The organism is Streptomyces sp. NPDC051578 (genome assembly GCF_044454045.1).
In the GTDB taxonomy this organism is placed as follows: domain Bacteria; phylum Actinomycetota; class Actinomycetes; order Streptomycetales; family Streptomycetaceae; genus Streptomyces.
Genome location: NZ_JBITDH010000001.1, coordinates 996,241 through 1,053,911, shown reverse-complemented (window position 1 = coordinate 1,053,911; position 57,671 = coordinate 996,241). Strand labels below are relative to the sequence as shown.

Annotated in this window: 46 protein-coding genes, 1 tRNA gene and 1 other RNA gene (2 of these 48 only partly in view); 34 read left to right on the top strand and 14 right to left on the bottom strand. The window is 72.7% G+C overall.

Features of this window, described 5'->3' with window-relative positions:
- Positions 1-1,811: the 3' portion of an NAD-glutamate dehydrogenase gene (locus tag ACIA6C_RS04755; protein ID WP_399272918.1), read on the top strand. The gene continues 3,157 nt to the left of window position 1, outside the view; the window shows 1,811 of its 4,968 coding nt (coding positions 3,158-4,968); its start codon lies beyond the left edge, outside the window; its stop codon occupies positions 1,809-1,811.
- 69 nt (positions 1,812-1,880) lie between these two features.
- Here ACIA6C_RS04755 and ACIA6C_RS04750 read toward each other — a convergent pair whose 3' ends face one another.
- Complete coding sequence (locus tag ACIA6C_RS04750) at positions 1,881-2,657, bottom strand: ABC transporter ATP-binding protein (protein ID WP_361137772.1); 777 nt, start codon at positions 2,655-2,657, stop codon at positions 1,881-1,883.
- Positions 2,650-3,516 (bottom strand): ABC transporter permease, encoded by an 867-nt coding sequence (locus ACIA6C_RS04745; protein ID WP_361137800.1) that lies wholly within the window; start codon positions 3,514-3,516, stop codon positions 2,650-2,652. The genes ACIA6C_RS04750 and ACIA6C_RS04745 overlap by 8 nt, the downstream gene beginning before the upstream one ends.
- Positions 3,517-3,785: 269 nt before the next feature.
- Here ACIA6C_RS04745 and ACIA6C_RS04740 point away from each other — a divergent pair, with 269 nt between their 5' ends.
- Positions 3,786-4,433, top strand: a complete 648-nt coding sequence (locus ACIA6C_RS04740) for a TetR/AcrR family transcriptional regulator (protein WP_361137771.1) — start codon at positions 3,786-3,788, stop codon at positions 4,431-4,433.
- Positions 4,434-4,476: 43 nt separating this feature from the next.
- On the opposite strand, the gene ACIA6C_RS04735 is transcribed toward ACIA6C_RS04740, so the two are convergent.
- The 4 genes from ACIA6C_RS04735 to ACIA6C_RS04720 all read right to left on the bottom strand — a co-directional run bounded on the left by ACIA6C_RS04735 (position 4,477) and on the right by ACIA6C_RS04720 (position 11,854).
- Complete coding sequence (locus ACIA6C_RS04735; RefSeq protein WP_361137770.1) at positions 4,477-5,343, bottom strand: carbohydrate ABC transporter permease; 867 nt, start codon at positions 5,341-5,343, stop codon at positions 4,477-4,479.
- The gene (locus tag ACIA6C_RS04730) at positions 5,340-6,653 is read right to left on the bottom strand and encodes a carbohydrate ABC transporter permease (protein WP_399272915.1); all 1,314 of its coding nucleotides are present in this window, start codon (positions 6,651-6,653) and stop codon (positions 5,340-5,342) included. Before ACIA6C_RS04730 ends, ACIA6C_RS04735 begins: the two co-directional genes overlap by 4 nt.
- A 4-nt stretch (positions 6,654-6,657) precedes the next feature.
- Positions 6,658-8,064: an ABC transporter substrate-binding protein gene (locus tag ACIA6C_RS04725; protein WP_399272913.1), complete on the bottom strand. Its 1,407-nt coding sequence runs from the start codon at positions 8,062-8,064 to the stop codon at positions 6,658-6,660.
- Positions 8,065-8,200: 136 nt separating this feature from the next.
- Positions 8,201-11,854: an FHA domain-containing protein gene (locus ACIA6C_RS04720; protein WP_399272912.1), complete on the bottom strand. Its 3,654-nt coding sequence runs from the start codon at positions 11,852-11,854 to the stop codon at positions 8,201-8,203.
- A 446-nt stretch (positions 11,855-12,300) separates the two neighbouring features.
- Between ACIA6C_RS04720 and ACIA6C_RS04715 the strand changes: the two genes are divergently transcribed.
- The gene (locus ACIA6C_RS04715) at positions 12,301-14,016 is read left to right on the top strand and encodes a protein kinase (protein ID WP_399272910.1); all 1,716 of its coding nucleotides are present in this window, start codon (positions 12,301-12,303) and stop codon (positions 14,014-14,016) included.
- Between the two features lie 167 nt (positions 14,017-14,183).
- Positions 14,184-15,431 carry a serine/threonine-protein kinase gene (locus ACIA6C_RS04710; RefSeq protein ID WP_399272908.1) on the top strand — a complete coding sequence of 416 codons (1,248 nt, stop codon included), beginning with the start codon at positions 14,184-14,186 and terminating at the stop codon, positions 15,429-15,431.
- A gap of 141 nt (positions 15,432-15,572) precedes the next feature.
- Here ACIA6C_RS04710 and ACIA6C_RS04705 read toward each other — a convergent pair whose 3' ends face one another.
- On the bottom strand, positions 15,573-16,613 hold the full coding sequence (locus ACIA6C_RS04705; protein ID WP_399272906.1) for an isopenicillin N synthase family dioxygenase: 1,041 nt from the start codon (positions 16,611-16,613) through the stop codon (positions 15,573-15,575).
- 314 nt (positions 16,614-16,927) lie between these two features.
- On the opposite strand from ACIA6C_RS04705, the gene prfB reads away from it, so the two are divergent.
- Complete coding sequence (gene prfB, locus ACIA6C_RS04700; protein WP_190182675.1) at positions 16,928-18,037, top strand: peptide chain release factor 2; 1,110 nt, start codon at positions 16,928-16,930, stop codon at positions 18,035-18,037.
- A gap of 164 nt (positions 18,038-18,201) precedes the next feature.
- Here the strand turns inward: prfB and ACIA6C_RS04695 are convergent, their stop codons facing one another.
- A complete protein-coding gene (locus ACIA6C_RS04695) occupies positions 18,202-18,390 on the bottom strand; it encodes a hypothetical protein (RefSeq protein ID WP_366082299.1) in 189 nt (62 codons plus the stop codon).
- Positions 18,391-18,622: 232 nt separating this feature from the next.
- Between ACIA6C_RS04695 and ftsE the strand changes: the two genes are divergently transcribed.
- The 5 genes from ftsE to ssrA all read left to right on the top strand — a co-directional run bounded on the left by ftsE (position 18,623) and on the right by ssrA (position 22,577).
- Positions 18,623-19,312 (top strand): cell division ATP-binding protein FtsE, encoded by a 690-nt coding sequence (gene ftsE / locus ACIA6C_RS04690; protein WP_190182673.1) that lies wholly within the window; start codon positions 18,623-18,625, stop codon positions 19,310-19,312.
- 9 nt (positions 19,313-19,321) lie between these two features.
- Positions 19,322-20,293: a permease-like cell division protein FtsX gene (gene ftsX / locus ACIA6C_RS04685; RefSeq protein ID WP_361137762.1), complete on the top strand. Its 972-nt coding sequence runs from the start codon at positions 19,322-19,324 to the stop codon at positions 20,291-20,293.
- 87 nt (positions 20,294-20,380) lie between these two features.
- On the top strand, positions 20,381-21,562 hold the full coding sequence (locus ACIA6C_RS04680) for a S41 family peptidase (protein WP_399272901.1): 1,182 nt from the start codon (positions 20,381-20,383) through the stop codon (positions 21,560-21,562).
- A gap of 18 nt (positions 21,563-21,580) precedes the next feature.
- Positions 21,581-22,066, top strand: a complete 486-nt coding sequence (smpB, locus tag ACIA6C_RS04675) for an SsrA-binding protein SmpB (protein ID WP_361137760.1) — start codon at positions 21,581-21,583, stop codon at positions 22,064-22,066.
- A gap of 122 nt (positions 22,067-22,188) precedes the next feature.
- Positions 22,189-22,577, top strand: a transfer-messenger RNA (tmRNA) gene (gene ssrA / locus ACIA6C_RS04670).
- 108 nt (positions 22,578-22,685) lie between these two features.
- On the opposite strand, the gene ACIA6C_RS04665 is transcribed toward ssrA, so the two are convergent.
- From ACIA6C_RS04665 to ACIA6C_RS04655, 3 genes are all read right to left on the bottom strand, one after another.
- Positions 22,686-22,943: a Txe/YoeB family addiction module toxin gene (locus ACIA6C_RS04665; protein WP_399272899.1), complete on the bottom strand. Its 258-nt coding sequence runs from the start codon at positions 22,941-22,943 to the stop codon at positions 22,686-22,688.
- Positions 22,940-23,215, bottom strand: coding sequence for a type II toxin-antitoxin system Phd/YefM family antitoxin (locus ACIA6C_RS04660; protein WP_399272898.1), 276 nt, complete (start codon positions 23,213-23,215; stop codon positions 22,940-22,942). The genes ACIA6C_RS04665 and ACIA6C_RS04660 overlap by 4 nt, the downstream gene beginning before the upstream one ends.
- 64 nt (positions 23,216-23,279) lie before the next feature.
- A complete protein-coding gene (locus ACIA6C_RS04655) occupies positions 23,280-24,527 on the bottom strand; it encodes an MFS transporter (protein ID WP_399272896.1) in 1,248 nt (415 codons plus the stop codon).
- A gap of 84 nt (positions 24,528-24,611) precedes the next feature.
- On the opposite strand from ACIA6C_RS04655, the gene ACIA6C_RS04650 reads away from it, so the two are divergent.
- From ACIA6C_RS04650 to ACIA6C_RS04615, 8 genes are all read left to right on the top strand, one after another.
- The gene (locus tag ACIA6C_RS04650; protein WP_399272895.1) at positions 24,612-25,577 is read left to right on the top strand and encodes a LysR family transcriptional regulator; all 966 of its coding nucleotides are present in this window, start codon (positions 24,612-24,614) and stop codon (positions 25,575-25,577) included.
- Positions 25,578-25,673: 96 nt separating this feature from the next.
- A complete protein-coding gene (locus ACIA6C_RS04645; protein ID WP_399272894.1) occupies positions 25,674-27,047 on the top strand; it encodes a nitrate/nitrite transporter in 1,374 nt (457 codons plus the stop codon).
- A 121-nt stretch (positions 27,048-27,168) separates the two neighbouring features.
- Entirely contained in the window at positions 27,169-28,323 is a 1,155-nt protein-coding gene (locus ACIA6C_RS04640; protein ID WP_366082306.1) for a uroporphyrinogen-III synthase, read from the top strand.
- 346 nt (positions 28,324-28,669) lie between these two features.
- Entirely contained in the window at positions 28,670-29,212 is a 543-nt protein-coding gene (locus ACIA6C_RS04635) for a GNAT family protein (RefSeq protein ID WP_366081452.1), read from the top strand.
- Positions 29,213-29,354: 142 nt separating this feature from the next.
- Positions 29,355-29,924, top strand: coding sequence for an ABATE domain-containing protein (locus ACIA6C_RS04630; RefSeq protein WP_366081449.1), 570 nt, complete (start codon positions 29,355-29,357; stop codon positions 29,922-29,924).
- A 113-nt stretch (positions 29,925-30,037) separates the two neighbouring features.
- On the top strand, positions 30,038-32,368 hold the full coding sequence (locus ACIA6C_RS04625; RefSeq protein WP_399272891.1) for a HelD family protein: 2,331 nt from the start codon (positions 30,038-30,040) through the stop codon (positions 32,366-32,368).
- A 454-nt stretch (positions 32,369-32,822) separates the two neighbouring features.
- The gene (locus ACIA6C_RS04620; protein WP_361137751.1) at positions 32,823-34,247 is read left to right on the top strand and encodes an NAD-dependent malic enzyme; all 1,425 of its coding nucleotides are present in this window, start codon (positions 32,823-32,825) and stop codon (positions 34,245-34,247) included.
- Positions 34,248-34,554: 307 nt separating this feature from the next.
- Positions 34,555-34,836: an HU family DNA-binding protein gene (locus tag ACIA6C_RS04615; RefSeq protein ID WP_007264399.1), complete on the top strand. Its 282-nt coding sequence runs from the start codon at positions 34,555-34,557 to the stop codon at positions 34,834-34,836.
- A gap of 144 nt (positions 34,837-34,980) precedes the next feature.
- Here ACIA6C_RS04615 and murA read toward each other — a convergent pair whose 3' ends face one another.
- Positions 34,981-36,321 (bottom strand): UDP-N-acetylglucosamine 1-carboxyvinyltransferase, encoded by a 1,341-nt coding sequence (gene murA, locus ACIA6C_RS04610; RefSeq protein WP_190182663.1) that lies wholly within the window; start codon positions 36,319-36,321, stop codon positions 34,981-34,983.
- Between the two features lie 360 nt (positions 36,322-36,681).
- Between murA and ACIA6C_RS04605 the strand changes: the two genes are divergently transcribed.
- The 12 genes from ACIA6C_RS04605 (at position 36,682) to ACIA6C_RS04550 (ending at position 51,712) form a co-directional block, all read left to right on the top strand.
- On the top strand, positions 36,682-37,242 hold the full coding sequence (locus ACIA6C_RS04605) for a YqgE/AlgH family protein (RefSeq protein ID WP_361137750.1): 561 nt from the start codon (positions 36,682-36,684) through the stop codon (positions 37,240-37,242).
- Between the two features lie 29 nt (positions 37,243-37,271).
- Positions 37,272-37,556, top strand: coding sequence for a DUF3039 domain-containing protein (locus ACIA6C_RS04600; protein ID WP_007264396.1), 285 nt, complete (start codon positions 37,272-37,274; stop codon positions 37,554-37,556).
- 189 nt (positions 37,557-37,745) lie between these two features.
- Positions 37,746-39,371 carry a beta-N-acetylhexosaminidase gene (locus tag ACIA6C_RS04595; protein WP_399272888.1) on the top strand — a complete coding sequence of 542 codons (1,626 nt, stop codon included), beginning with the start codon at positions 37,746-37,748 and terminating at the stop codon, positions 39,369-39,371.
- Positions 39,372-39,688: 317 nt separating this feature from the next.
- On the top strand, positions 39,689-40,627 hold the full coding sequence (locus ACIA6C_RS04590; protein WP_399272886.1) for an FAD binding domain-containing protein: 939 nt from the start codon (positions 39,689-39,691) through the stop codon (positions 40,625-40,627).
- Positions 40,624-42,534, top strand: coding sequence for a 2Fe-2S iron-sulfur cluster-binding protein (locus ACIA6C_RS04585; protein ID WP_399272884.1), 1,911 nt, complete (start codon positions 40,624-40,626; stop codon positions 42,532-42,534). Before ACIA6C_RS04590 ends, ACIA6C_RS04585 begins: the two co-directional genes overlap by 4 nt.
- A gap of 29 nt (positions 42,535-42,563) precedes the next feature.
- Complete coding sequence (locus tag ACIA6C_RS04580) at positions 42,564-44,861, top strand: xanthine dehydrogenase family protein molybdopterin-binding subunit (RefSeq protein ID WP_399274475.1); 2,298 nt, start codon at positions 42,564-42,566, stop codon at positions 44,859-44,861.
- 181 nt (positions 44,862-45,042) lie between these two features.
- A complete protein-coding gene (locus ACIA6C_RS04575) occupies positions 45,043-45,576 on the top strand; it encodes a DUF2563 family protein (RefSeq protein ID WP_399272882.1) in 534 nt (177 codons plus the stop codon).
- On the top strand, positions 45,576-46,997 hold the full coding sequence (locus ACIA6C_RS04570; RefSeq protein ID WP_399272880.1) for a hypothetical protein: 1,422 nt from the start codon (positions 45,576-45,578) through the stop codon (positions 46,995-46,997). The genes ACIA6C_RS04575 and ACIA6C_RS04570 overlap by 1 nt, the downstream gene beginning before the upstream one ends.
- A 132-nt stretch (positions 46,998-47,129) precedes the next feature.
- A complete protein-coding gene (gene mycP / locus ACIA6C_RS04565; RefSeq protein WP_399272878.1) occupies positions 47,130-48,188 on the top strand; it encodes a type VII secretion-associated serine protease mycosin in 1,059 nt (352 codons plus the stop codon).
- A 33-nt stretch (positions 48,189-48,221) separates the two neighbouring features.
- Positions 48,222-48,647: a hypothetical protein gene (locus tag ACIA6C_RS04560; protein ID WP_399272876.1), complete on the top strand. Its 426-nt coding sequence runs from the start codon at positions 48,222-48,224 to the stop codon at positions 48,645-48,647.
- A gap of 33 nt (positions 48,648-48,680) precedes the next feature.
- Positions 48,681-51,023 (top strand): hypothetical protein, encoded by a 2,343-nt coding sequence (locus ACIA6C_RS04555; protein ID WP_399272873.1) that lies wholly within the window; start codon positions 48,681-48,683, stop codon positions 51,021-51,023.
- Between the two features lie 311 nt (positions 51,024-51,334).
- The gene (locus tag ACIA6C_RS04550) at positions 51,335-51,712 is read left to right on the top strand and encodes a hypothetical protein (RefSeq protein WP_399272871.1); all 378 of its coding nucleotides are present in this window, start codon (positions 51,335-51,337) and stop codon (positions 51,710-51,712) included.
- A 52-nt stretch (positions 51,713-51,764) separates the two neighbouring features.
- Here ACIA6C_RS04550 and ACIA6C_RS04545 read toward each other — a convergent pair.
- Positions 51,765-51,836, bottom strand: a tRNA-Cys gene (locus ACIA6C_RS04545).
- A 181-nt stretch (positions 51,837-52,017) separates the two neighbouring features.
- On the opposite strand from ACIA6C_RS04545, the gene ACIA6C_RS04540 reads away from it, so the two are divergent.
- The 4 genes from ACIA6C_RS04540 (at position 52,018) to ACIA6C_RS04525 (ending at position 57,430) form a co-directional block, all read left to right on the top strand.
- The gene (locus ACIA6C_RS04540) at positions 52,018-53,478 is read left to right on the top strand and encodes an MFS transporter (RefSeq protein ID WP_399272869.1); all 1,461 of its coding nucleotides are present in this window, start codon (positions 52,018-52,020) and stop codon (positions 53,476-53,478) included.
- Positions 53,479-53,817: 339 nt separating this feature from the next.
- Positions 53,818-55,602, top strand: coding sequence for a DEAD/DEAH box helicase (locus ACIA6C_RS04535; RefSeq protein ID WP_361137739.1), 1,785 nt, complete (start codon positions 53,818-53,820; stop codon positions 55,600-55,602).
- A 286-nt stretch (positions 55,603-55,888) separates the two neighbouring features.
- Positions 55,889-56,530, top strand: a complete 642-nt coding sequence (locus ACIA6C_RS04530; protein ID WP_190182650.1) for an IclR family transcriptional regulator — start codon at positions 55,889-55,891, stop codon at positions 56,528-56,530.
- A 102-nt stretch (positions 56,531-56,632) separates the two neighbouring features.
- Positions 56,633-57,430 (top strand): S16 family serine protease, encoded by a 798-nt coding sequence (locus ACIA6C_RS04525; RefSeq protein ID WP_361137738.1) that lies wholly within the window; start codon positions 56,633-56,635, stop codon positions 57,428-57,430.
- Here the strand turns inward: ACIA6C_RS04525 and ACIA6C_RS04520 are convergent.
- Positions 57,360-57,671, bottom strand: partial view of an MFS transporter gene (locus ACIA6C_RS04520; RefSeq protein ID WP_399272866.1) — the 3' end only. The gene runs 1,077 nt beyond the window's last position; only the last 312 of its 1,389 coding nucleotides appear in the window; its start codon lies beyond the right edge, outside the window — the gene reads right to left on this strand; it ends in the stop codon at positions 57,360-57,362. The two genes, ACIA6C_RS04525 and ACIA6C_RS04520, sit on opposite strands and share 71 nt — an antisense overlap.

Sequence of the window (57,671 nt, the reverse complement as noted above, 5' to 3'; positions counted from 1 at the left end):
CGACCCCGGACGCGGCGACCTCGTACGCCGAGCGCCGGCGCCTGTTCGACCTGCCGCGTTCCTCGTGGGCGGACTACGACACCGCGCTGCTCTCGGCGGGCGGCGGCGTCCACCCGCGCTCGGCGAAGTCCATCCCGGTCAACGCGCACGTCCGCGAGGCCCTCGGGATCGAGGCCGGCGTCACCAAGATGACCCCGGGCGACCTGATGAAGGCGATCCTGCAGGCCCCCGTGGATCTGCTGTGGAACGGCGGCATCGGTACGTACGTCAAGGCGACGGCCGAGACGCACGCCGACGTCGGCGACAAGGCCAACGACGCCATCCGCGTCAACGGCGCCGACGTGCGCGCCAAGGTCATCGGCGAGGGCGGCAACCTGGGCCTGACCCAGCTCGGCCGCATCGAGTTCGCCCGCGTCGGAGCCGGCGGCGAAGGCGGCAAGGTCAACACCGACGCCATCGACAACAGCGCCGGCGTGGACACCTCCGACCACGAGGTGAACATCAAGATCCTGCTCAACTCGGTGGTCAGCGACGGCGACATGACCGTCAAGCAGCGCAACGCGCTGCTCGCGGAGATGACCGACGAGGTCGGCGGACTGGTGCTGCGCAACAACTACGCGCAGAACGTGGCCCTGGCCAACGCCGTCGCCCAGGCCCCCAGCCTGCTCCACGCCCAGCAGCGCTTCATGCGCCGCCTGGGCCGGGAGGGACTGCTGGACCGCGCGCTGGAGTTCCTGCCCAACGACCGGCAGATCCGCGAGCTGCTGAACAACGGCAAGGGCCTGACCCAGCCGGAGCTGGCCGTCCTGTTCGCCTACACCAAGATCACGGTGGCGGACGAGCTGATCCACACCGTGCTGCCGGACGACCCGTACCTGCGCCGCCTGCTGCACGCCTACTTCCCGGCCCCGCTGCGCGAGAAGTTCGGCGAGCAGATCGACGCGCACGCGCTGCGCCGGGAGATCATCACCACCCTCCTGGTCAACGACACCGTCAACACCGGCGGTTCGACGTTCCTGCACCGCCTGCGCGAGGAGACCGGGGCCGCCACGGAGGAGATCGTCCGGGCGCAGCTCGCGGCCCGCGAGATCTTCGGCATGGCCGAGGTCTGGGACGCGGTCGAGGCGCTGGACAACAAGGTCGCGGCCAGTGTCCAGACCCGGGTGCGGCTGCACTCGCGGCGTCTGGTCGAGCGCGGCACCCGCTGGCTGCTCAACAACCGGCCGCAGCCGCTGGAGATCACCGGGACCATCGAGCTGTTCCGCGACCGGGTGACCCAGGTCTGGGCCGAGCTGCCCAAGCTGGTGCGCGGCGCCGACCTGGAGTGGTACCAGTCGATCATGGACGAGCTGACCGGCGAGGGCGTGCCGCAGGAGCTGGCGGCCAAGGTGGCCGGCTTCTCGTCCGCGTTCCCGACGCTCGACATCGTCGCGATCGCCGACCGCACGGGCGTCGACCCGCTGGACGTCGCCGAGGTCTACTACGACCTCGCCGACCGCCTGGACATCACCCAGCTGATGGACCGGATCATCGAGCTGCCGCGGGCCGACCGCTGGCAGTCCATGGCCCGCGCCTCCATCCGCGAGGACCTGTTCGCGGCCCACGCGGCGCTGACCGCCGACGTGCTGGCGGCCGGCGGCGGCGACGCGACTCCCGAGGAGCGCTTCAAGGCGTGGGAGGAGCGGAACGCGGCGATCATCGGCCGGGCGCGGACGACCCTGGACGAGATCCGCGGGTCGGACGACTTCGACCTGGCGAACCTGTCCGTCGCGATGCGGACGATGCGTTCGCTGCTGCGCTCGCACGCCTGAAAGCGGTGAAGCGAACGGCCCCGGGACTCCTGTCCCGGGGCCGTTCGCTTTCCGGCGCGCGGTGCGGTCTCAGCCCGTCCGGCTGAACGCCTCGTACGCGTCGCAGACCTCGTCGGCGGGGCCGTCCATGCGCAGGACGCCCGACTCCAGCCAGATCGCCCGGTCGCAGGTCTCGCGGACCGTGCCGATGCCGTGGCTGACGAGGAAGACGGTGCCGGCGCTCTCGCGCAGCTCCTCGATGCGGTCCTGGCTGCGGCGCTGGAAGGCGGCGTCACCGGTGGCCAGCGCCTCGTCGATCATCAGGACGTCGTGGTCCTTCGCCGCGGCGATGGAGAAGCGCAGCCGGGCGCCCATGCCGGAGGAGTAGGTGCGCATCGGCAGGGAGATGAAGTCGCCCTTCTCGTTGATGCCGGAGAAGTCGACGATGTCCTGGTAGCGCTCGTGGATCTGCTGCTTGGTCATGCCCATCGCGAGGCCGCCGAGTACGACGTTGCGCTCGCCGGTCAGGTCGTTCATCAGGGCGGCGTTCACCCCGAGGAGGGACGGCTGGCCCTGCGAGAAGACGCGGCCGCGGGCCACGGGCTGGAGCCCGGCGATCGCCTTGAGCAGGGTGGACTTGCCCGAGCCGTTGGAGCCGATGAGGCCGATGGCCTCGCCTTTGTACGCGGTGAAGCTGACGCCCTTGACGGCGTGCACCTCGCGGACGCCGGGGGCGGGCTTGCGGGAGATGATCCGGCTCAGGGCGGCGGTCGCGCCGCCCTTGCGGGTGCCGGTTCCGTACACCTTGTAGATGACGTGGACATCGTCCGCGATGACGGTGGGGACGCGGATGGCGGTGTCAGCCACGGCCGTACTCCTCCTCTGCCTTCCAGAAGAAGACGAAGCCGCCGATGCCGGCGATCAGGGCCCAGCCGACGGCGATCAGCCAGACGTGGGGCGGAAGCGAATGCGCCTTGAAGCTGTCGATCAGCGCGAAGCGCATCAGGTCGATGTAGACGGCCGCCGGGTTGAGCTGGAGGGCCGTGGTCACCCAGTGCGGCAGGTGGTCGGACTTGAGCGTCGACTCGATGGACCACATCACGCCGGACGAGTACATCCAGGTGCGCAGGATGAACGGCATCAGCTGGCTGACGTCCGGGTTCTTGCTGCCGATGCGTGCCATGGCCATGGCGCAGCCCGCACAGAAGACGGCGGCCAGCAGCAGGGCCGGCACCACGAGGAGCCAGGACGGCGCCGGCATCTGGCCGAAGGCGAGCAGCAGGATGACCAGGGCGCCCATGGTGACCAGCAGCTGCTGGAAGAGCTGGATCACCGTCGACAGGGGAAGGGCCGCGCGGGGGAAGTGCAGGGCGCGCACCAGGCCGAGGTTGCTGTGGACGGCGCGGGTGCCCGCGTTGATGGAACTGCCGATGAAGTCCCACACGAACACGCCGGTGATCAGGAACGGGATGTAGTCGGAGACGCGGTTCCCGGCGTTCATGATCACGCCGAAGATGAAGTAGTAGACGGCCGCGTTGAGCAGCGGGGTGGCCAGGTGCCACACCTGGCCGAGGCGGGCCGCGCTGTACGTGGCCTGCATGCGGGCGGTGGCGTACGCCGTCACGAAGTGGCGGCGCTCCCACAGCTGCGCGACGTAGCGGGGGAGGGAGGGGCGGGCGCCGCTGAGGGTCAGGCCGTGGGCGGCGGCCAGCGCTTCGGGAGTCATGGCCTGCGCCGTCGGGGGCGGCGGCGCGGTCACGGGGGGCACGGTCACGGTCACGGGGTCGCTTTCGACGGGAGACTCGCCGGTCTTCGAACGCGAACGTCGAACGTCGGACTGCTGGACTTCGCACTTCGCGCTTCGGGTTCTGGCTTCGGAGTTCCGACGGGACGGTTACGTATCGTCGTGACGCCGAGAGTAGGTGCCCCGGCGTTGAGACGCAACCGTATCGTCGTGACGGGGTGGTGGCGGCGTGCGCCGTTATGCTCTGTCCCATGACCACCGAGCCCTCCGCACCCGCCTCCGAGCCCTCGGCACCCGCCGCCCCCGCCCGCCGCGCACCCGCCGGGGCTGCCGTCCTGCGCGAGGACGTCACCCGGGCGATCCGGACGGCGGTCCTGGAGGAGCTCGCCACGGTCGGCTTCGCCCGGATGTCGATCGAGGGCATCGCGCGGCGGGCGGGCGTCGGCAAGACGGCCGTCTACCGGCGCTGGAAGTCCAAGCTCCACCTCGTGCTGGACCTGGTCGGCGCCTTCGCGGCCGACGGGCTCCCGGTACCGGCGACCGGCTCGCTGTACGGGGACGTACGGGCCCTGCTGGAGGTCATGTCGCACGTGCTGCGCCACCCCGTGGCGTCGGCGGTGATCCCCGACCTGCTGGTGGAGGCCGCACGCCACCCCGAGATCGCCGACGCGGTGCGCGGCGCCCTGCTGGAGGGCGAGCGGAGCATGGCGCAGGGGATCGTCTCCGAGGCCGTCGCGCGCGGTGAGCTGGCGGCGGGAACGGACCCGGGCCGGGCGCTGGACCTGGCGATCGGCCCGCTGTACTGGCGGCAGGTCGTGGTGCGGGACAAGGTACCGGCGGCGTACCTGGACGAGCTGGCGCGGTCGGTGGTCGCGGGCCTCAAGGCCGCCGCCGGGTAAGGGCGCTGCGCGACGGCGTCTCGGCGCGACGGCGCCACGGCGATCATTTGACCGCGCCGGCCATCACCCCCGTCACGAACTGCCGCTGGAAGGCGAAGAACACGACGAGCGGCACCACCATCGACAAGAACGCGCCGGGCGCGAGCACGTCGATGTTGTTGCCGAACTGCCGTACCTGCTGCTGGAGCGCCACGGTCACCGGAGGGTGCGCGGAGTCCGCGAAGACCAGCGCCACCAGCATGTCGTTCCACACCCACAGGAACTGGAAGATGCCGAGCGAGGCGATCGCCGGACCGCCCAGCGGCAGCACCACCCGGGTGAACAGCCGCAGTTCGCCCGCCCCGTCCAGCCGGGCCGCCTCCAGCAGCTCGCGCGGGATCTCCGCGAAGAAGTTGCGCAGCAGGAACACCGCGAACGGCAGCCCGAAGGCGGTGTGGAAGAGCACCACCCCTGCCGTGGTCTCGAACAGCCCGATCTCGCCGAACAGGTGCGACACCGGGATCAGCGCCACCTGCACGGGAACCACCAGCAGCGCGACGACGATCAGGAACAGCCAGTCGCGGCCGGGGAACTCCAGCCAGGCGAACGCGTACCCGGCGAGCGCGCCGAGCGTGACGACGAGCAGGGTCGCCGGCACGGTGATCGCGACCGTGCTCAGCAGCGAGCCGGTGATCGTCCCGTTGGACAGCAGGTTGGCGTAGTTGTCGGCCGTCAGCCGCGACGGCGCGCTCAGCACCTGCCACCAGCCGCCCTTGTTCAGGTCGGTGGGCGAAAGGAACGAGGAGATCAGCAGGCCCAGCGTGGGCAGCAGCCAGAACAGGCCGGCGAGGACGAGGAACACCCGCAGTGCTCCGCCGGCCAGCCGGGCGGCCAGGCCCTGCGGTGACCAGGACCGTGGTGCGGCGCTCATCGGCGGGCCTCCCGGCGCATCCGGCGGATGTTGTAGAGCATGACCGGCACCACCAGCACCAGCAGCAGCACGGCGATCGCGCTGCCCAGCCCCTGGTCGGCGTCCGTGCCGAAGGACGTGCGGTACAGCTGGAGCGCGAGCACGTTCGCGTCGTCCTGCACCGCGCCCGGCGCGATCACGAACACCAGGTCGAAGATCTTCATCACGTTGATGACGAGGGTGACGAGGACGACCGCGAGGACGGGCGCCAGCAGCGGCACGGTGATCCGGCGGAACACCTGCCACTCGTTCGCCCCGTCCACCCGCGCCGCCTCCAGCAGCTCGCGCGGCACGGACGCCAGCCCGGCTCCGATCAGCACCATCGCGAACCCGGCCCACATCCACACGTACGCCCCGATCACCGCCGGGGTCACCAGCGTCGGACCGAGCCACTCCACCCCCGCGTACGGCTCGCGGAAGTTCGACGCGGGCAACCGCAGCCGCGCCCCGTCGGCCTTCGCGGACAGGGTGAAGGTGCCGTCCGGGCCGGCGGTCGCCCTGTCGACCACCCGGCCGTCCTTGACCGCCTCGATCCGCATGCCCGCCAGCGCCTGCTCGGACGGGTCGACCGCGTTCGTACGGCCGCCGCCGCCCCGGGTGAAGTCCTGCCAGACCGTCCCGGTGACCTTGCCGGGCTCGTCGGCGGGAGGCCGGGCCGTACGGGTGCCCTTCGGCAGGGCGTCGGGGGCCACCCCGACGAGCGGGACCGGTACGGCCCGGCCCGCCCGGACCGGGTCACGGGTCTCGAACGCGCCGCCGGGGACCGCCACCAGCGGGGAGTCCCGGCCCGGCCGGGCCTTCGGGAAGGCCGAGGACTCCGCGAAGGTGTCGTGCACCCCGACCCACACGGCGTTCGCGACACCGCGGTCCGGGTCCTGGTCGTACACGAGCCGGAAGATGATGCCCGCCGCCAGCATCGAGATCGCCATCGGCATGAACACCAGCAGCTTGAACGCCGTCCCCCAGCGCACCCGTTCGGTGAGCACCGCGAAGATCAACCCGAGGGCGGTGGCGGTGGTCGGGGCCAGCACCACCCACAGCGCCGTGTTCCGCAGCGCCGTACGGATCGTGCCGTCGCGCAGTATCTCCGCGTAGTTGTCGCCGCCCACGAAGGTGTCGCCCGAGCGGTCGAAGAGGCTGCGGTACAGCGAGTAGCCGATGGGGTGCACGACGAGCGCGCCCAGCAGGACCAGCGCGGGGAGGAGGAACGCCGCCGCTATGAGACGGCGGCGCCTGGCCTCCCCCGCCCGTGAGACGTCGGGGGCGGCCACCGGGTCAGTTCCCGAACGCCTTGGCCGCGTCCGCCTCCAGCTTCGCCTGCGCGCCCGCCACGTCCGACGGGTTCGCCAGGAAGTCCTGGAGGTCCTTCCACTCACCGGCGCCCGGCGTTCCGCCGAAGGCCGCGGGGGCCTGGTCCGACATGTCGAAGCGGAAGTCGTCGCCCGCCGCGATCAGCGCCTTCGCGATGCCCCGCTGGATGTCGTTCGGGTACGCCGCCGGGTCCACCGACTTGTTCGGCGAGATGAAACCGCCCTCGCGGGCCTGGATCTCCGCCGCGTCCGCCGAGGCGAGGAAGGTCAGCAGCGCCTGCGCGCCCTTGGACGGCTTGAGCGCCACCGCCACGTCACCGCCCGACACGACCGGCGCCTTGCCGCTGCCGACCGCCGGGAAGGGGAAGACGAGCGCGTCCTTGCCGACCTTCGCCTCCGTCTGCGCGATGTTCACCGCCACGAAGTCGCCCTCGAAGACCATCGCGGCCGCCGGCCTGTCACCGCCGGTGAAGGTCTGCGTCACCGACTTCGGGAACTCCGTCGCCAGGGCCCCGCTCTGGCCGCCCGCCAGGTAGTCCTTTCGGCCGAACAGCTCGGCGAGCGTCGTCAGCGCCTGCTTGACGCTGTCGTCCGTCCACTTGATCTCGTGTTTCGCCAGCTTGTCGTACTTCTCCGGGCCGGCCTGCGACAGGTAGACGTTCTCGAACCAGTCCGTCAGGGTCCAGCCGTCCGCGCCGGCCACCGAGACCGCCGGGGTGCCGGACGCGGACAGGGTGTCCGCCGCAGCGATCAGGTCCTTCCACGTCTTCGGCGGCTGCACGCCCGCCGCCTCGAACGCCTTCGCGTTGTACCAGACCAGAGACTTGTTGGCGGCCTTGTAGTACACGCCGTACTGGGTGCCGCCGACCGCGCCGAGGGCCTTCCAGCCCTGCGAGTAGTTCTTCTCCAGCTCGGCCCTGGCCTCCGGACCCACCGGCTGGGCCCACTTGTTCTGCACCGCCGAGACCAGCGCCCCGACCTGCGGGAGCAGCGCCACGTCCGGCGGCTGCCCGCCCGCGACCTTCGTACCGAGGAAGGTGACGATCGGGTCCTGGGCCGGGACGAAGGTGACGGAGGCGCCGGTGCGCTTCTCGAACTCCTTGAGGACCTTCGTGAAGTTGGCCTGCTCCGGGCCCGTCCAGACCGCCGCGACCTCCAGCTTCTCGCCGGTCAGCTGCGGCAGCGACACCCGCGGGCTCGCGGAGGCCCCGGCCGCCGGAGGGTCCTCCTTGTCACCGCCGCCGCTGCCGCACGCGGTGAGCGCGAGCGCGCCCGTCGCGAGCAGGGCCGCCCAGGCGTGCGCCCTCGTACGGCGTGACCCCTGGCGCTCCCCGTTGGCTCCCGTGTGGCCGGTTCCGTGCTGCCTGCGCATGGCTCTGCCCCCGATGCCGGTGTGCTCGTGGTGTGTTGCGTGCCACAAGGTCTACGCGGCGCGGCGCGCCCCCGCAATACCGCGTCACGGGGTTGAGGGGGCCGGGTGGGGGTGTGACGCCCGGTGCGGGGCGGTCTCAGGGGGCCGCCGGGAACAGCACGGGTATCGCGGAGACCAGGTGCGACGCGCGGTCCAGGGCACTGGCCAGCAGCGCCAGGTCCGTCGGGCCGTTGCCCAGCTCGCGGACGGGGCGGCGGGCCGGTGGATCACCCATCCGTTCCCATTCGACCGGTACCACGGTCGGCCTCGACGTGGCGGTCCGGGGGATCCGGCCGGTGACGCGGCCGCCCTGGAAGGGGACCGTCCGGCCGTCACCGTAGTGGAGCAGGCCCCGGCCGGGGCCGGTCTGGTCGGGGGCGTCGAGTTCGACCCGCAGGGTGGCGAGCCGGGCCGGTTCCGTGCCGGCGGTGCGGTCGGGGCGGGCGCTGGTGGCCACCAGGTGCACCCCGAGCCGGGCGCCCTCGCGGGCCAGCCCTTCCAGGATCCGGACCACCGAACCGGCCGCGGGACGGCCCGTGCTGCCGAGGCCGGGTGCGACCAGCGCGTCGAAGTCGTCCACGAGGACCACCAGGCGCGGCAGCGGGCCGGGCCCGGCGGCCACTTCGGTACGGGGGGCGGAGGCGCGCAACCGCAGGGTCCCGGTGCGCTGGGAGTCCTCGCCGCCGATGGTGCCGGACGAGGCGCCGCCGATGGTGCCGGACGAGGCGCCGCCGATTGTGCCCGAGGAGGCGGTCCGGCCCTCCTGCGGAGAGGGCCGCCGGGGCGACACCATCAGCTCGCTGACCTCGCGCCGGGCGTGCCAGTCGGCGAACGTCACGCCGTCCAGCAGCTCGTGACGGCGCTTGAGCTCCGCGCCCAGGGCCTGGGCGAACTCCCGCATGCGCACCGGGTCGGAGGCCACGAGGTGCGCCGAGACGTGCGGCAGCTCGGTGCAGGGCAGCAACCCTTCGCCGCGCTCGCCGCCGGCCCCGTCGATCAGCAGGAGGCCGAGCCGGTCGGGGCGGGCCGCGGCGCACAGGGACGCCGCGACGGAACGCAGCAGTTCCGTACGCCCGCTGCCCGGCGGCCCCTCGATGAGCAGGTGCGGGCCGTCGTGGACCAGCTCCACGCCGACGGGGCCGCGCCGGCCGGCGCCGAGCACGACCTCGGCGAGACCGCCGACGGTCTGCCCCTGCCCGGTCGCCGCCGCCCAGCGGGCCATCAGGGAGGCGGGGGTGGCCCGGGCCAGACCGAGCTCGTCGAGCAGGCGGGAGGTCTGGGGCAGGCTGGCGGCGGCCGGACGGTAGCCGCCCGCGGCGACCGCCTCGGCGCGCAGGGGCGCCAGGGCGCGGGCGAACCGCTCCGCCCAGGCGGCGGAGACGGCGTCGGCGACGGCGGTCTCGCCGGGGCGGACGGGCTTTCCGCCGCTGACCTGGAAGGTCCGCACGGCGGTGGCGACCTCGCCGCTGAGGACGGCGACCGCGCCGCAGGCCCGGAAGGCGGGGGTGCTCGCGCAGGCGGCCTCGTACGTCTCGGCGAGCGGGTTCGCGGGCGTGGCGGCGGGGGCCTCGGCGAGGGCGAGGAGGTGGACACCGGCGGCGGGCCCGTGGGAGGCCAGCCGCGAGGTGACCTCGCGGAGGGCTCCGGTGCCGGGGTCGCCGTCGAGGACGACGAGGGTGTACGGGCCCTCGTACGCCGCGGCGGCCCGGCGGACGGCGTCGGGCCCGGCGGTGGCCCAGCCCGTGCCGAGGGGGCTGTCGTCGAGGCGCCGGGTCAGCTCGCCGGTGCGGGCGGCGGCCTGCTCGCGGTCATGGGCCAGCAGGAGGCGGCAGTGCTGGCCGTGGGCGGGGCGGACGTGCGGGAGCCAGCCCAGCCAGCTCCAGTCGGTGGTCCCGTCCATGGCGAGCAGCACGATCTCCAGCTGTGCCGGGGAGTGCAGGGCGGCGAGCTGGGCGATCACGGAACGGGCCACGCCGGTGAGGCGGGCGCGGGGGCCGGCGATGCCGAGCGCGCCGGCCTCGCGCAGGTCGACGCGGCTGCCGGCGCCGAGCCCGACGTCGAGGGCGCCGGGTGGGCGGGACCAGAGCCGGCCGGTGGGGCCGAGGGCGGCGAGCAGCAGCGCGGCGGGGTCGTCGTCGGCGGGCGCCGCGGCGGCCGGCGCCTCGGCCTCGACGGCCACCTCGGCGACGTCCTCCCCGCGCACCCACTTCCGCGCCCAGGCGCCGATCCCCCGCCGCCGGCCGCCTCCGGCGACGGGCCACACCGCGGCGGGTGCCCCCACCATGGGCCGCCGCCCGCCCGCCGCATCTCCAAGGGCGGCCAGATCCGCCCCTGCTGCTCCGCTCGTCCCGGATCCGGTGCGGCCGTCGTGGGCCTGCGGCCGGCCCGCCTGCTGCGGGGCGAACGGTGCGCCGGGCGCCGGGGTGCCGGTTCCGCTGCCGTGGGCCTGCGCGGGCTGCGGCGCGCGGGGCGCCGGGGCGCCGAACCCGTCCGAGCCGCGGCCGGTGGCGCCGTCCTGGGGGTGCCCGGCCTCCTGGGGCGCGGAGGCCGCCCACGCAGGGCCACCGGTGCGTGGGGTTCCGCCATGCTGCTCGGCGGCCGGCCGTGCACGGCTGGTTCCGCCGTCCTGGGCGGGGGTGGCCCACGTGGGGCCGGTTCCGCCGTGATGGGCCTGCGCGGGCTGCTGCCCGCGGGGCGCCGGGGCGCCGGGGCCGCCGTCGGCGGTGGTGCCGCTCTGGGCGCGCGGCGCGCCGCCGTCCTGGGCGGCCCAGGCCGCCCCGGCCGGGCGGGGCCCCGTTGCGGGGTCGGGGGCGGAGCCCCCGTTTCGGGAAGGGGCGGGGTCAGGGGTTCGCCCCTGCGGGCCACCCCGCCCCGCGTTCCCGGACGCCCCCGAGCGGTAGCCGTACCCGTCGGCGCCGGTGTCCTCGTAACGCCCCGCACTGCCGTAGGACCCGCCGGGGTCGGTCGGGCCCCCGGCCGGGTGAGCCGGCCCCGCACTGCCGTAGGGCCCCGCGCCGGGGTCGGCCGGGCCCGCCGCGCGGGCCGGGGCCGCGGCGTCGTAGGGGTCCGGGGACGGGGTGGTGGGGGCGGACGTTCCGGACGGGAGGGACAGGCGGCCCTCCATGTCCGGCGTCAGTGCCAGGACGGGCTCGCCCCCCGCGGCCAGGCGGAGCGTCGATTCGCCGATGCGCAGCAGCGCCCCCGGCGGCAGCGGGACCGCCCGCGGACCCACCGGGACCCCGTCCACCGTCGTGCCGTTCGTCGAGCCCAGGTCGGCCACCGTCACGCGTCCGTCGGCCTGCACCGTCACCGCGCAGTGCAGCCGCGACACGTCCGGGTCGTCCAGCGGTACGTCCGCGCCCGACGAGCGCCCGATCCGGACCGCTCCCGGGTGCAGCAGGTGCACCCCGCCCGCGTCGGGCCCGGCCACCACCCGCAGTTGCGGGGCGTCCAGCCCCTCCTCGGGCAGCGCCGGCACGGCGTCGGCCACCGGCGTGTGCAGCGCCAGTACCGCCCCGTCCACCAACGGCGGTTCGCCCAGCATCCGCCGCTGGAGGTCGAGCCGCTCGGCCCCCGCGTACAGCACCACCGTGCCCCCCGTGTCGGGGCCTCCCACGGTCGCCGCGAGCGCCGAGGCCACGGCGGCCAGCGCGGTACCGGGGGGCGCGGTGACGAGCACGTCACAGCCGGCGGGCGCGGTCGCGGTCTGGTGGCCGCTGCGCGACCCGAGGACGGTCAGCCGGATCTGCATCGCCGTCAGCGGTCCCTTCTGCGCGGAGCGCAGTGCACGGTGCGCGCGCCCGGGAAGGGGAACGGCCGGGCCAGTCCGCCCGATCACCCCCCGCCCGGCACGGACGCGTCGTCCGGTCAGGTCTGCCGGAAGGCCGGGCTCCCGCCCCGGCCGTTCCGTACGGGTGCATCCTCGCACCTGTCACCGACAACACGCCCGGGCCCCACCCATAAATGATCTTGATTGATCATCCTCCCGCGCGCTCATCGCACACATGAGGTCAACGGCCTGCCGAAAATCGCCTCCGGCATACCCCGCAAATCTCACCCTTCGCACATATGTACGGCAACCAACCTCCGCCGTCCGGCGTCTTCCCCCCGTACACCCCCTAGAGTGGGCCGGAAAAGACAGCGTCGGAATCATCCGAAACCAGACGACAGACACACGACAGCAGGGGAGCGCGAGACGTGCGGCCAGTGGGCAGCAAGTACCTGCTTGAGGAGCCCCTCGGGCGCGGCGCCACCGGTACCGTCTGGCGTGCCCGCCAGCGGGAGGCCGCCGGCGCGGAGGCGGCCGTCGCCGGCCAGCCCGGCGAGACCGTGGCCATCAAGGTCCTCAAAGAGGAGCTGGCCCAGGACCCGGACATCGTCATGCGCTTCCTGCGCGAGCGCTCCGTCCTGCTGCGCCTGACGCACCCCAACATCGTCCGCACGCGCGACCTCGTCGTCGAAGGCGACCTGCTGGCCCTGGTCATGGACCTGATCGACGGTCCTGACCTGCACAAGTACATCCGGGAGAACGGCCCGTTCAGCCCCGTCGCCGCGAGCCTGCTGACCGCCCAGATCGCGGACGCGCTCGCCGCCAGCCACGCGGACGGCGTCGTGCACCGGGACCTCAAGCCCGCCAACGTCCTCCTCGACGAGCGCCACGGCCAGATGAAGCCGATGCTCACGGACTTCGGCATCGCGCGCCTCGCCGACTCCCCGGGCCTGACCCGCACGCACGAGTTCGTCGGCACCCCCGCCTACGTCGCGCCCGAGTCCGCCGAGGGCCGCCCGCAGACCTCCGCCGTCGACATCTACGGCGCCGGGATCCTGCTCTACGAACTGGTCACCGGACGACCGCCGTTCGCCGGCGGAACCGCCCTCGAAGTGCTCCACCGCCACCTCAGCGAGGACCCGCAGCGCCCGCCGAACGTGCCCGAGGCGCTCTGGATCGTCATCGAGCGCTGCCTGCGCAAGGAGCCCGACGAGCGCCCCAGCGCCGAGAGCCTGGCGCGGGGCCTGCGCGTGGTCGCCTCCGGCATCGGCGTGCACTCCTCGCCCGCCGAGGTGGAGGCCGCGCTCGGCGTCGGCGCGCTGCTCGCGCCCGACCCCTCGCCCGCGCCCGTGCCGGCGACGCCGGGTTCCGCCGATCCGACCCAGGTGCTGCCCGCCGGCGCGCCGTCCCCGATGGGCGCCTACGACCCCAACGCGATGACCAGCGTGATGCCGCCGGTCGGCGGGGGCGACGCGACGACCGTGCTGCCGAGCACCGGGGCGCCGGCCGCGGACGCGACCTCCGTCATGCCGCCGGTCGAGCGGCCGGACCAGCCGCACCCCTGGCAGTCGCAGATGCAGGCCGCCCGGGACCGCAACGAGCAGACGCAGGTGCAGTACCTCAGCCCGGACGACGACCCCCTGCGCCGCCGCCCGCAGCGGCAGGCGCCCCCGCCGCCGCAGCAGCGCCCGCAGCAGCCCCCGTACCGCCAGCAGCCCCCGCCGCAGCCGTACCACCAGCAGCAGTACGCGCCGCAGCCTCCGCAGTACCAGCCGCAGCAGCAACAACCCCAGTACCGCCAGCCGCAGCCCCAGCAGCAGCCTCCGCAGCAGCAGCCCCAGTACCGGCAGCAGCCGGTCCGGCCGCAGGCCCCGCCGCCGCAGCCGCCGGCCCCCCGGGAGCCGCGCGAGCCGCGCCGCCGCAGCGCCAACCCGGTCCGGATCCCCGGGCTCGGCTGCCTCAAGGGCTGCCTGGTGATGATCCTGCTGTTCTTCGTGGCGGGCTGGCTGGTGTGGGAGCTGACCCCGCTCCAGGAGTGGGTCGGCACCGGCAAGGGCTGGTGGGACCAGTTGTGGTCCTGGGGCTCGGACGCCGCCGACTGGATCTCCACCATCGGCGACTCCGCCCGCGCCGGCGGGTCCTGAACCGCCGTCACGACCGCGCTGGTGCCGACTTCGTGGATTTGTCGACTTCTGGGGCGTGATTTCGCCCGCAGAAGTGAAGGTCGCCGCGAATCGGACCCCCTACTGGCCTAAAACCCGCACCCGGCCGCGTAGCTTTGGTGCGTACGCCAGCCGCTGAGGGAGCAGTCGTGGCACGGAAGATCGGCAGCCGGTACACCGCGCACCAGATCCTTGGGCGCGGGAGCGCGGGCACGGTGTGGCTGGGCGAGGGGCCGGACGGGCCCGTCGCCGTCAAACTGCTGCGCGAGGACCTCGCGTCCGACCAGGAGCTGGTCGGACGCTTCGTCCAGGAGCGCAGCGCGCTGCTCGGCCTGGACCACCCGCACGTCGTCTCCGTCCGCGACCTCGTCGTGGACGGCAACGACCTCGCCCTCGTCATGGACCTCGTCCGCGGTACGGACCTGCGCACGCGCCTCGACCGCGAGCGGCGGCTCGCCCCCGAGGCGGCCGTGGCCATCGTCGCGGACGTCGCCGACGCCCTGGCGGCCGCCCACGCGGCGGGCGTGGTGCACCGCGACGTCAAGCCCGAGAACGTACTGCTCGACATGCAGGGCCCGCTCGGCCCGGGCGGCGCCCACCCCGCCCTGCTGACCGACTTCGGCGTCGCCAAGCTGATCGACTCGCCGAGGCGGGCCGGGACGGGCCGGGCGCCGGCCCCCAGCACCCGGATCATCGGCACGCCGGACTACCTGGCTCCGGAGATCGTGGAGGGACTGCCCCCGCGGGCGGCGGTCGACATATACGCCCTGGCCACGGTGTTGTACGAGCTGCTGGCCGGGTTCACCCCGTTCGGGGGCGGGCACCCCGGCGCGGTGCTGCGGAGGCACGTCACCGAGAGCGTGGTCCCGCTGCCCGGGATCCCCGACGAGCTGTGGCAGCTGATGGTGCAGTGCCTGGCCAAGGCCCCGGCCTCGCGGCTGCGCGCCTCCGAGCTGTCGGCCCGGCTGCGGGACCTGCTGCCGCTGCTGGCCGGGATGCCGCCGCTGGACGTGGACGAGCCCGACGACGCGGAGCCGGAGCCGGCGGAGGCCGATGAGGCCGTCCCCGCCGACCCGGCGCGGCGGCGGGGCGTGGTGCCGCTGGTACCCGGCTCGGCGACCGACTCCAACCGTGACACGCACACCTCGATGCGGGTCCCGGGACCGGACGAACTGGCGGGGGGCGCGCTGGGCACGGCCCGGGTGCCGCGCCCGGCCGGCGGCCACCGTCCGGGCTCGGCGCGCCACCGCGCGGAAGCGGCCCGCAAACGGCGCCTGGCGCTGACGGCCGGGGCCGTCGCCCTGGCCGCGGCGCTCGGCGTGGGAGGCTGGCTGGCCACCTCCGGTGACGAGCCCCCCTCCCAGGACACCAAGCACTCGGCCCCACCGACGCCGTAGCCGCACCGCCCGCCCCACGGGCCCCGCGAGCCCCGCGGCACCGGGAACGCGGCCCCGCCCCGGCGGGGTGGGCTCCCGCGAGGTCGTCTCTTTCGGATGTTGCCGGGCGGCGCGGGCCGGGCGAGATCCGGAAGAGACGGCCTAGGCCCGGACCAGCTCCGGGTGCCAGCGGCGCGCCACCTCGGGGTGCGCGCGGACCCAGCCCTTGAGCTCGTTGCGGCCGTACTCCGCGTGCAGCGGGTTCGAGGCGTCGTGGGCCACGCCCGGCGCCGCGCGCAGGTAGTCGCCCGGGACCGTCTCCACCACCGCGTCGAGGCGCGGGTTGTAGAAGAACGGCACCGAGAACCGCTCCACCGCCCCGGGCGGGCTCACCACCCGGTGGTCGGTGGCCGTCAGGTAGCCCTCCGTCGCGATCTCCAGCAGCTCGCCCAGGTTGACGACGAACGCCCCCGGCCGCGGCGGGATGTCGACGTAGCCCCCGTCGCGCACCACCTGGAGCCCGCCGACCGAGTCCTGGAGCAGCAGCGTCAGGAACCCGTAGTCCTTGTGCGCGCCGACCCCCTGGTCCGCGCCCGACGGGGCCGATCCGGGGTAGCGGATCAGCTTCGTGTGCAGGTGGGGACGGTCGGCGAAGGCCGCGTCGAAGAAGTGCGAGGGGGCGCCGATCGAGGCCAGCAGCTCGCGGAGCAGCCGGTGGGCGACCGAGGCGAGCCGCGCCTGCCAGTCCAGCACCACCTCGCGCAGCTCCGGCAGCGCCTCGGGCCACTGGTTGGGCCCCTCCAGCCACAGGTACGCCGGGTCGTCCGGCCCCAGCAGCGGCGCGGGCCGCTCCGCGCCGACGTCGAGCTGGTCCCGCCAGTCGGAGGAGCCGCCGGTCAGCTCGTGCCCGATCCGGGTGTAACCGCGGAAGTGGGGCGAGTTCAGGTTGCTGACCGCCAGCCGGTCGGCCTCGGGGAGTTCGAAGAAGGCCCTGGTCAGCTCCAGGATGCGGGCGGTCTCGGCCTCGCTGATGCCGTGCCCGGTCAGGTACAGGAACCCGGTGTCGCGGGCGGCGGCGTGCAGCTGCTTGAGGAAGTCGGCGCGCTCGGCGGGGTCGTCCGCCCGGGAGAGGTCGATGACCGCGAGCGAGGGTATGGAGGTGTCGGCGGGAGAAGCGGAAGGAGAGGGGTGCGCGGACGGCATGACGGCTCCGTTTCGGATGTCACGGGGTCCTGTTCCCGGAGATGGCGGGGCAGCGGGTGGGGAAGGCCGTCGGCAGGGGTGGCGCCGGGGGCCGGGTAGCCGCGTACAGGACCGAAGTCGGATCGGTGTTGATCAGGCTCGTGCGAGGTCCGGCGGCAGACAGCTCGTGGTGGTGACACGCATGTGATCCACATGGCGGCGCTTCACGAGGAGAACGGTCATACGGTGAGCGTACGCCCGTACCCGCCTTGATCTGTACGGGCCGATCCGGCCTGGCCGGAGAGTGCCGCCGGAGGACCGGCTACGCTGGACCCGTGGCAGTCGTCGATGTTTCCGAAGAGCTGAAGTCCCTCTCCTCGACCATGGGGTCGATCGAGGCCGTCCTGGACCTCGACAAGCTGAGGGCAGATATCGCCGTGCTCGAGGAGCAGGCAGCCGCGCCGTCCCTGTGGGACGACCCGGAGGCCGCCCAGAAGATCACGAGCAAGCTGTCCCACCTCCAGGCCGAGGTCCGCAAGACCGAGACCCTGCGCGGGCGCATCGACGACCTCTCGGTGCTCTTCGAGCTCGCCCAGGAGATGGACGACGCGGACACCCTCGCGGAGGCGGAGGCCGAGCTGGTCTCCGTGCGCAAGGCGCTGGACGAGATGGAGGTCCGGACCCTGCTCTCCGGCGAGTACGCCGAGCGCGAGGCCCTGGTCAACATCCGCGCCGAGGCCGGCGGCGTCGACGCCTCCGACTTCGCCGAGCGCCTCCAGCGCATGTACCTGCGGTGGGCCGAGCGGCACGGCTACCCCACCGAGGTGTACGAGACCTCGTACGCGGAAGAGGCCGGCATCAAGTCGACCACCTTCGTGGTCAAGGCCCCGTACGCCTACGGCACCCTCTCCGTCGAACAGGGCACCCACCGCCTCGTGCGGATCTCGCCCTTCGACAACCAGGGCCGGCGCCAGACCTCCTTCGCGGGCGTCGAGGTGCTGCCGGTCGTCGAGTCCAGCGACCACGTCGAGATCGACGAGGGCGAGCTGCGCATCGACGTGTACCGCGCCTCCGGCCCCGGCGGCCAGGGCGTCAACACGACGGACTCGGCGGTGCGCATCACGCACCTGCCCACCGGCATCGTGGTCTCCTGCCAGAACGAGCGCTCGCAGATCCAGAACAAGGCCAGCGCGATGAACGTGCTCCAGGCCAAGCTGCTGGAGCGGCGCCGCCAGGAGGAGCAGGCCAAGATGGACGCCCTCAAGGACGGCGGCAGCTCCTGGGGCAACCAGATGCGGTCCTACGTCCTGCACCCGTACCAGATGGTCAAGGACCTGCGGACGGAGTTCGAGGTCGGCAACCCGCAGGCGGTGCTCGACGGCGAGATCGACGGCTTCCTGGAGGCCGGGATCCGCTGGCGCAAGCAGCAGGAGCAGACCGCGTAACCATCCGGACGTGCGAAGGGCCCGGACACCCCGAGGTGTCCGGGCCCTTCCTTTTGCTTGTGCGCGGTCGGTCACGAGCGGTCAAGAGCGGTCACGGTCGGTGACGCGCTCGGCCGGCGCATTCGCTCACGTAGGGGATCGGGACGCGGCGGAGGACTGCGCGGCTACGCGGCCTTGGCCACCATCGCGAGGGCGGCGACCAGCACCACCAGCAGCGCGATGAGCGTCATCGGATTCAGGCCTGCGAAGGGGCTCTCCTGCTGGAGGCGCTCCCGGTTCGCCCGGCACACAGGGCAGCGGCCCTGGCTCACGGGTGCGGCGCAGTTCGCGCACACGAGCCGGTCATATGTCATGCGCTCCTCCTCTCGTCCCCTGGTACGACTGGTACAACGGCGCGGGGAACGAGTCCGTTCCCCCTACCACTGTGCCAGCTCCGGCGACATTCGGCGCGGCCCGTCCGGGCAATCACTCCCCGGCTCCCCCACGACCCGGGGACATATCGGGCAACTCCGGATGCCGGGCCCACACCGCGCGCCCGTTCGCGTATGGTCACGCACACCTACTCCCGGCGACCGTGGTGCACCCGTGATCCGATTCGACAGCGTCTCCAAGTCCTACCCGAAGCAGAGCCGCCCCGCACTCAGAGATGTCTCGCTGGAGATCGCGAAGGGCGAGTTCGTCTTCCTCGTCGGCTCCTCCGGCTCCGGCAAGTCCACGTTCCTGCGCCTCGTGCTGCGCGAGGAGCGGGCCAGCCACGGCCAGGTCCACGTCCTGGGCAAGGACCTCGCCAAGCTCTCCAACTGGAAGGTCCCGCACATGCGGCGCCAGCTGGGGACCGTGTTCCAGGACTTCCGGCTGCTGCCCAACAAGACGGTGGCCGAGAACGTCGCCTTCGCGCAGGAAGTCATCGGCAAACCGCGCGGCGAGATCCGCAAGGCCGTCCCGCAGGTCCTGGAGCTGGTGGGCCTGGGCGGCAAGGAGGGCCGGATGCCCGGTGAGCTGTCCGGCGGTGAGCAGCAGCGCGTGGCCATCGCCCGCGCCTTCGTCAACCGCCCGGCCCTGCTGATCGCGGACGAGCCGACCGGCAACCTCGACCCGCAGACCTCCGTCGGCATCATGAAGCTGCTGGACCGCATCAACCGGACCGGCACCACGGTGATCATGGCGACGCACGACCAGCAGATCGTGGACCAGATGCGCAAGCGCGTCATCGAACTCGAACAGGGCCGTCTCGTGCGCGACCAGTCGCGCGGCGTCTACGGCTACCAGCACTGAAAGGACGCCATGCGCGCCCAGTTCGTCATGTCGGAGATCGGCGTCGGTCTCCGTCGCAATCTCACCATGACCTTCGCGGTCATCATTTCCGTGGCCCTGTCGCTGGCCCTGTTCGGTGGCTCCCTGCTCATGCGCGACCAGGTCAGCGCGATGAAGGGGTACTGGTACGACAAGGTCAACGTCACCGTCTACCTCTGCAACAAGAGCGACGCGAAGGACGCCGCCGACGCCGCGACCGACGCCGCCGCCAAGGGGGACGCCGGGGCCGTCGCCAAGGGGCCCTGCGCCAAGGGGGCGGTGACCCCGGAGCAGAAGCAGCAGATCGAGGCCGACCTCAAGAAGATGGACCTCGTGCAGAGCGTCACGTACGAGTCCTCCGACGAGGCCTACAAGCACTACAAGGAGCGGTACGGCCAGACCGCGCTGGCCTCGGTCGTCACCCCGGACCAGATGCCGGACTCCTTCCGGGTCAAGCTCAAGAACCCGGAGCAGTACAAGGTCATCACCTCGGCCTTCGCTGGCCGCGACGGCGTGCAGTCGGTGGCCGACCAGAGCTCCGAGGTCGACAACCTGTTCAGCCTCCTGGGCACGCTCAACTGGGCGGCGCTCGGCATCATGATGATCATGCTGATCGTGGCGCTGCTGCTGATCGTCAACACGGTGCGCGTCTCGGCGTTCAGCCGTCGGCGGGAGACCGGGATCATGCGTCTGGTCGGCGCCTCCGGTTTCTACATCCAGGTGCCCTTCATCATGGAGGCGGCCGTCGCCGGCCTGATCGGCGCGGGGCTCGCCTGCGTGATGCTCGGCGCCGGGCAGTACTTCGTGATCGACCACGGCGTGGACCTGCGCCACAAGCTGGAACTGATCAACTTCATCGGCTGGGACTCCGTCCTCACCAAGCTGCCGCTGGTGCTGGTCGTCGGCCTGCTGATGCCCTCGCTGGCGGCCTTCGTCGCGTTGCGCAAGTACCTCAAGGTCTGACGGCCCCCCGGGGGGTGTGACGAGCGCCCCGTGTGACGTACGCCCAACGCGCCGTGTCCGCGGGGGCCTTGTCCTAGACTCGGCGCCATGCCGGGTCCCCCCGCCCACTGTCTCCGGCCCCGCGACCTGCGTCGCGGGGCCGCTTTGACGTTGCTCTTCATCGTGTCCGTCACCGCGGCCGCAGGCTCCGGCTGCTGGGGCGCGGACGCCACCGCGCAGTTACCGCCCGCCCGTGCGCAGGCCGGTGCGACAGAGGCCCCCCGGGAGGCGGCCACCTCCGACCGGGACGCCGTGGCCCGGGCCGTCGCCGAGGCCGTCGCGGAGGGGAAGTCGGGCAAGAGGGCCGCCGAGGAGGAGGTCAGCCGCAGCGGCGACCGCTGGGCGGCCGTCTACGACCCCGACGAGTACGCCGCCTTCGCCGAGGACCTCGACGGCCACTGGACCGGGGTCGGGGTGTGGGCCGCGGGCCGCCGCGACGGCCGGATCGAAGTCGACCGGGTCCAGCCCGACAGCCCCGCCGCACGGGCCGGACTGCGCGCCGGGGACCGGCTGCTGAGCGTGGACGGCCGGCGGGTGACGGGGCTGTCCGTCACCGAAGTGGTGGCCATGCTGCGCGGGGAGGCCGGGACCCCCGTCGTACTGGGCCTGAACCGGGACGGCGCCGACCTCACCGAGACGGTCCGCCGCGAACGGCTGAGCGCCGACCCGGTGACCGTACGGCAGCTCGCGGACGGCACCACCGTCATCAAGGTCGCCTCCTTCACCCGGGGCTCGGGAGACCGGGTCCGCGCCGCCGTCCGCGCGGCCCCGCCCGGCGCGGGCGTACTGCTGGACCTGCGCGGCAACCCGGGCGGGCTGGTCACCGAGGCCGTGACGGCCGCCTCCGCCTTCCTGGACGGGGGGCTCGTGGCGACGTACGGCGTACGCGGCTCCGAGCGCGCCCTGTACGCCGAGCCGGGCGGCGACACCGCGCGGCCGCTGGTGGCGCTGGTGGACGGGGGCACGATGAGCGCGGCCGAGCTGGTCACCGGCGCCCTCCAGGACCGCCGCCGCGCGGTGACCGTCGGCACCCGCACCTTCGGCAAGGGCGCGGTGCAGATGCCGACGCGGCTGCCGGACGGCTCGGTGGCGGAGCTGACGGTGGGCACGTACCGCACTCCGGAGGGCCGCAGCATCGACGGGAGCGGCATCACGCCCGACCTGACGGCCGGTGACGGCGCCGAAGACCGGGCCCTCGGGGTATTGGGTGGCCTCGGGGTGGGTCCGTAGTGCGAAAATGACCGCACTATGGCTAAGGAAAAAGGGCGGAAGCTGATCGCCCAGAACAAGAAGGCGCGGCACGACTACACGATCCTCGACACCTACGAGTGCGGTCTCGTACTCACCGGCACCGAGGTCAAGTCCCTGCGCCAGGGCCGGGCCTCCCTCGTGGACGGTTTCGTGTCGGTGGAGGGCAACGAGGCCTGGCTGTACAACGTGCACGTGCCGGAGTACAGCCAGGGGACGTGGACCAACCACAGCGCCCGGCGCAAGCGCAAGCTGCTGATGCACCGGGAGGAGATCGACAAGCTGGAGCGCAAGGCCGACGAGTCGGGCCACACGATCGTGCCGCTGACGCTCTACTTCAAGGACGGCCGGGCGAAGATCGAGATCGCGCTGGCGAAGGGCAAGAAGGAGTACGACAAGCGCCAGACGCTGCGCGAGAAGCAGGACACCCGCGAGACCAACCGCGCGATCTCGGCGATCCGCCGCAAGCAGCGCGGCACGGTGTAGCCGGCGCGGTGCGGCTGCGGCGGGGGCACGCGGTTAATCGCCTGGCATCCCGTGGTCCACTTCGCGTACCATGTGCGTAGCACCGCACCGCCCCCGGGTGGCGCGGTTTGTCAAAAAAACATGGGGATGATCGGTTTCGACAGCGGATGTCGATGCAGGGGAAGCGAGCCGAGGAAGCGGCAATGATCTCGTAAACCCTATGTCGCAAAAAATAATCGCCAACACCAAGAGCGATAACTCCCGCTTCACCCTCGCTGCCTAATAACAGTGAGCTGAAGCCTCTGTGAGGAGCGTCAGCCCGGAAGTGGTCCCGGTCCGGATCCTGGCGTCAATAAGGGATCTAAACCTCTAGCCCCGGTCACGGGGGCCTGAGGGAAACCAAACAGTGACTGAGCCCGTCGGAGACTTGTCCGTGTGATCTCCGGGGCCGAGAAAAGCGCAGCGGACTGCGCTCGGAGAAGCCCTGCTTCTGCACCGTTGGACGCGGGTTCGATTCCCGCCATCTCCACTCATCCCATGTGGGCGAAGGCCCCGCAGTCGTGAGACTGCGGGGCCTTCGTCATGCCCGGCCCGGGGCCGGTGGCACTGCCCGGTGTCGGACCCTTCGCTCCGCGCGGCGTCAGTAGTGGTAGCGGGCCTTGAGGATCTTCACTTCCTTCTCGTCGGCGCGGTACACCAGGCGGTGTTCGTCGTCGATCCGGCGGGACCAGTAGCCCGACAGGTCGCCCTTCAAAGGCTCGGGTTTGCCGATGCCGGTGAACGGGTCACGCTGGATCTCCCCGACGAGGCGGGTGATCCGGCGGGCCATCTTCCGGTCGGCGGCCAGCCAGAAGAGAAAGTCCTCCCAGGCGGCGGCGTCGAAGTGGACGCTCCTCACTCCTCGCCCCCGGCCAGCTCCCGCAACTCGTCCATCGTTTTGGCGACGACGGGGGCCGCTGCCCGGTCGCGTGCGACGGCTTCCATCAGGCTCTGGGCGTTGGCCGGCGAGCGCAGCAGGTAAACGGTCTCCTGCCAGGAGTCGTAGTCGTCGGCAGACATGAGGACGGCATCCCCGTGACGAGAGGTGATGCGCACCGGGTCGTGATCGGTGTTCACGCGTTCGATGAGGGGGAAGAGGCTCGCGCGTGCTTCGCTGGCGCTTATCGACATGGTCCACACTCCAGGTAGTTCGTACAGGAACATGGTACCGCTTACGTACCGGAAAGCAGTACGACTACGGGGTCCGCCGACCGCGGGCTGTGATGAGGAGGGCCAGGAGCGCGGCCGCCGGGGGCAGTGCGTACGCGGCCGGGGGGCCGAGGTGGTCGATCAGGGGGCCGGCCGTCGCCGAGCCGAGGGCGATGCCGGTCAGGATCGCGGTGACCGCGAGGGTCATGCCCTCGTTGAGGCGGCCCTTCGGGGTCACACGGTGCACGCGGGACATCGCCGTGACCATCGTCGGGGCGGTGGCGACGCCCGCCAGCAGCAGCGCCGCGGCCAGCAGCGGCAGGGAGCCCGCCGACGCCGCCGCCCAGGGGAGGGCCATCGCCGCGGCCAGCGCCACGAGGCAGGTGGTCAGGCCGCGCGGGCGCAGCGCACCGTAGAGCAGGCCGGCGGCGCAGGAGCCCAGGGCCTGGAGGGCCAGGACCGGTCCGGAGGCGGCGCCGAGGCCCAGGGCGTCGAGGTGGGCGATGGAGGTGACCTCCATCGCGCCGAACATCACGCCGAGGGCGAGGAACAGCGGCAGCAGCGGCGCCACCGCGCGCAGCGCCGAGCCGCGCGGGCGCAGGGCGGACACCGGGGGCTCGGTGGAGCGCTGCGAGGCGAAGAGCAGCATGCCGGTGAGGAGCAGGGCGCCCGCGGTGAGGGTGCCGGCCTCCGGGAAGACGGCCGAGCAGAGGAAGGCCGCCACGACCGGGCCCAGCATGTAGCACAGCTCGTCGGCGGCCTGTTCGAAGCTCATCGCCGTGTGCTGCGCGTCGGGGGAGTCGCGCAGCAGGTGCGTCCAGCGGGCGCGGGACATTCCGCCGGTGTTCGGAGTGGTGGCGGTCGCCGCGTACGAGGCGAACAGGGTCCAGGCCGGCGCGTGCGTACGGACGCTCAGGACCAGCGCGAGCGAGCCGAGGACCGCGATCAGCGTGGCCGGGACGGCGATCCGGGCCTGACCGTGGCGGTCGATCAGCCGGGCCGTCCAGGGCGCGACCAGGGCGGTGGCCGCGAGTCCGGTCGCGGTGACGGCGCCGGCCAGCGCGTACGAACCGCGCTGCCCGGCGATCATCATCACCGCGCTGATCCCGAACATCCCCATGGGGAGCCGGGCGAGGAGGTTCCCGGCGGTGAAGGCCCGCGCGCCGGGCAGCGCGAACAGCCGCCGGTACGGGCCGGGGACGCGGGCCGAGCGCTGCGGGGGGCGCGGCGGGGCGACGTGGACAAGGGTGGAGCCGGAGACGGTCATCCGGGTGGAAGCAGTGGCGTACGGCATGGGGAAAGCCTCCGGCCGGACGCGCGGCGCGGTCCAACACCTGTTCCGGGGCCATTCACCGCCCTGTGTTGTTAGTCTCCCGGGGTGATCGCCCGTGATGTGGAACCCCGGCTGCTGCGCGGGTTCCTCGCCGTCGCCGAAGACCGGCACTTCACCCGCGCCGCGGCCCGCCTGTACGTCGCGCAGCAAGCGCTGAGCAGGGACGTACGGCGGCTCGAACGGCTCCTCGGAACCACCCTGTTCCTGCGCACCACGCGGGCCGTGGAACTGACCGCCGACGGGGAGCGGCTGCTGGCGCCGGCCCGCAAGGTCCTCGCCGCGCACGAGGAACTGGCCGCCGCCTTCGCCGGCCCCCGGGCGCTGCTCGTCGACCTGAACACCGACGGCCCGAGCACCGCCCGCACCGTGCTGGAACGCGCCCGCGAACTCGCCCCCGCCGTCGAACTGATGGCCCGCTTCGAGAGCGGGCTCACGCACGCCGCCGCCGAGATCGCCGCCGGACGCCTGGACGTGTCCTTCGGGTACGCCGACGGCCTGGACCCCGCCCTGTGCGCCCGCCTCGTGCACCGGCCCGTACGGTACGAGCCGCTCGCCGTGCTGCTGCCCGAGGGGCACGCGCTGGCCGGGCGCGCCGAGGTTCCGCTGGCGGCGCTGGCCGGGGAGACCGTGTACGCCGGGGCCGGGAACCCGCGGACCCTGGAGTGGACACGGCTCGCGCGCGAGCTCTTCGCCGGGTGGGGCATCGCGCCGGCGCCGCCCGCGCCCGTGGCCGTCGGCAAGGACGAGTTCCGCCGGGTCATGGCCAAGACCCGCAACCCGGTACTGGTCACCGTCGACTTCCCCGACATGCCGGGCTGCGCGAAACGGCCGCTGGTGGACCCGGTGCCGCTGTCGCCGCTGTCGATGGTGTGGCGCAGGGGGTTCAGCCACCCCGGCCTCGACGCCCTGCACGAGGCCGCGGCCGCCGGCGCCGCGGACCGCGGATGGCTCGACGTCCCCCCGGGCGCCTGGCGCCCGGCCGCGCTCACAGACGCCCCCGACGGCGGGTGAGAGCAAGGTAGCCCGGCGGTCATCAGCCGGGGACCGGAGCGGAAACGCGCCGTTCCTACGGTCTTCCCACGGACGCGACAGCTGTGGAGGCGTGTGATGAGCACCGGTGGTACCGCACCGCGCGAAAGGGGCCGCTGGATCGAGCGGTGGGACCCCGAGGATGAGACGTTCTGGAAGGAGACCGGGGAGAGGACCGCGAAACGGAACCTGCTGTACTCCGTGTTCTCCGAGCACATCGGGTTCTCCATCTGGTCGCTCTGGTCCGTGATGGTGCTCTTCATGGGCCCCGGGTACGGGATCGACCCCGCGGGCAAGTTCTTCCTCATCGCGACCGCCACCGCCGTCGGCGCCCTCGTGCGCATCCCGTACACCTTCGCCGTCGCCCGCTTCGGCGGCCGCAACTGGACGGTCGTCAGCGCGGCCCTGCTCCTCGCCCCGACCGTCGCCGCGCTCGTGGTGATGGAACCCGGCACGCCGTACGGGGTGTTCGTCGCCGTCGCCGCGCTGACGGGCGTGGGCGGCGGGAACTTCGCCTCGTCCATGACCAACATCAACGCCTTCTTCCCGCTCCGCAAGAAGGGCTGGGCGCTCGGGCTGAACGCGGGCGGCGGGAACATCGGCGTACCGGTGGTACAGCTCGTCGCGCTGCTGGTGATCGGCACCGCCGGGGCCGGGCACCCGCGGCTGCTGCTCGCCGCGTACGTCCCGCTGATCGTCGCGGCAGCGGCGCTGGCCTTCCTGCGCATGGACAACCTGGCGCCGGTGCGCCGCGACGTGGGCGCCGTACGGGACGCGGCCCGCGACGCGCACACCTGGATCATGGCGTTCCTCTACGTCGGCACCTTCGGCTCCTTCATCGGCTACAGCTTCGCCTTCGGGCTGGTCCTGCAGACCCAGTTCGGCCGGACCCCGCTGCAGGCCGCCTCCCTCACCTTCATCGGGCCGCTGCTCGGCTCGCTGGCCCGCCCGGTGGGCGGGGCGCTCGCCGACCGGCTGGGCGGGGCCCGGATCACCCTGGCGACGTTCGTGGCGATGGCGGCGGCGACGGGGGTGGTCGTACTCGCCTCGGTCCGCGAGTCGCTGCCGGTGTTCCTCGTCGGGTTCGTGGCCCTGTTCGCGCTGAGCGGCGTCGGCAACGGCTCCACGTACAAGATGATCCCGGGGATCTTCCAGGCCAAGGCACTGGCCGCCGGGATGACGGGCGAGGACGCCGCGGCCTGGGGGCGCCGGCTTTCGGGGGCGTCCATGGGCCTGATCGGGGCGGTGGGGGCGCTCGGCGGGCTCGCCATCAACCTGGTGTTCCGCGAGGCGTTCACGGACTCCGGATCGGGCACCGCCGCGTTCGTCACCTTCCTCGGCTTCTACGCCGTGTGCTGCGCCGTGACGTGGACGGTATACCTTCGCCGGCCCGGGGCCGGGGCGCCCAGGGCGGCCGGGGCGACGGCGAAGCGGCAGCTCACCTCGGTGTAACGGCGGTTAACGGCGGCGAAATACGGATGAACCGAGTCCGTCACGGCGCTTTGGCAGGCTCGGGTCCGTTGAGCGGGACAGCGGGACACGTGACGACCCTTTGGCAAGGCAGGACACCACTATGGACGACGCTACGGACCACCCCGCGGAGACGGCCGCCGGCCCCCTCTCCGGGTTCACGGTCGGGGTCACCGCCGCCCGCCGCGCCGACGAGCTGATCGCCCTGCTGCGCCGGCGCGGGGCGACCGTGCTCCACGCGCCGGCCCTGCGGATCGTGCCGCTGGCCGACGACGGTGAACTGATGGCCGCGACCGAGGACTTGATCCGGAGCACTCCGGACGTGGTCGTCGCCACCACCGCGATCGGGTTCCGCGGCTGGATCGAGGCCGCCGACGGCTGGGGGATCGGCGAGCAACTCCTCGACCGGCTGCGCAGCACCGAGTTGCTGGCGCGCGGGCCGAAGGTCAAGGGCGCCGTACGGGCCGCCGGGCTGGTGGAGGCCTGGTCGCCGGGCTCGGAGTCCCTCGCGGAAGTGCTGGACCGGCTGCTCGCGGGAGGGGTCGCCGGCCGGCGCATCGCGCTCCAGCTGCACGGGGAGCCGCTGCCGGGGTTCGTGGAGACGCTGCGGGCGGCCGGGGCGGAGGTGGTGGTCGTACCGGTGTACCGGTGGATGCCGCCGGAGGACCCGGGCCCGCTGGACCGGCTCCTGGACGCGGTCGCCACCGGCGGGGTCGACGCCGTCACCTTCACCTCGGCCCCGGCTGCGGCCTCGCTGCTGTCCCGGGCCGGCGGGCGCGGGATGCGGGAGGCGGTCCTGGAGGCGCTGCGCGGGGACGTCCTGTCGGCGTGCGTGGGGCCGGTGACGGCGCTGCCGCTCCAGGCGGAGGGCGTGGCGACGGTGCAGCCGGAGCGGTTCCGGATCGGGCCGCTGGTGCAGGTGCTGTGCCAGGAGCTGCCGCGGCGGGCCAGGGTGCTGCCGGTGGCGGGGCACCGGCTGGAGATCCGGGGCCACGGGGTGCTCGTCGACGAGGAACTGCGGCCGGTGCCGCCGGCCGGGATGGCGCTGCTCGCGGCGCTCGCGCGGCGCCCGGGGTGGGTGGTGGCGCGGGGGGACCTGCTGCGGGTGCTGCCGGGGGCGGGGCGGGACGAGCATGCCGTGGAGACGGCGATGGCGCGGCTGAGGGCGGCGCTGGGGGCGCCGAGGCTGATCCAGACGGTGGTGAAGCGGGGGTACCGGCTGTCGCTGGACCCGGGCCGGGTGCCTCCGGCGGGGTGAGGGGCCGTCTGCGGTAGCGCCCCGCGGGCCTGGGGGGCTCCCGGCTGCGCCGGGCTTCCCGGGGCTCCGCCCCGGACCCCGCGCCTCAAACGCCGGCGGGGCTGGGTTGTCGACCGCGTGCCCCGGGCGCCGGCGGGGCTGGGTTGTCGACCGCGTGCCCCGGGCGCCGGCGGGGCTGGGTTGTCGACCGCGTGCCCCGGGCGCCGGCGGGGCTGGGTTGCCCGGCCCCGCGCCTCAGGCCCCGGCGGGGCTGGGCTGCCGACGTAGGCGGGTGGTTCTACGGGCCGCGGGCGGGGGCGCAAAGGGGTGGATCCGGGTCGCGGGCGTGGGTTAGCGTGCCGCGGTGATGATCAACGGGGTGGAGATGAGGGGCGTCACCGTCGACGACGCCGCAGGGCTGGCCGACGCGTTGGCACGGAACCGGGCCTACATGGCGCCGTTCGAGCCGCGGCGGCCCGAGGGGTTCTACACCGAGGCCGGGCAGCGGGAGCGGATCGAGGCGCTGCTGGCCGACCGGGACGCCGGGCGGCTGGTGCCGTTCGTACTCGTCGAGGGCGACACGCCCGTCGGCGCCGTCAACCTCGGCCGCATCGAGCTCGGCCCCTTCCGCAGCGGCGGCGTGGGCTACTGGGTCGACCGGGAGCGGGCCGGGAAGGGGCTGGCCACCGCCGCCCTGGTGGAGGTCTGCCGGATCGCCCGCGACGAGGTCGGGCTGCACCGGGTCGAGGCGGGCACCCTCGTCGACAACCTGGCCTCCCAACGGGTCCTCGCCAAAGCGGGCTTCGAGCAGTTCGGCCTCGCGCCGCGCTACCTGCACATCAACGGCGCCTGGCGCGACCACCGCATGTTCCAGCGGCTGCTGCACGACGATCCGCCGCCCGCCCTCTAGCTCCTGCCGCCGAGGCGGCGTCGCGAGCCCGGGGACTCCCGGCGGTGGTCGGGGGAGGAACTTCGACGACAGGGCCTAGCCTCCGGCGCAGCTGACGGGCACTCTGGGGTGGCGGCCCACGGCAACCGAGGCGGTGACCGGTATGTGGTTCGACTCCGGGCGGGTCTGTCTGGACCTGCTGGCCACCTCCGCCCCCCGGCGGGACGCCGAAGGCATCCGGGACGGCGACGAGCTGCGGCTGTGGCTGGTCGGGGCCGGGCTGGTGCCCGACCGGACGCCGCTGGGGCGGGTCGGGCCGGACTGGGTCGGGGCGTTCCGGCAGCTGCGGGCCGATGTGGGGAGCCTCGTACGGGCCGAGCTGTACGGGGCCGCGCCCGACGAGGAGGCCCTGGCCCGGGTCAACGCGGCGGCCGCCGGTCCACCCCCGGGGCTGTGTGCGGTGCGGGACCAAGAAGGTCGACTCGTACGGGAGTTGTGCGGCGGCGTGGAGTGCGCCGGGCTGCTCGCCGCCGTCGCCCGGGACGCCGTCGAGCTGCTCACCGACCCCGGCGACCGGGCGCTGCTGCGCGTCTGCGAGGGCGAGGGCTGCGCCCGCGTCTACCTCGACACCTCGCGCGGCCGTCGGCGCCGCTGGTGCTCCAGCGAGCTGTGCGGCAACCGCGAACGCGTCGCCCGCCACCGCCGGCGGGTCCTGGCGGCCGGATCGGCGTAGCGCGGGACCCGCCGGACGCGGCGATCGGCCCGCGGTCCCGGAACGGGCGTGCGGACCCGGCCCCGCTTCGCGTACGGTTGACGGTCGCCCATGCACGTCAGAAGGGGGCCTTGGTGGCCGCGCAGAATGCCGCTGTCGACAGCACGGCGGATTCCGTCCGCGATCGGGAGATCGCGGTCGAGCAGACGCATCTCGACCGGGTGTACCGACGCCTTGAGGAGAAGATCCACGAGGCCGAGTTCCTGATGAACGACGCCGCCAAGCGCGGGCAGGTCGGCACGCCCGGCGCGCTCGCCGAGCGCGACGCGCAGGTCTTCCGCGCCGGGATCCACCTCAACCGGCTGAACAACGAGTTCGAGGACTTCCTGTTCGGCCGGGTCGACCTGGTCCTCGGCAAGGACGGCGAACGCGGCCCGGACGGGGCGTACACCTCGGTGGAGCCCGCCGACGACGCGATCCGGGACGATCTCACCGCCGACATCGCCGAGACCCTGCACATCGGGCGCATCGGCGTGCTCGACTCCGACTACGCGCCGCTGGTCATCGACTGGCGGGCCCCGGCGGCCGCGCCGTTCTACCGGTCCACGCCGAAGGATCCCGGCCGCGTCGTACGCCGCCGCGTGATCCGCTCCAAGGGCCGCAAGGTGCTCGGCGTCGAGGACGACCTGATGCGCCCCGAGGTGACCGCCTTCCTCGACGGGCGGGAACTGCCCGTGATCGGCGACGGCGCCCTGATGGCCGCGCTCGGGCGGGCCCGCACGCACTCCATGCGGGACATCGTCTCCTCCATCCAGGCCGAACAGGACCTGGTGATCCGTGCCCCCGCCGCGTCCGTCGCGGAAGTCGCGGGCGGCCCCGGCACCGGGAAGACGGCGGTGGCCCTGCACCGCGCCGCCTACCTCCTCTACCAGGACCGGCGGCGCTACTCCGGCGGCATCCTCATCGTCTCGCCGACCCCGCTGCTCGTCGCGTACACCGAGGGCGTGCTGCCCTCCCTCGGAGAGGAGGGGCAGGTCGCCATCCGGGCGCTGGGCTCGCTCGTCGACGGGGCCGAGGCGACCACGTACGACGAGCCGGCCGTGGCCCGCATCAAGGGCTCCTCCCGGATGCTCAAGGTGCTCCGCAAGGCCGTACGGGGGGCCCTGGAGCTCGGCGGTGCCGGTGGGGGCGGGGCCCCCGACCGGCTGCGCGTCGTCGCCTTCGGGCGGCGCCAGGAGCTGGAGGCCGACGAACTGAACCGCATCCGGCAGAACGTGCTCGGCGGCACCGCGCCGGTGAACCTGCTGCGTCCGCGGGCCCGCAAGCTGCTGCTGGACGCCCTGTACGCGAAGTCGGGCGCCAACGGGCGGCACAGCGACCCGGAGCTGGCCGCCGAGCTGCGCTCCGCGTTCGACGAGGACATCTCCACCGAGGACGCCTTCATCGAGTTCCTGAACGCCTGGTGGCCGGAGCTGACCCCGCGCGGGGTGCTGGCCGCGATGGCAGACGAGCGCAGGCTCGGGCGCTGGTCGCGCCGGGACCTGAACCAGCGCGAGGTCCGCCAGCTGGCCCGGTCCCTGCGCCGGACCGGCCCGGACGGCAAGGGGCCGCTGTCGGTGCACGATGTGGCGCTGCTGGACGAGCTCCAGCAGCTGCTGGGCGCGCCCGCGCGGCCCCGCCGCAAGCGGGAGTTCGATCCGCTGGACCAGCTCAGCGGGCTGGAGGAGCTGATGCCCACCCGCGAGGAGACCCAGTGGGAGCGGGCCGAGCGGATCGCGGCGGAGCGCACCGAGTACGCGCACGTCATCGTGGACGAGGCGCAGGACCTGACGCCGATGCAGTGGCGGATGGTGGGCCGCCGGGGCCGCCACGGGACGTGGACGGTCGTGGGCGACCCGGCGCAGTCCTCCTGGACGGATCCGCAGGAGGCGGCCGCCGCGCGTGACGAGGCGCTGGGGAGCCGGCCGCGCCGCCGGTTCACGCTGACCGTGAACTACCGCAACCCGGCGGAGGTCGCGGAGGTCGCCTCCCGGGTGCTGCGCCGGGCGATGCCGGGCATGGAACCGCCGCGGGCGGTCCGCTCGACGGGTCTGGAGCCCCGCTTCACGGCCGCCGGGGGCGACCTGGGACGGGCGGTACGGGAGGAGACCCGGCGGCTGCTGGAGCAGGTGGACGGCACGGTCGGCGTGGTCGTGGCCATGGACCGGCGCGCGGAGGCCGCCGGGTGGCTGGCGGACCTCGGCGAGCGGGCGGTGGCGCTCGGCAGCCTGGAGGCGAAGGGGCTGGAGTACGACGCCACGGTGGTCGTCTCCCCGGCGGAGATCGCCGACGAGTCGCCGGCGGGGCTGCGCGTGCTGTACGTGGCGCTGACGCGCGCGACGCAGCAGCTGACGGTGGTCTCCACCCCCCGGGACGAGCCCGACGCCTCGGGCGTGCCCTCGCTGCTGGCCGCGGAGGCCGGCTGACTGGGCCGGATGGCCCGCGGCCAGGGGTGTGGTGGCGGGGACAACTGCCGGGAGGGGGATCGCTTTCGGCGATCCTTTGTTAGCCTGGGTACGACACCGGCTCGATCCAAGCCCCCGGGCCCAACCTTCGTCGCCTAGAGCGACCACTTGCCGCGAGGCGAGCATGGCGGGTCGGTGTTTCAGCGTGAAGAACAGGTCTGCCCCTCCGCCCCGCGCGGAGGGGCAGACCTGTTTGTGCGTGCAGGCCCCTTGCGCGTGCGCGGGGGCCGTGCGTAGGGGCCGGGCTACCGCGCCGACCCCCAATCTCGTATGGTGGAAGAGTTCTTCCGAAATTTGTAGCTGGTTACCTTTTACCGGCTGGTAGGTGGGACGATCGGACAACAGGTCCTGCCGCACCTGCCGTGCTGCGGGCCCTGTGTACAGGAAAACCAGGGAACAGAAGAGGAACACGGCCATGGCAACGGCGCCCAGCGTCTCGTACTCGATGACGGTCCGCTTGGAAGTGCCCGCGAGCGGAACCGCGGTCTCCCAGCTCACCACCGCCGTGGAGTCGTCCGGAGGATCCGTCACCGGCCTCGACGTCACCGCGTCCGGCCACGAGAAGCTCCGTATCGACGTCACCATCGCCGCGACCTCCACCGCGCACGCGGACGAGATCGTCGAGAAGCTGCGCGGCATCGAGGGCGTCAGCCTCGGCAAGGTCTCCGACCGGACCTTCCTGATGCACCTCGGCGGCAAGATCGAGATGTCGTCCAAGCACCCCATCCGCAACCGCGACGACCTCTCGATGATCTACACCCCCGGTGTCGCCCGCGTCTGCACGGCCATCGCCGAGAACCCCGAGGACGCGCGCCGCCTGACCATCAAGCGCAACTCCGTCGCAGTCGTGACGGACGGCTCCGCCGTACTGGGTCTCGGCAACATCGGCCCGATGGCCGCGCTGCCCGTCATGGAGGGCAAGGCGGCCCTCTTCAAGCGCTTCGCCGGCATCGACGCCTGGCCGATCTGCCTCGACACCCAGGACAGCGACGAGATCGTCGCCGCCGTGAAGGCCATCGCGCCCGGCTTCGCCGGCATCAACCTGGAGGACATCTCCGCGCCGCGCTGCTTCGAGATCGAGGCCCGGCTGCGCGAGGCCCTCGACATCCCCGTCTTCCACGACGACCAGCACGGCACCGCGATCGTCGTGCTCGCCGCCCTGACCAACGCACTTCGCGTGGTGGGCAAGGCAGTTGGCGACGTCAAGGTGGTCATGTCGGGCGCCGGCGCGGCCGGCACCGCCATCCTCAAGCTGCTTCTCGCGGCCGGGGTGAAGAACGCCGTCAGCGCCGACATCAACGGTGTCGTGCACGCCGGCCGCCCCGACCTGGTCGACGCCGCCGCCGACTCCCCGCTGCGCTGGATCGCCGACAACACCAACCCCGAGGGCTACACGGGCACCCTCAAGGAGGCCGTGGTCGGCGCCGACGTCTTCATCGGCGTCTCCGCCCCCAACGTCCTCAACGGCGACGACGTGGCGGCCATGGCCGAGGGTGCGATCGTGTTCGCGCTCGCGAACCCGGACCCGGAGGTCGACCCGGCGATCGCCCGTCAGACCGCCGCCGTCGTGGCCACCGGCCGCTCGGACTTCCCCAACCAGATCAACAACGTGCTGGTCTTCCCGGGCGTCTTCCGCGGTCTGCTGGACGCCCAGTCGCGCACGGTGGACACGGGCATGATGCTGGCCGCCGCCACCGCGCTGGCCGACGTCGTCGGCGAGGACGAGCTCAACGCGAACTACATCATCCCGTCGGTGTTCAACGACAAGGTCGCGGGCGCGGTCGCCGGAGCCGTCCGCAAGGCCGCCTCGGCCTCTGTGACGGCACCCACCTCCGCCTGATCCCGGCGCGTCGCGGGATGCGGGCCCGGCCGGGCGCCTCTAGGGTTGCGGGGATGCCCGCGGGGCCCGCGGTCCGCATCCACCGGAACGACAGGTGCGGACGGAGCGTCACCGCGGCGTGACTGTGGCGCTTTTCGTGTGACCCTGGCGGGTGCCGGATTGGCTTTCCCGCCGCTGGTGGGGGCAGGATGCGTAACCGGGCGAGAGGGTCTGACGTTCAGACCCGGGTCCGGGGACTGTCCGAGGGCCCTGGCAGCATCGGCTTCGATCTCACGCCTCTAAGGCAAGTTGAACACGGGAGTACAACATGAACCGCAGTGAGCTGGTGGCCGCTCTGTCCGAGCGCGCCGAGGTGACCCGCAAGGACGCCGACGCCGTTCTGGCCGCGCTCGCCGAGACCGTCGGCGAGATCGTCGCCAAGGGCGACGAGAAGGTCACCATCCCCGGCTTCCTGACCTTCGAGCGCACCCACCGTGCCGCTCGCACCGCGCGCAACCCGCAGACCGGCGACCCCATCCAGATCCCGGCCGGCTACAGCGTGAAGGTCTCCGCGGGCTCCAAGCTCAAGGAAGCCGCCAAGGGCAAGTAGTACCGCCCTTGTGCCGAGGGCCGCACAGGCCCTCGGGACGGCAGTGGTACGCACAACCGCCAAGGGCGGCCACCCCCGTACGGGGGTGGCCGCCCTTCGGCCTTCCCGGGGCCCTGTGCGGGCCCCGGGCGGTGAACGCGGGGACTAGACGAGGTCGCCGTTCGGCAGTTCGACCTTGGCGCCCAGCTCGACGAGCTTCTCCATGAAGTTCTCGTAGCCGCGGTTGATGAGGTCGATGCCGTGCACCCGGGAGGTGCCCTCGGCCGCCAGCGCCGCGATCAGGTACGAGAACCCGCCGCGCAGGTCGGGGATGACCAGATCGGCGCCCTGCAGCTTGGTGGGGCCCGACACGACCGCCGAGTGCAGGAAGTTGCGCTGCCCGAAACGGCACGCCGAGCCGCCCAGGCACTCCCGGTACAGCTGGATGTGCGCACCCATCTGGTTGAGCGCCGAGGTGAAACCGAGCCGCGACTCGTACACCGTCTCGTGCACGATGGACAGGCCGGAGGCCTGCGTCAGCGCGACGACCAGCGGCTGCTGCCAGTCGGTCTGGAAGCCGGGGTGCACGTCCGTCTCCAGCGCGATGGCCTTGAGCGGACCGCCGGGGTGCCAGAAGCGGATGCCCTCGTCGTCGATCTCGAACGCGCCGCCGACCCGCCGGAAGGTGTTCAGGAAGGTCATCATCGAGCGCTGCTGCGCGCCGCGGACGTAGATGTTGCCGCCGGTGGCCAGCGCCGCGGAAGCCCAGGAGGCGGCTTCCAGGCGGTCCGGCAGCGCCTTGTGGTTGTAGCCGGTGAGCTCGTCCACACCGGTGATCCGGATGGTCCGGTCGGTGTCGAGGGAGATGATCGCGCCCATCTTCTGCAGGACGCAGATGAGGTCTTCGATCTCCGGTTCGACGGCGGCGTTGCTGAGCTCGGTGACGCCTTCGGCCAGGACGGCCGTCAGGAGCACCTGTTCGGTCGAACCGACCGAGGGGTACGGCAGCCGGATCTTGCAGCCGCGCAGGCGCTGCGGCGCCTCCAGGTACTGGCCGCCCTCGCGCTTCTCGATGGTCGCGCCGAACTGGCGGAGCACGTCGAAGTGGAAGTCGATGGGACGGCCGCCGATGTCGCATCCGCCGAGACCGGGGATGAAGGCGTGGCCGAGGCGGTGCAGCAGCGGGCCGCAGAACAGGATCGGGATCCGGGAGGAACCCGCGTGCGCGTCGATGTCGGCGACGTTGGCGGCCTCGACGTACGTGGGGTCGAGGATCAGCTCGCCCGGCTCCTCGCCGGGGCGCACGGTGACGCCGTGCAGCTGGAGCAGGCCGCGGACGACGCGGACGTCGCGGATGTCGGGCACGTTGCGCAGCCGGCTGGGCGCGCTGCCGAGCAGAGCGGCCACCATGGCCTTCGGCACGAGGTTCTTCGCGCCGCGGACACGGATCTCGCCCTCGAGCGGGGTACCGCCGTGGACAAGCAGGACATCGTCAGTGCCGGTCATGGATCTCGCGTTCCGAAGAGGTACTCCCCGGTGATCGGGGGAGTGTGGGCAGGGGCCAGTGAAAAGGGTAAGGGGCACCACCCCCTTGTTCGTAAGGCCGACGCGGCCGTAGGACTGTCATCAATTAGGCACAGCCACCCGCTTGGCACCCACCGTGCGCACGCTGTTGCGGAGTGTCGCGTTCCGGACCGTTCGCGGCCGTTCGGGGCGGGTCCGGGGCGGGTCCAGGGCCGTCCGGGGCCGTCCGGGGCCACCTCGTGGACCGTTCGGGGAACTTTCCGAAGTGCCGTGCCGATCCCGCCGCGACCGGATGCCCGCCCCGGCTCCCCTTCGGGTGCCGATATGCGGGATCATGTCCGCATGACCGAGGTGTCCTCCCTCACAGGGCGGCTGCTCGTGGCCACCCCCGCCCTCGCGGACCCGAACTTCGACCGCGCGGTGGTGCTGCTGCTCGACCACGACGAGCAGGGCTCGCTCGGCGTCGTCCTCAACCGGCCCACCCCGGTGGGCGTCGTCGACGTCCTGCTGCCCTGGGCGCCGCTGGCCGGCGACCCCGGGGTGGTCTTCCAGGGCGGCCCGGTGGGGCTGGACTCGGCCCTCGGGATCGCGGTCATCCCGGGCGAGGAAGGGCCGCTGGGGTGGCGCCGGGTGCACGGGGCGATCGGGCTCGTCGACCTGGAGGCGCCGCCGGAGCTGCTGGCGGCCGCCCTGGGCTCGCTGCGGATCTTCGCCGGCTACTCCGGATGGGGGCCCGGCCAGCTGGAGAACGAGCTGGGCGAGGGCGCCTGGTACGTGGTGGACTCCGAGCCCGGCGACGTGTCCTCCCCGGACCCCGAACGGCTCTGGCGCGCGGTGCTGCGGCGCCAGCGCAGCGACCTCGCGATGGTCGCCACCTATCCGGACGACCCGTCGCTCAACTGACCCGCGCGAGGGTCGGTACCCTGGATTTCATGAGCACTCTTGAGCCCGAGCGCGGGACTGGTACGGGGACCCTCGTAGAGCCGACGCCGCAGGTGTCCCACGGCGACGGCGACCACGAGCGCTTCGCCCACTACGTCCAGAAGGACAAGATCATGGCGAGCGCGCTCGACGGCACCCCCGTCGTCGCGCTGTGCGGCAAGGTCTGGGTCCCGGGTCGTGACCCGAAGAAGTACCCGGTCTGCCCCATGTGCAAGGAGATCTACGAATCCATGGGCGCCGGCGGCGACAAGGACAAGGGCGGCAAGGACAAGTAGCCCCCCCGCCACCGCGGGACCCCACCGCGCCGTGCGCGCGCGGCGGGTCCCGGGCGGGCGCGGACGCAGGCCCCCGGGTGCGCCACGGCGCTTCCGGGGGCCTGCGCCGTACCCGTAGGGTCGGCTCGACCGGCGCTGCGCGGACCGGGTGTTGCGCGCAGCGCGACCGGCTGTCGCGAAGGGCCGACCATGGACCTGATCCCCGCACCCCGTCGCGCCGAGTTCCGCGAGCAGGGGCCGCGCCTGGCGCTCGGTCCCGCGACGGCGCTGGCCGCCGGGCCCGGGACCGAGGGGGTGGCGCGCTGGCTGCGCCGGGAGCTGGGGGCCGCCACCGGGTTCGCCTTCCCGGACCCGGCGCCGGGCGCACGGGGCGCCGTACGGCTGGAGCTGGACCCGGGCCTGGCCGGCGAGGAGTACCGGCTCACGATCGGCGAGGACGGGGCGCGGCTGGCGGGCGGGGCGGCGGCCGGGGTGTTCTGGGCCGCCCAGACGCTGCGTCAACTCCTCGGCCCCGACGCCTTCCGGCGGGCACCGCTGCCGGAGCGGGTGTGGGAACTGCCCCACGGGGCGGTGGAGGACGGCCCCCGGTTCGGATGGCGCGGGATGATGCTCGACGTCGCCCGGCACTTCATGCCCAAGGACGGCGTGCTGCGCTACATCGACCTGCTCGCGGCGCACAAGATGAACGTCCTGCACCTGCACCTGACCGACGACCAGGGCTGGCGGGTGGAGATCGAGCGCTATCCGCGGCTCACCCGCGTCGGCGCGTGGCGGCCGCGCAGCCGGTGGGGCCACCGCGCCTCGCCGCTGTGGAACGAGACCCCGCACGGCGGCCACTACACCCGGGACGACATCCGCGAGATCGTCGCGTACGCGGCGGAGCGGCACCTGCGGGTGGTCCCGGAGATCGACGTACCGGGGCATTCGCAGGCGGCGATCGCCTCGTACCCCGAGCTGGGCAACACCGACGTCGTGGACACGGCCGCGCTGGGCGTGTGGGACGACTGGGGCGTCAGCGAGAACGTCCTGGCCCCCTCGGACCACGTACTGCGCTTCTACGAAGGGGTTTTCGAGGAGCTGCTGGAGCTCTTCCCGGTGGAGGTCTCGCCGTTCGTGCACGTGGGCGGCGACGAGTGCCCCAAGGGGCAGTGGCGCGCCTCGCCGGCGGCGCAGCGGCGGATCCGGGAGCTGGGGCTCGACGGGGAGGACGGCCTCCAGTCCTGGTTCGTCCGGCACTTCGACCGCTGGCTCGCCGGACGCGGACGGCGGCTGATCGGGTGGGACGAGATCCTGGAGGGCGGTCTCGCGCCCGGCGCGGCCGTGTCCTCCTGGCGCGGTTACGCGGGCGGCGTCGCCGCGGCCGAGGCGGGCCACGACGTGGTGATGTGCCCGGAGCAGCAGGTGTACTTGGACCACCGCCAGGCGGCCGGGCCCGATGAGCCGGTCCCGATCGGGTACGTACGGACCCTGGCGGACGTGTACCGCTTCGAGCCGGTTCCGCCCGGCCTGTCGCCGGAAGCCGCGGCGCACGTGCTGGGCGCGCAGGCCAACGTGTGGACCGAGGTGATGGAAAGCCAGAGCCGCGTCGACTACCAGGTGTTCCCCCGGCTGGCCGCCTTCGCCGAGGTGGTGTGGTCGCGGCTGCCGGAGCCGGCGGAGCGGGACCTGCCCGGCTTCGAGGCGCGGATGGCCGGACACTACCCGCGGCTGGACGCGCTCGGCGTCGACTACCGGCCGCCCGGCGGCCCGTTGCCCCGGCAGCGGCGCCCGGGCGTGCTGGGGCGGCCGATCGAGGGGGAGCCCCCGATCGTGTGACTCGGGCAACCGGTTGGCGCCGGGGGGCCGGACGGGGCGGTTCGCAGCGATTCGCAATCGTTGTGACCTGTTCGGAAACCTTGGGAAACCTTGAGGTGTTTGTCGGAATTCTTTCCTGATTCGGTCGAAACCCGGCTAAAGCGGGGGACTTGGGCGGGCAGGGCGAGGGCGGCGGGCGCGCCGGTCCCGCAGGGGCGACCCTCGCGCCGGGAGACCCGGAAGATGTGCCAGAGTTGCCACGTCCCGGCGGTGAGCACGTACCGTACGGCGGACAGGCGTGAGCGCCGGGACCGGGACATCGGGAAGGGGCAGCTGGGTTGACCACGCACGCACCGCATGCACTGCACACACCGCATTCATCTCAGGGGCCTCAGGGGCCTCAGGCGGTGCAGTCCGTCACACTGCCGGCCTCGCTCGACGAGGCCGTCGCGGCACTCACCGCCATGCCCGCCGCCGTGCCCGTGGCCGGCGGCACCGACCTGATGGCCGCCGTCAACGCGGGCCTGCTGCGCCCCGCCGCACTCGTCGGCCTCGGCCGGATCAACGAGATCCGCGGCTGGCAGTACCAGGACGGCCACGCGCTGCTCGGCGCCGGACTCACCCACGCGCGGATGGGGCGGCCGGATTTCGCCGCTCTGATCCCGGCCCTGGCGGCCGCCGCGCGGGCCGCCGGACCGCCGCAGATCCGCAACGCCGGCACCCTCGGCGGGAACATCGCCTCGGCCGCGCCGACCGGTGACGCGCTGCCCGTGCTCGCGGCCCTGGAGGCGGTCCTCGTCATCGTCGGGCCCGGCGGACTCGGCGAATCGGGCGTGGCCCGGCGCGAGATCCCGGTCTCCCACCTGCTGGCCGGGCGCGAGATGCTGCGGCCCGGCGAACTGATCGGCTTCGTGCGGGTGCCGCTGCTGCACGCGCCGCAGGTGTTCTTGAAGGCGACGGGGCGTACGGGCCCGGGGCGCGCGGTGGCGTCCGTGGGGCTCGTACTGGACCCCGCGCGCCGGGGCGTGCGCTGCGCGATCGGTGCGGTCGCGCCGATGCCGCTGCGGCCGCTGGAGGCCGAGCAGTGGGTGGCCTCCCTGATCGACTGGGACGGCGAACGCGGCCTGGCCCCCGAGGCGCTGGAGGCGTTCGGCGAGTACGTCGCCGCCGCCTGCGTGCCCGACCAGGGGGAACCGGTGGCCGCCGGGGTACTGCATCTGCGGCGGACGGTGGCCGTACTGGCACGGAGGGCCCTGGGGAGGGCGCTGAGCTCATGAGTGGGAACGAGAACGTGAGCGGAACCAACGGGGGTGTGGGCCCCGCGGACGCCGTGGGCCACACCGGGGCCGGCTGGGGCTGGGAGCCGGTGCCGCAGGGCGGCGAGTACGACTCCGAGGCCACGGCCTTCGTGAAGCTGCCGCAGGACATGCTGGACGCGCTCGACGGCGGGGAGCCGCTGGCGGCGCCCGGGCACGGGTACGTGCCGCCGCCGATGATCGTGCCGCTGGGCTCGGCCAGTACGGATCCCACGGCCACCGGCACCTGGACGATGCCCGTGCCGTGGCCCGAGGCGGGCGGCTCCGACGGCGGTGGCGGTGCCACCACCGCCGAGGCCGCTGCTCCGGCGCGCGGGCCCATCCCCGCGTCGATCCCGCTCCCGGCCTCCGTGGCGGCGGCGTTCGCCGACGCGGCGCAGGGCGGGACGGGGCGGGGCGAGGCGGGCCCCGGGCAGGACTCCGGGCACGGGACGGACCCGGGCGCCACGGCCGAGTGGCGCTTCCCCGAGGCGGCGCAGCCCGAGGAGCCGCAGGCCACCGGGCAGTGGACGTTCGGTACCGGCGCCGCGGCCGCGGACTGGAGCCAGGCCCCGGCGACCCTGCCGGGCGGCGCCGCCGCGCCCTGGGCGACGCCGGCGTACGACAACTCCCTGAGCTCCGGCGTGCTGCCGGGCGGGCAGGAGGCGGGCGCGGCCGCGGGGACTTCGGGGCTGCCCGGGGCTTCGGCGGCTTTCGGGCGCGGTCCCAGGGTGCTGGGCGGGCCCGGCGTGGGCACGCCGCTGCCGGTGCCGGCGCAGCCGGACGAGCCGGAGCCGGAGCCGGAGCCCGCGGTGTACGCCGCCCCGGACATCGAGGCGGCCCACGGTGCCGCGCGGATGCCGGCCGAGGAGGAACGGCCGCGTCCGTTGGGCGCGGAGCCGGGGCCCGGGGACGGGGGCCTGGACGGGGATCTGGACGGGGATCTGCACGGGCGCGGGCACGGGTTCGGCGCGCCGGTGGCCGAGGCCGGGCCGGCCGCGCCGGAGACCGCCGCTGAGACCCGGGTGGAGCCGGGGCCGGGGTCGCGGCCGGAGGCCGGGTTCGGCGTGCCGGGGTCCGGGACCGGGCCCGAGCCGGAGCCCGGGCACGGGTTCGACGGGGCCGCGCAGGGGACGGCCGGCGAAGCCGCCGAGCCGTTCGCGCCGGGTGCGGGGAACACCGACAGCGGCGAGGCACTGCCGGGCGCGGACACCACCGCGGGTTTCCCGGCCGGGGATGCGACGTACGACGAAACGCCCATCGGCGCCCCCGCCCCCCATCACGAGCACCCGCTCGCCTCGTACGTCCTGCGCGTCAACGGCGCCGACCGGCCCGTCACCGGTGCGTGGATCGGCGAATCCCTCCTGTACGTGCTGCGCGAGCGCCTCGGGCTGGCCGGCGCCAAGGACGGCTGCTCGCAGGGTGAGTGCGGGGCGTGCGCGGTGCAGGTCGACGGCCGGCTCGTCGCGTCCTGCCTGGTCCCGGCCGCGACGGCCGCCTCCAGCGAGGTGCGCACCGTCGAAGGACTCGCGACGGACGGGGAACTCTCGGACGTGCAGCAGGCGTTGTGCAGATCGGGCGCGGTGCAGTGCGGATTCTGCGTGCCCGGCATGGCCATGACCATCCATGACCTGCTGGAAGGCAACCACGCCCCCAGCGAGCTGGAGACCCGGCAGGCGCTGTGCGGCAACCTGTGCCGCTGCTCCGGCTACAAGGGCGTCATCGAAGCGGTCCGCGAGGTCGTGGCCGAACGTTCGGCCACCGCCTCGGCCACCGCCTTGTCCGCCGCCCCGTCCGCCGACGGATCCGCGGCCGGCGCCGAACCGCGCATCCCGCACCAGGCCGCACCGGGCGAGGGCGGCATCCACCACAACGGAGGCATGGCGTGAGCGGGCACGACGCGGCCACGACCACCCTGATGACGACGAGCGTCCCGACCGGCGCCGGGGACACGGAACCCGAAGTCCTGCGCGGGATCGGGGTCTCCGTCCCGTCCGCGCACGCCCGCGCCAAGACCGAGGGCACCTTCCCCTACGCCGCCGACCTGTGGGCCGAAGGCCTGCTCTGGGCCGCCGTGCTCCGCTCCCCGCACGCCCACGCCCGCATCCTCTCCATCGACACCACGGCCGCCGCGGCCATGCCGGGCGTGCGCGCCGTCGTCACCCACGCCGACGTCCCCGGCGCCACCACCCACGGCCGCCGGATCGCCGACCGGCCCGTCTTCGCCCACGACGTGGTCCGCCACCACGGCGAGCCCATCGCCGCCGTCGCCGCCGACCACCCCGACGCCGCGCGCCTCGCCGCGGCCGCCATCACGGTCGAGTACGAGCTGTTGGACGCGGTGACCGACCCCGAGCAGTCGTTCGGCGCGCCCGCCCTGCACCCCGACGGCAACCTGATCCGGCACATCCCGCTGCGCTACGGCGACCCGGAGGCGACCGGCGAGGTGGTCGTCGAGGGGCTGTACCGGATCGGCCGCCAGGACCCCGCGCCCATCGGCGCCGAGGCGGGGCTGGCCGTACCGAGGCCCGACGGGGGCGTGGAGATCTACACCGCCTCCACCGACCCGCACACCGACCGCGACCTGGCGGCCGCCTGCTTCGGCCTGGAACCGGACCGGGTACGGGTCGTCGTCACCGGCGTCCCCGGCGCGACGGCCGACCGCGAGGACCCCGCCTTCCAGCTCCCGCTCGGGCTCCTGGCCCTGCGCACGGGCTGCCCGGTGAAGCTGGCCGCCACCCGCGAGGAGTCCTTCCTCGGCCACGCCCACCGCCACCCGACGCTGCTGCGATACCGCCACCACGCGGACGCGGAGGGCCGGCTGGTCAAGGTCGAGGCCCAGATCCTGATGGACGCGGGCGCCTACGCCGACGCCTCCGCGGAGTCCCTCGCGGCGGCGGTGGCCTTCGCGTGCGGTCCGTACGTCGTGCCGCACGCCTTCGTGGAGGGGTGGGCGGTACGCACCAACAACCCGCCGTCCGGGCACGTGCGCGGCGAGGGCGCCATGCAGGTGTGTGCCGCGTACGAGGGCCAGATGGACAAGCTGGCGGCCGCACTCGGCATCGACGGCGCAGAGATCCGCATGCGCAACGTCCTGGCCACGGGCGACCTGCTGCCCACGGGCCAGACGGTGACCTGCCCGGCGCCGGTCGCCGAACTCCTGCGCGCCGTACGCGATGTGGAGCTCCCCTCCCTCCCGAAGGACGCCCCGGAGGACGAGTGGCTGCTGCCGGGCGGCCCGGAGGGCGCGGGCGAGCCCGGAGCGGTGCGGCGGGGGGTCGGGTACGGCGTCGGCATGGTGCACATGCTCGGCGCCGAGGGGACCGACGAGGTCTCCACCGCCACCGTCAAGGTCGTGGACGGCGCGGCCACCGTCATCTGCGCGGCCGTCGACACCGGCCAGGGCTTCTCGACGCTCGCCCGCCAGATCGTCCAGGAGGTCCTGGGCGTGGACGAGGTGGTCACGGCACCGGTCGACACCGACCAGCCGCCGGCCGGCCCGGCGGCGCACGGCCGCCACACGTGGGTGTCCGGGGGCGCGGTCGAGCGGGCCGCGAAGATGGTCCGCACGCAGCTCCTCCAGCCGATGGCCCACAAGCTGGGCATGTCGACGGAGCTCCTCCAGATCCAGGACGGCCGGATCACGTCGTACGACGGCGCGTTCTCCACCACGGTGGCGGAGGCGATGGCGGGCAAGGAACTCTGGGCGACGGCCCAGTGCCGCCCCCACCCCACCGAACCCCTGGACGCGGACGGCCAGGGGGACGCCTTCGTCGGCCTCGCGTTCTGCGCGATCCGCGCGGTGGTCGACGTCGACGTGGAACTCGGCTCGGTGCGCGTGGTCGAACTGGCCGTCGCGCAGGACGTGGGCCGGATCCTCAACCCCGCCCAGCTGGAGGCCCGTATCGAAGCGGGCGTCACGCAGGGCGTGGGCGCGGCGCTGACCGAAAACCTCCGCTCGGTGGCGGGGATGATCCGCCACCCCGACCTGACGGGCTACGCGCTGCCGACGTCGCTGGACGCCCCGGTGGTGCGGATCGTCAAACTGGTCGAAGAGCGGGACGTGGTGGCCCCGTTCGGCGCGAAGGCGGCGAGCGCGGTCCCGGTGGTGACGACCCCGTCGGCGATCGCCTCGGCGGTCCGCGCGGCGACGGGCCGCCCGGTGAACAGGCTCCCGATCCGGCCATCGGCGGCGGTGGCGGCGCCGAACTCTTGACAGCCTGACGGGCGTTGACCCTTGCGTTCGACCCCAGCCCTGTGCTTGGGGGTGTCGGTGCCGGTCGCTAGAGTGATCGGCACGAGGGCGCACGTACGCGTGCGAACGGGGGGCGGGAACGCGATGCGGGCGGACGCCCTCGAGCGGTCAACGGGGATGACGGGGAGTCGGGGAGGCCATCGTGGCGGAGGAGAACGGCGGGCTGGCAGGCATCGTCGGCGCGAGCAACGGCCTGGCGGACGCGATCATGCGCCAGGCGAAGGCGCTGGAAGTCGAGTACGAAACGCTGAACGGCTTCAAGAAGCTGGTCGACGCCCAGCTCAAGAAGCTCAGCGGCTCCGAGGCCGACCCGGACAAGCTCCAGGACGGCACGCTGCCGTCGGGAACGCTGGGTACGGGCTTCGCGGAGGCGGACGCACTGTTCAAGGCGTACGGGACGGTGCACACGCAGCTGACGACCCTGTCGAAGGGCCTGGCGGACCAGATCGAGGGCCTCGGGATCGCGATCCTCACGGGTGGCAAGGGGTTCGCGGACGTGGACGAGGAGACGCGGCAGCGCATGCTGGCGATCGCCCAGCGGGCGAAGGAGCACTACGTCGCCGAGCGTGATCCCTCGGCCAAGCCCGACCAGCCGCAACAGCAGCAGCCTCGGGGCGCAGACGCACCCAAGACCACTCCCACGCCCAAGCCGAGCACGTCTGGGGGCCACATCTGATGGTGACGAGCTTCGACGGTTACAGCCACGAACAGCTGATGGCGATGATCGCCTCGATCAAGCCGGAGATCGTCCGGACGCGGGCGACGCAGCTTGAGGAGGCCGCCAAGGCCATCAAGGAGATCGGCGAGGACCTGAAACACCACAAGGTGTCGGGCTGGGAGGGCGAGGCCGCGACGGCCTTCCAGACCTGGGTGAACTCGGCGGGCAACGCGACGCTGCGTCTGGCGGATTACAGCTCGGGTGCCGCGAAGTGGATGACCCTGGCCGCGCAGCACATGTACGAGGTCCAGAAGACCCCGGGCGTCGACCCGTCGGCCAAGGAGAACCTGCAGGCTGCACGCCAGTTCCACAACGACCCGGACTCCGCGAAGATCGGCATGCTGGCGACCCAGAAGCTGGAGACGGACCGGCTGCATGCGGTGCAGCAGCTCAAGAAGCTGGCTGAGTCCTACGACGAGTCGACGCGGAACATGAACGCGGCGCAGGCTCCGACGTTCCCTCCGCCGCCGGCGGACTTTGTACCAGGCGGGGACTATGCCTACACCTCCTCCGATGTGGCGCGCCCCGGCACAGGGTCTAGCGATGGATCTGACTCGGGCCTCGGTACCGGGTATACGACATCGGCACCGGGCAGCAGCGGGAGCGCAAGTAAGTCCGCATACCAGCCGCACTCCGGATCGCAACTGCCCCCAACTGTGGCCCCGACAACCGGAGGCCTTCCGCCAGCTCCCGACCGCAACGTCAACGTAGACCTGAACACCGTCGGCACGCTTCCGCCTACGAGCCTTCCAGCGACGGTCAATCCGCCGACTGGCCCGGGGCCGGTCGGTCCGGGAGGCGGCCCTGCCCCTGTACAGGTCGTTCCCCCGCTTACGCTTCCCCCGACCACCAGCTCGGCCAAGCCGGTCGGCGGAGGTACATTCCCGCGTCCGACGCTGCCTCCAGGCAAGGCCAGCAGCACCCTCGGATTGCCTCCGCGCGAGACCGGTATCGTCGGCGGACGTCCGGTGACGCCTCGAGGGCCTAGCGCGGGCATTCCGCGCGGTACGGTCATCGGCGCGGAGGGTTCCCAGATGGGACGCGGAATGACGGGCGGTGGCATGGGGAGTGGTGTGAGTGGCCCCCACGGAGGCCCTGGTGCACCTGCGGGCCGTCGACTGGCCATGGAGCCGGGCGGCGTAGTCGGCGGCCGCCAGGCCGGCATCGGCGGCCCGTCGGCTACAGGTGGTCGACCGTTCACCCAAGGCGGCTCAGGCCTCGTCCGCAATGGGACGGGAGCCGGTCCAGTCGCAGGCGCCGGCAATCATGCCCCGGGTAAGCGGCGCGACGGCCGTGGAGGCGACCGCCCTGACTACCTGGCCGAGGACGAAGAAACCTGGCAGGCGGATCGCCCTGTTGTGCCGCCAGTGATCGACTGAGCAGAACGGACGTTGCACGGGATGCGCATGCGGAAGGCGACCTCAGCCGTGGTGGGTCTCCTCCTGGCCGGGGTCGCCGCGACCCCGGCTCAGGCGGAGACCGTTAGGTCCACGCAGTGGCATCTTGATGCCATGAAGGCCGACGACATCTGGTCTATCAGCACGGGCAAGGATGTCACCATTGCGGTAATCGACACCGGCGTAAAGCGCATCCCTGAACTTGAGGGTCAGGTGCTGCCAGGTAAGAATTTCGCTTCCGCAAGCTACGCGGGTGACGAGCGAACTGACCACAGCCACCACGGTACGGCCATCGCATCGGTCATCGCGGGCAATGGAAAGGGTCCCGGCGGTGCGGACAGCGCTTTTGGCTTGGCGCCCGGCGTGAAAATTCTGCCTGTGCGGATCGATTTCGGTGGTGACGGCACTGCCCCCTTCCGCTCGATGATTCAGGGCATCCGCTTTGCCGCGGATTCGGACGCCAGGGTTCTCAACATTTCCATGGGCGGCATCAATCAAAGCAACGAATTGGACAGTGCCGTCAAGTACGCCCTCGGCAAAGGCAAATTGATTTTTGCCAGCGTTGGGAACGACGGTAACGAGGACGTCATCTGGCCGGCGGCGACGCCTGGAGTGGTGGGTGTCGGGGCTGTCGACGCCAAGGGTGAGGCGATGAAGGAGTCTCAGCACAACCGTTACGTGGACATTTCGGCGCCAGGGAAAGACATCGTTTCTGGCTGCGACGGTGGAACGGGACTTTGTAAGAGCAGCGGTACAAGCGAGGCCACCGCCCTCGTCTCCGCCTCCGCGGCTCTCCTCTGGTCCGTCCACCCCGACTGGACCAACAACCAGATCCTCCGCGTCCTCCTGAACACCGCCGGGAAGCCCACCGACGGCGTGCAGCGCAACGACTACGTCGGATACGGCGTCGTACGGCCGAGGATCGCCGTGCCCACGCCCGGCGATCCCGGACCGGCCGACGTGTACCCGCTGCCGGACCTCGCGGCAGCCGCCTCCCCCACGTCGGCCCCCGCCGCCCCCGGCGGCAAGGCCGACCCCGCACCCAAACCCGAGGCGAAGAAGGGCAACAGCGACACCGGCAGTGCCCTGCCCTGGATCGCCCTCGGGCTCGGAGCCTGCCTGATCATCGGCGGCGCCGTCACCGCGGTCGTCATCCAGCGCTCGCGACGCTGAGGACCCCGCCCCGACACCCCAGGAGAGTTCGGCATGTCCTTCGACGAAGAGTGGGCGACCGCGCGCGCCACCGCCGCGGCCAACGTCTCCATGCGGCTCAACCACGTACCCACCGCGCCCGACAGCGGCGCCGGCGCCGGAGACCTGGAACTCAACCAGGACCACATCGGCGCCATCGGCACCGAAGCCTTCAAGCTGCACGAACGGCTGTCCACCGACGGCAAGCACGCCGACACCTCCACCGCCGCAGCCGCCGGCGCACTGTCCAAAGAAGGCTTCGCCAGCGGGGCGGCCCTGCTCAAGGCCGCCCACCGCTGGGAGAGCCAGGTCAAGACCCTCGTCGCCGCCTGCGCGACCATCTCCAACGGCCTGAACTACTCCCTCGCCTCGCACAGCAAGGACGAGAAGCAGCTCTACGCCGAGTTCACCAGCTCCAAGATCGACGAGTACCTCAAGTAGCCCGCTCCACACGCTGGAAGGCGACGTAGACACGTGTTGTCGTACGAGAACGTCCTGAACGCCCCCGTCGACCAGCTCGCGACCGCGATCGCCGACTGGGCCGCCCTGGTCACCAAGCTGGACGAGCTCGCCGAGGCGGCCCGCAACGGCATGAAGGCCAAAGCCGGCAAAGCCGAGTGGCACGGTGTCACAGCGAGCGTGGGCCGGTCCTTCATCGACAAGACGGCCAAGGAGTTCGAGGACGCCGCGAAGGAGGCCAAGGGCATCCACCAGGCCCTCACCGAAGGCCACGCCACCTTCAAGTCCTCCCGCGAACAACTGAAGAAGATCGCCGAGGAGGAGGCCCCCGCCGCCGGCTTCCGGGTGGACGGCAAAGGGAAGGTGACACCGGCACCCCTTTCCGAAGCCGAGCGCGGCGCGGCGCTGCACGACCCCGACTACCGGCAGTCCGTCCGTGAGAACCAGCCACTGTGGCAGGCGAAGGTCGACGCGATCATCGACACCTGCGACGACGTCGACCAGTCGCTGTCCCGCCTGCTCAACGCGAACATCGCCGAGGACCACAACTTCAGCGGCCCCACATACGCCGGCCTCACCGCCGAACAGGCCGGCCACGCCGCCGACCTGGCGCACAAGGGCCGCAACCTCTCCCACACCGAGCTGGCGGAACTCAACGAACTGCTGGCCGACAACTCCGCCAAACCCGCGTTCTCGACCGCGTTCTACAGTGCGCTCGGTCCGAAGGGTTCGCTCGAGTTCTTCGGCCAGATGTCCACCGACACGTACGACTACGCGAAGCTGGACGCGCAACGCCTCAAGGACGTCCAGGAGCTGCAGCGGAACCTGGGCCTGAACCTCGCGACAGCCACGCAGTCCAAGTCGGAACCACACCTCCCCGACAGCTATGCGCTGGAGCTGCGCAAGCTCGGTACCGAGCGGATCCCGCTGGCGAGGTACGACCAGAACCCGCCGTTCGGCTACCAGCTGCTCGGCGGCATCATGCGGTACGGGAACTACGACCCCAAGTTCCTGCTGCCGATCGCCGAGCACGCGACCCAGATCCACGCCAAGGAACCCGACTTCTTCAACCAGTCGCGGCAGCTCAACGGCTACGGCAAGAACATGCTCAACCCCTCCGGCGTCAACGGCGCCGGCTACGACCCGGTGACCAGCTTCCTGGAGGCGCTGGGGCACAGCCCCGACGCCGCGTCCCGGTTCTTCGACCCGGAGGGCGAACCGCACGCCTACAACCGGGACGGCACGGAGAAGCCCGGTCACCCGGACCTGGGTACGGGCGCTGACAAGAAGCCGATCAAGAGCTACCTCGACTTCTTCGGCAACGCGAAGTACACCCCCACCATCGACATGGAGGGCTTCAACCCGGATGACCTCCCCAAGGTCCAGAAGTACATGCCGGACGCCTTGGGCCACGCCCTGGAAGCCGCCACCCTCGGCCACGCCTGGGACGACCCTCATCCGGCCCTCCACCGCAGCGAGGCGGGCGCGCGCATCATGCACGATGCAGTGGTCAAGTACGGCGGAGACGCGGAACTGCTCAAGAAGCAGGAGACACTCGCCGACAGTCTCGGGCGTATGGGTGCGGGGTACATCGACGATCTCAACCACGGGTTGCGCGGCAAATCACCGGATAGCGTGTTCGATTCGAGCGGGAAGGGGCATGTGGCGTTTGAGCCGGAAGATGCCCGGAAGTTCCTGAGCAGCCTCGGTCAGTACCCGGACTCCTACCTCACGATGTCCCGTGCCGAGGCGGTCTTCTCGGCCTCGATGCTGGAAGCCCAGGTGGGGCCGGACGGCACGCTCAACCAGAGCAGTCTTGAGGAAATCGCCCGGACAGGAGGCGAGTTCCAGGGGGCCCTGGACGAGTCCCGCGCGAAGCAGATCCAGCAAGACGCCGACAAGTGGAACGATGGCTACGAGAGGGCCTTGGAGAAGCGGTCCGGCTGGGTGGAGTTCGCGGCGACCGGGGCGATCGCTGCCGGCGTCGCCTTCCTCCCGGCTACAGCGGCCGCAGCGGGCGCGGCGGCTGTTCTGGTGCCACTTGGGGTCGACCTCGGCACCGGTGCGCTGGAGCAGGTGGCCGGAGACCTCGTTGGTGACTGGTCCCACGACGAGGCCGAGCGGCAGAAGGACCTCCACGACGGCAAGGCACACGACGCCAAGGCGAGCGTGTACAGCCAGGGCGAGGCCTCGGCATCCGGGCCGGTGGAGCACTTTCTCGAACGGCACCCGGTGGGTCCGTCAGACCCGTTGGACGAACGGCTCCGCCAGGCCCTTCTGACCGGATACAACAGTGGGTGGGCGAACGAACAGCACATGGGCAATGAGCCGGTGAAGCCGAAGAAGGCGGGCGAATGACCGGGGCCGGCTCGAAGATCCGCATACTTTCGGGCCTGCTTGTCATAGGGGTGCTCGTTTCCGCGTGTAGTGGTGGTGGGGAGCCGGACCCCGGACCAAGTGAAGTATTCGCCGCTGAGGTCTGTTCCGAGGGGCTGCTCAGTCCGGATGCCGTGCGTGCTTTGGAACTGCTGACCGGAGGGGCCACACCGTTCAAGCCTCCCAAGAACGTCGGGGACGTGGCGTGGGTGGCAGGCGTTCTGGAGCGGGGTTACGCAAAAATAGGCGCGTCGCTCGGGGGCACAGTGTGCAGGGCTACTCCGGATGAACGCATGAACTACCACGACCTTTCCGTGTCGTTCGAGATCGAGCACGAGTCAACGCGGACGGGCGAGCACACGGAGAGCGGCAAGGGCTACTACTGGGAGTACGACCTGGGCCGCAACGCCCTGGTCCTCCCTGACAACGGAAGGCTTTACTTCGACTGTGCGAGTGACCGGCTCGCGGGACCGGACAAAGCCGTGCCGATCAAAGCGAGTGTCAGCCTCCGAGAGGCGCCCACCAACGTCGACCCCCGCGCGCTGCGCGAAGCCAACCTCACCATCCTCCACTCCGCCGCCCGGGCGCTGGCCAAGGAGATGGGCTGCAAGAACAACGGGAACCTGCCCGAGCAGCTGGTGATCAAGGAGAAGGCCGCGCCCACGCGGTAGGGCCCGCGCACGGCAACGGCCGCCCGGGGGAGTCCCCGGGCGGCCGTTCGCGAAGCCGTGACCGGAATCGAACCGGCGTAACTCGCTTTGCAGGCGAGTCCCTCAACCACTCGGGCACACGGCTGGGTGGTGGTGATGGGACGACCGTACGAGGGGTGGGGGAGGCGGGGAAGGGGGCAGGCGGGGGTGCAATGGGACTGTCATGCCGCGTTCACAAGGGGCCGGGGGCGTAGGTCCGGGGGAGGAGGGGTGGGTCGGTCCAAAAGACAGGGGCGAGAGCCGGGGACGCGCCTTACTCTGGGGCGATGAGCGTCCTGAAACCCCGCGTGCCGCAACAGGCAGGTGCCGCCGTTCCGCCGCAGCCCGAGGGCGGGGTGCTGGCGCCGCCCTACCGGGCGCTGAGCATCGGGATGGTCTCCGTCATCTTCCTGATCGCCTTCGAGGCCACCGCCGTGGGCACGGCGATGCCCGTCGCCGCCCGCGAGCTGGACGGGGTCGGGCTCTACGCCTTCGCCTTCTCCGCCTACTTCACGACCAGCCTCTTCGGCATGGTGCTGGCCGGTCAGTGGGCCGACCTGCAAGGCCCGCTGCGGCCGCTCGCCGTCGGAATCGGGGCCTTCGCCGCCGGGCTGGTGGTGTCGGGGACCGCCGGTGTGATGGGGGTGTTCCTGGTCGGGCGGGCGGTGCAGGGGTTCGGGGGCGGGCTGGTGATCGTCGCCCTGTACGTGGTCGTCAGCCGGGCCTACGAGGAGCGGCTGCGGCCGGCCATCATGGCCGCCTTCGCCGCGAGCTGGGTCGTGCCGTCGATCGTGGGCCCGCTGGCCGCCGGGACGGTGACCGAGCGGCTCGGGTGGCGCTGGGTGTTCCTGGCGATTCCCGCGCTGGTCGTCGTACCGCTGGTCGTGGCCCTGCCGGCGATCCGGCGGACCGCGGGCGGCCCGGTGCGGACGGCGGACGGTCCCGAGCCGTTCGACCGCCGCCGGATCCGGCTCGCGCTCGGGATCTCGACGGGTGCGGGGCTGCTCCAGTACGCGGCCCAGGACCTGCGGTGGCTGTCGCTGCTTCCGGGCGCGGCGGGCGCGGCCCTGCTGGTGCCGGCGGTGCTGGGGCTGCTGCCGCGCGGGACGTACCGGGCGCGGCGCGGGCTGCCTGCGGTGGTGCTGCTGCGCGGGGTGGCGGCGGGGGCGTTCATCGCGGCGGAGAGCTTCGTACCGCTGATGCTGGTCACCCAGCGGGGGTTGAGCCCGACCATGGCCGGGTTCTCGCTCGCGCTCGGCGGGCTGACGTGGGCGGTCGGGTCGTGGGTGCAGTCCAAGGGGCGGGTGGAGCCGTACCGGGAGCGGCTGATGGCGGCCGGGATGGTGATGGTGGCGGTGGCCATCGCGACGGCGCCGGCCGTGCTGGTGCCGTGGGTCCCGGTGTGGACGCCGGCGCTGGCCTGGGGCCTGGGGTGCTTCGGGATGGGTCTGGTCATCGGGCCGACGGGCGTGCTGCTGATGAAGCTGTCCCCGCCGGAGGAGGCCGGTGCCAACTCCGCCGCGCTGCAGATCTCCGACGGGCTGGCGAACGTGGTGCTGCTCGCGGCGGGCGGGGCGGCGTTCGCCGCGCTGGGCGGGGGATCGGTGGGAGCGGCGCACGGCCTCGCGGGCGGGGCGACCGTCTCGCACCCCGCCGCCTTCGTCGCCGTCTTCCTGCCGATGGCCGTCGTGGCGCTGGTCGGGGCGTGGGTCGCCACCCGGCTGGACCCGGTGCCGGAAAGCGCATGACACCGCCGGGTCCGCCCGCTGCCGTCGCCGCCGGGTCCGCCCGCTGCCGTCGCCGCCGGGTCCGCCCGCTGCCGTCGCCGTCGCGACGCCCGCCGCCGTCGCCGCCGCGGCCGGGGGCTTCGTGCGTGGCGTGCGCTTCGTGCGCGGCCTGCGCCGCGGAGTTCTCGACGTTCCCGGGACGGCGGGCGGGTCGGCCCGGTCCGCCGGCTGACACGCCGGTGTGACGCTCGCCGCACCCGGCGAGGTCGCGGGCCTGTCCCTCTCCGAGGGGCGGGCCCGCACCGGTAGGGTGGCCCGGTTGTCCTACGTACGACTGCCGAGAGCGACGAACCGGAGACCGTGACTACTACCGCCTCCCACCACCTCTCACCCGCCTTCCCCGGCCGTGCGCCGTGGGGTACCGCCAGCAAGCTGCGTGCCTGGCAGGAGAGTGCGCTGGGCCGATACCTGGAGACCCAGCCGCGCGACTTCCTCGCCGTCGCGACCCCCGGCGCGGGCAAGACCACCTTCGCGCTGACGCTGGCCTCCTGGCTGCTGCACCACCACGTCGTCCAGCAGGTGACCGTCGTCGCGCCGACCGAGCACCTCAAGAAGCAGTGGGCCGAGGCCGCCGCCCGGATAGGCATCCGGCTCGACCCGGAGTACTCCGCTGGGCCGCTGAGCAAGGACTACCACGGCGTCGCCGTCACGTACGCCGGCGTCGGCGTACGCCCGATGCTGCACCGCAACCGGTGCGAGCAGCGCAAGACCCTCGTGATCCTCGACGAGATCCACCACGCGGGCGACTCCAAGTCCTGGGGCGAGGCCTGCCTGGAGGCGTTCGACCCGGCCACCCGCCGGCTCGCGCTGACCGGTACGCCCTTCCGGTCCGACACCAACCCGATCCCGTTCGTCTCGTACGAGGAGGGCAACGACGGCATCCGCCGGTCCTCCGCCGACTACACCTACGGGTACGGGAACGCGCTCGGCGACGGCGTGGTGCGGCCCGTCATCTTCCTCTCCTACAGCGGCAACATGCGCTGGCGCACCAAGGCGGGCGACGAGATCGCCGCGCGTCTGGGCGAGCCGATGACCAAGGACGCCGTCTCCCAGGCCTGGCGCACCGCGCTGGACCCGCGCGGCGACTGGATGCCGAACGTGCTGCGCGCCGCCGACCAGCGGCTGACGGAGGTCAGGAAGGGCATCCCGGACGCGGGCGGCCTCGTGATCGCCTCCGACCAGGACTCGGCGCGCGCGTACGCCAAGCTGCTCCGGGAGATCACCGGCACCAAGCCGACCGTCGTACTGTCCGACGACACGGGCGCGTCGAAGCGGATCGACGATTTCAGCGCGGGCGACGACCGCTGGATGGTCGCGGTCCGGATGGTGTCGGAAGGCGTCGACGTACCGCGCCTCGCGGTCGGGGTGTACGCCACCACCATTTCGACGCCGCTGTTCTTCGCGCAGGCCGTCGGGCGTTTCGTGCGTTCGCGCAGGCGCGGCGAGACCGCTTCCGTGTTCCTTCCGACGATTCCGTACCTGCTCGGATTCGCCAATGAGATGGAAGTCGAGCGGGACCACGTTCTCGACAAACCGAAGAAACAGGGCGAGGAAGACCCTTATGCCGAGTCCGAGAAGGAAATGGACGAGGCGAACAAACTGGAAGACGAGGACACCGGCGAGGACGAGCAGATGTCCTTCGAGGCGCTGGAGTCCGACGCCGTCTTCGACCGGGTGCTGTACGACGGCGCCGAATTCGGCATGCAGGCCCACCCCGGCAGCGAGGAGGAGCAGGACTACCTCGGCATCCCCGGACTGCTGGAGCCCGACCAGGTGCAGATGCTGCTCCAGAAGCGGCAGTCGCGGCAGATCGCGCACAGCCGCCGCAAGCCGGACGCGGACGCGGACCTGCTGGAGCTGCCCGCCGACCGGCGGCCGGTGGTTTCGCACAAGGAACTGCTGGAACTGCGCAAGTCGCTCAACACGATGGTCGGTGCGTACGTCCATCAGAGCGGCAAACCACACGGGGTGATCCACACGGAGTTGCGCCGGGTGTGCGGCGGCCCGCCGAGCGCGGAGGCGACGGCCGGTCAGCTGCGCGAGCGGATCAAGAAGGTCCAGGAGTGGGCCACCCGGATGCGGTGAGGCAATAAAGCACATTGGCGTGCAGGGACATCACGAATTGACACACGCGTCAGAAAAAATCGGAACAAACCGGCGGTAGGCGCCCGGATTCTGGACGAGGCCTTCCGCTGAGCGGACCTGCTCGCTACTGTCCCCGAAACGAACGCCCCGTGGCAGCGCCGCCGCGGGAGCGCAGCCGGAGCCATGCCATGGCCGCAACCGGCGGCCTCTCCGTGCGTCGCCGAGGGACCGGCAGCGCTCCACCCCGCGAGAGTCACCGCCGCCCAGTGAAAGAGGGAGAGGCGTCGTGACTGCGGAAACCTCCCAGACCCTCGACCGAGGGCTCAGAGTTCTCAAGCTGCTCGCGGACACCGATCACGGTCTGACCGTCACCGAGCTGTCCAACCGCCTCGGTGTCAACCGCACCGTCGTCTACCGTCTGCTCGCCACGCTCGAACAGCACGCCCTGGTCCGCCGTGACCTCGGCGGCCGGGCCCGCGTCGGGCTCGGCGTGCTCCGGCTGGGGCGCCAGGTCCACCCGCTGGTCCGCGAGGCGGCCCTGCCCGCGCTGCGCTCCCTCGCCGAGGACATCGGGGCGACCGCGCACCTGACCCTCGTCGACGGCACCGAGGCGCTCGCGGTGGCCGTCGTGGAGCCGACCTGGACCGACTACCACGTGGCCTACCGGGCCGGCTTCCGCCACCCACTGGACCGCGGGGCCGCCGGCCGCGCCATCCTGGCCGCCCGTCAGGGCTCGCTCACCGAGCCCGGGTACACCCTGACCCACGGGGAACTCGAAGCGGGCGCCAGCGGTGCCGCCGCGCCCCTCGTCGGGATCACCGGGCTGGAGGGCAGCGTCGGCGTCGTGATGCTGGCCGACGCCGTGCCCGAGCGGGTCGGCCCGCGCGTGGTCGACGCGGCCCGGGAGGTCGCCGACGCCCTGCGCTGAGGGCGGCCCGGCCCCCCGCGTCCCGGTCCGCCGGGGCGCGGCCCCGGCATGCGCCGGGGCAGGCGCTCCGTGCCGTTCGCACCGGCCCGATAGATTGACCGGGTGCTCTCTCGCCTCACACGTCTGCCGCGTCCCGCCGCCCTGGCCGTCTGCGCCCTGCCCGTGCTCGGGCTGTTCGCCGTGGCGGCCTTCGCGCCGCTGCCCTTCGTGATCGCCCAGCCGGGGCTCACCGCCGACGTGCTCGGCGCCCGCGACGGCAAGCCCGTCATCGCCCTCACCGGCGCCCCCACCCGCGAGACCAAGGGCCAGCTGAGGATGACCACCATCCAGGCCACCGGCCCGTCCTCGACGGTGCGGCTGCCCGAACTGGTCGCCCGGTGGTTCGACAGCACCCGGGCCGTCATGCCCCGGGAGTCCGTCTACCCCTCGGGCGGAAGCGACAAGGAGATCGAGGCGCACAACCTGGAGGAAATGGCCAAGTCCCAGTCGACCGCCTCCCAGGCCGCCCTCGGATTCCTGCACAAGGACCCCGGGACGGTGAAGGCCGAACTCAACCTCGCCGACGTGGGCGGTCCCAGCGCCGGACTGCTGTTCTCCCTCGGCATCGTCGACAAGCTCGACGGCGACGGCAGCGGCGGCGACCTGACCGGAGGCCGTGTCATCGCGGGTACGGGAACCATCACCGCCGGGGGCGAGGTCGGCGCGGTCGGCGGCGTCGCGCTCAAGACGCAGGCCGCCAAACGGGACGGGGCGAGCGTGTTCCTCGTCCCGAAGGCCGAGTGCTCCGACGCCCGCTCCGAACTGCCCGAGGGGCTCCGGCTGGTCCCCGTCACTTCGCTGACGGGTGCGGTGGACGCCCTTCGCGCGCTGAACCGGGGGGAGCAGGTTCCGTCCTGCTGACCGGCCCGGTCTGACCGGCCGGTGACGGCGGACCGGCAGGCGACAGCGGACCGGCGGCCGACGGCGGACCGGCCGGTGACGGCCGGCCGGCCTGCGCCGGCGGGTGGTCCATGCCGCGCCAGGCGGGGAAGACCAGGGGGCTCAGCGTCGCCAGCAGGTAGACGCCGCCGAAGGCGAGGAGCGCCGTGGTGGCGCCGAACCCGCCGACCAGCAGGCCCGCCGCGAGACCGCCCAGCGGCAT

Bases quoted from the DNA above. Each gene is read 5' to 3' on its own strand.
- ACIA6C_RS04745 (WP_361137800.1), bottom strand. From the start codon at position 3,516: ATGACTCCCGAAGCGCTGGCCGCCGCCCACGGCCTGACCCTCAGCGGC.
- ACIA6C_RS04740 (WP_361137771.1), top strand. From the start codon at position 3,786: ATGACCACCGAGCCCTCCGCACCCGCCTCCGAGCCCTCGGCACCCGCC.
- ACIA6C_RS04735 (WP_361137770.1), bottom strand. From the start codon at position 5,343: ATGAGCGCCGCACCACGGTCCTGGTCACCGCAGGGCCTGGCCGCCCGG.
- ACIA6C_RS04725 (WP_399272913.1), bottom strand. From the start codon at position 8,064: ATGCGCAGGCAGCACGGAACCGGCCACACGGGAGCCAACGGGGAGCGC.
- ACIA6C_RS04720 (WP_399272912.1), bottom strand. From the start codon at position 11,854: ATGCAGATCCGGCTGACCGTCCTCGGGTCGCGCAGCGGCCACCAGACC.
- ACIA6C_RS04705 (WP_399272906.1), bottom strand. From the start codon at position 16,613: ATGCCGTCCGCGCACCCCTCTCCTTCCGCTTCTCCCGCCGACACCTCC.
- ACIA6C_RS04695 (WP_366082299.1), bottom strand. From the start codon at position 18,390: ATGACATATGACCGGCTCGTGTGCGCGAACTGCGCCGCACCCGTGAGC.
- ftsX (WP_361137762.1), top strand. From the start codon at position 19,322: ATGCGCGCCCAGTTCGTCATGTCGGAGATCGGCGTCGGTCTCCGTCGC.
- ACIA6C_RS04680 (WP_399272901.1), top strand. From the start codon at position 20,381: ATGCCGGGTCCCCCCGCCCACTGTCTCCGGCCCCGCGACCTGCGTCGC.
- smpB (WP_361137760.1), top strand. From the start codon at position 21,581: ATGGCTAAGGAAAAAGGGCGGAAGCTGATCGCCCAGAACAAGAAGGCG.
- ACIA6C_RS04660 (WP_399272898.1), bottom strand. From the start codon at position 23,215: ATGTCGATAAGCGCCAGCGAAGCACGCGCGAGCCTCTTCCCCCTCATC.
- ACIA6C_RS04655 (WP_399272896.1), bottom strand. From the start codon at position 24,527: ATGCCGTACGCCACTGCTTCCACCCGGATGACCGTCTCCGGCTCCACC.
- ACIA6C_RS04645 (WP_399272894.1), top strand. From the start codon at position 25,674: ATGAGCACCGGTGGTACCGCACCGCGCGAAAGGGGCCGCTGGATCGAG.
- ACIA6C_RS04640 (WP_366082306.1), top strand. From the start codon at position 27,169: ATGGACGACGCTACGGACCACCCCGCGGAGACGGCCGCCGGCCCCCTC.
- ACIA6C_RS04635 (WP_366081452.1), top strand. From the start codon at position 28,670: ATGATCAACGGGGTGGAGATGAGGGGCGTCACCGTCGACGACGCCGCA.
- ACIA6C_RS04630 (WP_366081449.1), top strand. From the start codon at position 29,355: ATGTGGTTCGACTCCGGGCGGGTCTGTCTGGACCTGCTGGCCACCTCC.
- ACIA6C_RS04620 (WP_361137751.1), top strand. From the start codon at position 32,823: ATGGCAACGGCGCCCAGCGTCTCGTACTCGATGACGGTCCGCTTGGAA.
- ACIA6C_RS04615 (WP_007264399.1), top strand. From the start codon at position 34,555: ATGAACCGCAGTGAGCTGGTGGCCGCTCTGTCCGAGCGCGCCGAGGTG.
- murA (WP_190182663.1), bottom strand. From the start codon at position 36,321: ATGACCGGCACTGACGATGTCCTGCTTGTCCACGGCGGTACCCCGCTC.
- ACIA6C_RS04605 (WP_361137750.1), top strand. From the start codon at position 36,682: ATGACCGAGGTGTCCTCCCTCACAGGGCGGCTGCTCGTGGCCACCCCC.
- ACIA6C_RS04600 (WP_007264396.1), top strand. From the start codon at position 37,272: ATGAGCACTCTTGAGCCCGAGCGCGGGACTGGTACGGGGACCCTCGTA.
- ACIA6C_RS04595 (WP_399272888.1), top strand. From the start codon at position 37,746: ATGGACCTGATCCCCGCACCCCGTCGCGCCGAGTTCCGCGAGCAGGGG.
- ACIA6C_RS04585 (WP_399272884.1), top strand. From the start codon at position 40,624: ATGAGTGGGAACGAGAACGTGAGCGGAACCAACGGGGGTGTGGGCCCC.
- ACIA6C_RS04580 (WP_399274475.1), top strand. From the start codon at position 42,564: ATGACGACGAGCGTCCCGACCGGCGCCGGGGACACGGAACCCGAAGTC.
- ACIA6C_RS04570 (WP_399272880.1), top strand. From the start codon at position 45,576: ATGGTGACGAGCTTCGACGGTTACAGCCACGAACAGCTGATGGCGATG.
- mycP (WP_399272878.1), top strand. From the start codon at position 47,130: ATGAAGGCCGACGACATCTGGTCTATCAGCACGGGCAAGGATGTCACC.
- ACIA6C_RS04560 (WP_399272876.1), top strand. From the start codon at position 48,222: ATGTCCTTCGACGAAGAGTGGGCGACCGCGCGCGCCACCGCCGCGGCC.
- ACIA6C_RS04550 (WP_399272871.1), top strand. From the start codon at position 51,335: ATGAACTACCACGACCTTTCCGTGTCGTTCGAGATCGAGCACGAGTCA.
- ACIA6C_RS04540 (WP_399272869.1), top strand. From the start codon at position 52,018: ATGAGCGTCCTGAAACCCCGCGTGCCGCAACAGGCAGGTGCCGCCGTT.